Annotated in this window: 57 protein-coding genes (2 of these 57 cut by a window edge); 35 read left to right on the top strand and 22 right to left on the bottom strand. The window is 60.6% G+C overall.

Annotated features, from left to right (window positions below):
- From L0Y14_RS00525 to leuS, 7 genes are all read right to left on the bottom strand, one after another.
- On the bottom strand, nt 1-116 hold the beginning of the coding sequence (locus L0Y14_RS00525; RefSeq protein WP_005964485.1) for a cytochrome D1 domain-containing protein. The gene continues 1513 nt to the left of window position 1, outside the view; 116 of the gene's 1629 nt are visible here — the first part of the coding sequence; its start codon is at nt 114-116; the stop codon falls past the left edge of the window.
- Nucleotides 117-740: 624 nt separating this feature from the next.
- Nucleotides 741-1424: a bacteriohemerythrin gene (locus tag L0Y14_RS00520; RefSeq protein ID WP_005964482.1), complete on the bottom strand. Its 684-nt coding sequence runs from the start codon at nt 1422-1424 to the stop codon at nt 741-743.
- A gap of 165 nt (nt 1425-1589) precedes the next feature.
- A complete protein-coding gene (locus tag L0Y14_RS00515; protein ID WP_006475871.1) occupies nt 1590-2978 on the bottom strand; it encodes a cbb3-type cytochrome c oxidase subunit I in 1389 nt (462 codons plus the stop codon).
- Nucleotides 2979-2993: 15 nt separating this feature from the next.
- Nucleotides 2994-3440 (bottom strand): c-type cytochrome, encoded by a 447-nt coding sequence (locus L0Y14_RS00510; protein ID WP_057957077.1) that lies wholly within the window; start codon nt 3438-3440, stop codon nt 2994-2996.
- A gap of 477 nt (nt 3441-3917) precedes the next feature.
- Nucleotides 3918-4937: a DNA polymerase III subunit delta gene (gene holA, locus L0Y14_RS00505; RefSeq protein ID WP_005966796.1), complete on the bottom strand. Its 1020-nt coding sequence runs from the start codon at nt 4935-4937 to the stop codon at nt 3918-3920.
- 6 nt (nt 4938-4943) lie between these two features.
- Nucleotides 4944-5438, bottom strand: a complete 495-nt coding sequence (locus L0Y14_RS00500) for an LPS-assembly lipoprotein LptE (RefSeq protein WP_006475812.1) — start codon at nt 5436-5438, stop codon at nt 4944-4946.
- 76 nt (nt 5439-5514) lie between these two features.
- Nucleotides 5515-8109 (bottom strand): leucine--tRNA ligase, encoded by a 2595-nt coding sequence (gene leuS, locus L0Y14_RS00495; protein WP_006475813.1) that lies wholly within the window; start codon nt 8107-8109, stop codon nt 5515-5517.
- 162 nt (nt 8110-8271) lie between these two features.
- On the opposite strand from leuS, the gene L0Y14_RS00490 reads away from it, so the two are divergent.
- The gene (locus L0Y14_RS00490) at nt 8272-8793 is read left to right on the top strand and encodes a zinc ribbon-containing protein (protein ID WP_006475814.1); all 522 of its coding nucleotides are present in this window, start codon (nt 8272-8274) and stop codon (nt 8791-8793) included.
- A gap of 116 nt (nt 8794-8909) precedes the next feature.
- Here L0Y14_RS00490 and L0Y14_RS00485 read toward each other — a convergent pair whose 3' ends face one another.
- Nucleotides 8910-10148, bottom strand: a complete 1239-nt coding sequence (locus L0Y14_RS00485; protein ID WP_006475815.1) for a glycosyltransferase — start codon at nt 10146-10148, stop codon at nt 8910-8912.
- Between the two features lie 473 nt (nt 10149-10621).
- Between L0Y14_RS00485 and L0Y14_RS00480 the strand changes: the two genes are divergently transcribed.
- The 8 genes from L0Y14_RS00480 (at nt 10622) to yihA (ending at nt 17474) form a co-directional block, all read left to right on the top strand.
- The gene (locus L0Y14_RS00480) at nt 10622-10969 is read left to right on the top strand and encodes a hypothetical protein (protein ID WP_006475816.1); all 348 of its coding nucleotides are present in this window, start codon (nt 10622-10624) and stop codon (nt 10967-10969) included.
- A gap of 42 nt (nt 10970-11011) precedes the next feature.
- The gene (locus tag L0Y14_RS00475) at nt 11012-12268 is read left to right on the top strand and encodes a 6-phosphofructokinase (protein ID WP_251859235.1); all 1257 of its coding nucleotides are present in this window, start codon (nt 11012-11014) and stop codon (nt 12266-12268) included.
- A 188-nt stretch (nt 12269-12456) separates the two neighbouring features.
- Nucleotides 12457-14490, top strand: coding sequence for a sodium-translocating pyrophosphatase (locus L0Y14_RS00470; protein WP_005966429.1), 2034 nt, complete (start codon nt 12457-12459; stop codon nt 14488-14490).
- Nucleotides 14491-14660: 170 nt separating this feature from the next.
- The gene (ppa, locus tag L0Y14_RS00465; RefSeq protein WP_005966427.1) at nt 14661-15209 is read left to right on the top strand and encodes an inorganic diphosphatase; all 549 of its coding nucleotides are present in this window, start codon (nt 14661-14663) and stop codon (nt 15207-15209) included.
- Nucleotides 15210-15244: 35 nt separating this feature from the next.
- Complete coding sequence (locus tag L0Y14_RS00460) at nt 15245-15775, top strand: metallophosphoesterase family protein (protein WP_005966424.1); 531 nt, start codon at nt 15245-15247, stop codon at nt 15773-15775.
- Nucleotides 15776-15789: 14 nt separating this feature from the next.
- The gene (gene moaC, locus L0Y14_RS00455) at nt 15790-16269 is read left to right on the top strand and encodes a cyclic pyranopterin monophosphate synthase MoaC (RefSeq protein ID WP_005966422.1); all 480 of its coding nucleotides are present in this window, start codon (nt 15790-15792) and stop codon (nt 16267-16269) included.
- 97 nt (nt 16270-16366) lie between these two features.
- Nucleotides 16367-16819, top strand: coding sequence for a bacteriohemerythrin (locus L0Y14_RS00450; RefSeq protein ID WP_005966420.1), 453 nt, complete (start codon nt 16367-16369; stop codon nt 16817-16819).
- Between the two features lie 49 nt (nt 16820-16868).
- Nucleotides 16869-17474: a ribosome biogenesis GTP-binding protein YihA/YsxC gene (yihA, locus tag L0Y14_RS00445; RefSeq protein ID WP_006475181.1), complete on the top strand. Its 606-nt coding sequence runs from the start codon at nt 16869-16871 to the stop codon at nt 17472-17474.
- A gap of 356 nt (nt 17475-17830) precedes the next feature.
- Here yihA and polA read toward each other — a convergent pair whose 3' ends face one another.
- The 3 genes from polA to truC all read right to left on the bottom strand — a co-directional run bounded on the left by polA (nt 17831) and on the right by truC (nt 23274).
- A complete protein-coding gene (polA, locus tag L0Y14_RS00440; RefSeq protein WP_006475180.1) occupies nt 17831-20530 on the bottom strand; it encodes a DNA polymerase I in 2700 nt (899 codons plus the stop codon).
- A 75-nt stretch (nt 20531-20605) separates the two neighbouring features.
- Nucleotides 20606-22474 carry a biosynthetic arginine decarboxylase gene (speA, locus tag L0Y14_RS00435; RefSeq protein ID WP_006475179.1) on the bottom strand — a complete coding sequence of 623 codons (1869 nt, stop codon included), beginning with the start codon at nt 22472-22474 and terminating at the stop codon, nt 20606-20608.
- Nucleotides 22475-22512: 38 nt separating this feature from the next.
- On the bottom strand, nt 22513-23274 hold the full coding sequence (gene truC / locus L0Y14_RS00430; RefSeq protein WP_006475178.1) for a tRNA pseudouridine(65) synthase TruC: 762 nt from the start codon (nt 23272-23274) through the stop codon (nt 22513-22515).
- Nucleotides 23275-23463: 189 nt separating this feature from the next.
- Between truC and L0Y14_RS00425 the strand changes: the two genes are divergently transcribed.
- The 3 genes from L0Y14_RS00425 to L0Y14_RS00415 all read left to right on the top strand — a co-directional run bounded on the left by L0Y14_RS00425 (nt 23464) and on the right by L0Y14_RS00415 (nt 26090).
- Nucleotides 23464-23721, top strand: a complete 258-nt coding sequence (locus tag L0Y14_RS00425; RefSeq protein WP_005966080.1) for a TfoX/Sxy family protein — start codon at nt 23464-23466, stop codon at nt 23719-23721.
- A 140-nt stretch (nt 23722-23861) separates the two neighbouring features.
- Nucleotides 23862-24722: a polyamine aminopropyltransferase gene (gene speE, locus L0Y14_RS00420; protein WP_006475176.1), complete on the top strand. Its 861-nt coding sequence runs from the start codon at nt 23862-23864 to the stop codon at nt 24720-24722.
- Nucleotides 24723-25004: 282 nt separating this feature from the next.
- Nucleotides 25005-26090 (top strand): GGDEF domain-containing protein, encoded by a 1086-nt coding sequence (locus tag L0Y14_RS00415; protein ID WP_005966075.1) that lies wholly within the window; start codon nt 25005-25007, stop codon nt 26088-26090.
- 97 nt (nt 26091-26187) lie between these two features.
- Here the strand turns inward: L0Y14_RS00415 and L0Y14_RS00410 are convergent, their stop codons facing one another.
- The 3 genes from L0Y14_RS00410 to L0Y14_RS00400 all read right to left on the bottom strand — a co-directional run bounded on the left by L0Y14_RS00410 (nt 26188) and on the right by L0Y14_RS00400 (nt 28538).
- Nucleotides 26188-27450, bottom strand: coding sequence for an ammonium transporter (locus tag L0Y14_RS00410; RefSeq protein WP_005966073.1), 1263 nt, complete (start codon nt 27448-27450; stop codon nt 26188-26190).
- Nucleotides 27451-27476: 26 nt separating this feature from the next.
- Nucleotides 27477-27815 (bottom strand): P-II family nitrogen regulator, encoded by a 339-nt coding sequence (locus L0Y14_RS00405; protein WP_005966071.1) that lies wholly within the window; start codon nt 27813-27815, stop codon nt 27477-27479.
- 66 nt (nt 27816-27881) lie between these two features.
- On the bottom strand, nt 27882-28538 hold the full coding sequence (locus tag L0Y14_RS00400; RefSeq protein ID WP_006475174.1) for a TorF family putative porin: 657 nt from the start codon (nt 28536-28538) through the stop codon (nt 27882-27884).
- Between the two features lie 302 nt (nt 28539-28840).
- Here L0Y14_RS00400 and L0Y14_RS00395 point away from each other — a divergent pair, with 302 nt between their 5' ends.
- The 5 genes from L0Y14_RS00395 to L0Y14_RS00375 all read left to right on the top strand — a co-directional run bounded on the left by L0Y14_RS00395 (nt 28841) and on the right by L0Y14_RS00375 (nt 33609).
- Entirely contained in the window at nt 28841-29095 is a 255-nt protein-coding gene (locus tag L0Y14_RS00395) for an accessory factor UbiK family protein (RefSeq protein ID WP_006475173.1), read from the top strand.
- 93 nt (nt 29096-29188) lie between these two features.
- On the top strand, nt 29189-30712 hold the full coding sequence (locus L0Y14_RS00390; protein ID WP_006475172.1) for a YifB family Mg chelatase-like AAA ATPase: 1524 nt from the start codon (nt 29189-29191) through the stop codon (nt 30710-30712).
- A 26-nt stretch (nt 30713-30738) separates the two neighbouring features.
- On the top strand, nt 30739-32649 hold the full coding sequence (locus L0Y14_RS00385) for an ATP-binding cassette domain-containing protein (protein WP_006475171.1): 1911 nt from the start codon (nt 30739-30741) through the stop codon (nt 32647-32649).
- A 135-nt stretch (nt 32650-32784) separates the two neighbouring features.
- Nucleotides 32785-33060: an RNA recognition motif domain-containing protein gene (locus L0Y14_RS00380; RefSeq protein ID WP_006475170.1), complete on the top strand. Its 276-nt coding sequence runs from the start codon at nt 32785-32787 to the stop codon at nt 33058-33060.
- Nucleotides 33061-33138: 78 nt separating this feature from the next.
- Entirely contained in the window at nt 33139-33609 is a 471-nt protein-coding gene (locus L0Y14_RS00375; protein WP_005965494.1) for a DUF2939 domain-containing protein, read from the top strand.
- Here the strand turns inward: L0Y14_RS00375 and L0Y14_RS00370 are convergent.
- Together L0Y14_RS00370 and L0Y14_RS00365 are read right to left on the bottom strand one after the other, a co-directional pair.
- Complete coding sequence (locus tag L0Y14_RS00370) at nt 33606-34166, bottom strand: DUF1415 domain-containing protein (protein WP_006475169.1); 561 nt, start codon at nt 34164-34166, stop codon at nt 33606-33608. The genes L0Y14_RS00375 and L0Y14_RS00370 overlap by 4 nt on opposite strands.
- A complete protein-coding gene (locus L0Y14_RS00365; RefSeq protein ID WP_005965491.1) occupies nt 34159-34977 on the bottom strand; it encodes an MOSC domain-containing protein in 819 nt (272 codons plus the stop codon). The genes L0Y14_RS00370 and L0Y14_RS00365 overlap by 8 nt, the downstream gene beginning before the upstream one ends.
- Before the next feature lie 114 nt (nt 34978-35091).
- Between L0Y14_RS00365 and L0Y14_RS00360 the strand changes: the two genes are divergently transcribed.
- The 18 genes from L0Y14_RS00360 to L0Y14_RS00280 all read left to right on the top strand — a co-directional run bounded on the left by L0Y14_RS00360 (nt 35092) and on the right by L0Y14_RS00280 (nt 51399).
- Entirely contained in the window at nt 35092-36201 is a 1110-nt protein-coding gene (locus L0Y14_RS00360; RefSeq protein WP_040819744.1) for a PilT/PilU family type 4a pilus ATPase, read from the top strand.
- A 105-nt stretch (nt 36202-36306) separates the two neighbouring features.
- Complete coding sequence (locus L0Y14_RS00355) at nt 36307-38835, top strand: glycogen/starch/alpha-glucan phosphorylase (RefSeq protein ID WP_006475167.1); 2529 nt, start codon at nt 36307-36309, stop codon at nt 38833-38835.
- Entirely contained in the window at nt 38832-39116 is a 285-nt protein-coding gene (locus L0Y14_RS00350; RefSeq protein ID WP_005965486.1) for a YcgL domain-containing protein, read from the top strand. The genes L0Y14_RS00355 and L0Y14_RS00350 overlap by 4 nt, the downstream gene beginning before the upstream one ends.
- A gap of 64 nt (nt 39117-39180) precedes the next feature.
- The gene (gene lptM / locus L0Y14_RS16570) at nt 39181-39357 is read left to right on the top strand and encodes an LPS translocon maturation chaperone LptM (protein ID WP_081417766.1); all 177 of its coding nucleotides are present in this window, start codon (nt 39181-39183) and stop codon (nt 39355-39357) included.
- Nucleotides 39358-39360: 3 nt separating this feature from the next.
- Entirely contained in the window at nt 39361-40608 is a 1248-nt protein-coding gene (lysA, locus tag L0Y14_RS00345) for a diaminopimelate decarboxylase (protein ID WP_006475166.1), read from the top strand.
- Between the two features lie 26 nt (nt 40609-40634).
- The gene (locus L0Y14_RS00340; protein WP_240991678.1) at nt 40635-41276 is read left to right on the top strand and encodes a class I SAM-dependent methyltransferase; all 642 of its coding nucleotides are present in this window, start codon (nt 40635-40637) and stop codon (nt 41274-41276) included.
- Between the two features lie 59 nt (nt 41277-41335).
- Nucleotides 41336-41773, top strand: coding sequence for a hypothetical protein (locus L0Y14_RS00335; RefSeq protein WP_040819742.1), 438 nt, complete (start codon nt 41336-41338; stop codon nt 41771-41773).
- A 57-nt stretch (nt 41774-41830) separates the two neighbouring features.
- Complete coding sequence (gene dapF, locus L0Y14_RS00330; protein ID WP_040819741.1) at nt 41831-42661, top strand: diaminopimelate epimerase; 831 nt, start codon at nt 41831-41833, stop codon at nt 42659-42661.
- Nucleotides 42658-43356 carry a DUF484 family protein gene (locus L0Y14_RS00325; protein ID WP_005965476.1) on the top strand — a complete coding sequence of 233 codons (699 nt, stop codon included), beginning with the start codon at nt 42658-42660 and terminating at the stop codon, nt 43354-43356. The genes dapF and L0Y14_RS00325 overlap by 4 nt, the downstream gene beginning before the upstream one ends.
- 6 nt (nt 43357-43362) lie before the next feature.
- Nucleotides 43363-44280, top strand: coding sequence for a tyrosine recombinase XerC (gene xerC, locus L0Y14_RS00320; RefSeq protein WP_040819738.1), 918 nt, complete (start codon nt 43363-43365; stop codon nt 44278-44280).
- A 67-nt stretch (nt 44281-44347) separates the two neighbouring features.
- Nucleotides 44348-44659 (top strand): hypothetical protein, encoded by a 312-nt coding sequence (locus tag L0Y14_RS00315; protein WP_006475161.1) that lies wholly within the window; start codon nt 44348-44350, stop codon nt 44657-44659.
- A gap of 147 nt (nt 44660-44806) precedes the next feature.
- The gene (gene hslV, locus L0Y14_RS00310) at nt 44807-45352 is read left to right on the top strand and encodes an ATP-dependent protease subunit HslV (RefSeq protein WP_005965472.1); all 546 of its coding nucleotides are present in this window, start codon (nt 44807-44809) and stop codon (nt 45350-45352) included.
- A gap of 6 nt (nt 45353-45358) precedes the next feature.
- Nucleotides 45359-46699: an ATP-dependent protease ATPase subunit HslU gene (gene hslU / locus L0Y14_RS00305; protein ID WP_006475160.1), complete on the top strand. Its 1341-nt coding sequence runs from the start codon at nt 45359-45361 to the stop codon at nt 46697-46699.
- Between the two features lie 118 nt (nt 46700-46817).
- Nucleotides 46818-47180 (top strand): gamma-butyrobetaine hydroxylase family protein, encoded by a 363-nt coding sequence (locus tag L0Y14_RS00300; RefSeq protein ID WP_006475159.1) that lies wholly within the window; start codon nt 46818-46820, stop codon nt 47178-47180.
- A gap of 35 nt (nt 47181-47215) precedes the next feature.
- Nucleotides 47216-47965 carry a bifunctional demethylmenaquinone methyltransferase/2-methoxy-6-polyprenyl-1,4-benzoquinol methylase UbiE gene (ubiE, locus tag L0Y14_RS00295; protein ID WP_006475158.1) on the top strand — a complete coding sequence of 250 codons (750 nt, stop codon included), beginning with the start codon at nt 47216-47218 and terminating at the stop codon, nt 47963-47965.
- Between the two features lie 28 nt (nt 47966-47993).
- Nucleotides 47994-48617: a ubiquinone biosynthesis accessory factor UbiJ gene (locus tag L0Y14_RS00290; RefSeq protein ID WP_006475157.1), complete on the top strand. Its 624-nt coding sequence runs from the start codon at nt 47994-47996 to the stop codon at nt 48615-48617.
- On the top strand, nt 48614-50272 hold the full coding sequence (gene ubiB, locus L0Y14_RS00285) for a ubiquinone biosynthesis regulatory protein kinase UbiB (protein WP_006475156.1): 1659 nt from the start codon (nt 48614-48616) through the stop codon (nt 50270-50272). Before L0Y14_RS00290 ends, ubiB begins: the two co-directional genes overlap by 4 nt.
- A gap of 29 nt (nt 50273-50301) precedes the next feature.
- Nucleotides 50302-51399 carry a DegT/DnrJ/EryC1/StrS family aminotransferase gene (locus L0Y14_RS00280; protein ID WP_006475155.1) on the top strand — a complete coding sequence of 366 codons (1098 nt, stop codon included), beginning with the start codon at nt 50302-50304 and terminating at the stop codon, nt 51397-51399.
- 117 nt (nt 51400-51516) lie between these two features.
- Here the strand turns inward: L0Y14_RS00280 and L0Y14_RS00275 are convergent, their stop codons facing one another.
- The 6 genes in view from L0Y14_RS00275 to L0Y14_RS00250 are tightly spaced (at most 27 nt apart) and all read right to left on the bottom strand, a layout consistent with a single transcriptional unit that may run on beyond the window.
- Nucleotides 51517-52530 carry an MraY family glycosyltransferase gene (locus tag L0Y14_RS00275; RefSeq protein ID WP_006475154.1) on the bottom strand — a complete coding sequence of 338 codons (1014 nt, stop codon included), beginning with the start codon at nt 52528-52530 and terminating at the stop codon, nt 51517-51519.
- Entirely contained in the window at nt 52518-53654 is a 1137-nt protein-coding gene (locus tag L0Y14_RS00270; RefSeq protein ID WP_006475153.1) for a glycosyltransferase family 4 protein, read from the bottom strand. The genes L0Y14_RS00275 and L0Y14_RS00270 overlap by 13 nt, the downstream gene beginning before the upstream one ends.
- Before the next feature lie 5 nt (nt 53655-53659).
- Nucleotides 53660-54526, bottom strand: a complete 867-nt coding sequence (locus L0Y14_RS00265; RefSeq protein WP_005966312.1) for a class I SAM-dependent methyltransferase — start codon at nt 54524-54526, stop codon at nt 53660-53662.
- 5 nt (nt 54527-54531) lie between these two features.
- On the bottom strand, nt 54532-55593 hold the full coding sequence (locus tag L0Y14_RS00260; RefSeq protein ID WP_006475152.1) for a glycosyltransferase family 4 protein: 1062 nt from the start codon (nt 55591-55593) through the stop codon (nt 54532-54534).
- Entirely contained in the window at nt 55590-56219 is a 630-nt protein-coding gene (locus L0Y14_RS00255; protein WP_005964228.1) for a class I SAM-dependent methyltransferase, read from the bottom strand. Before L0Y14_RS00255 ends, L0Y14_RS00260 begins: the two co-directional genes overlap by 4 nt.
- Nucleotides 56220-56246: 27 nt before the next feature.
- Nucleotides 56247-56885, bottom strand: partial view of a lipopolysaccharide biosynthesis protein gene (locus tag L0Y14_RS00250; RefSeq protein WP_251859234.1) — the 3' portion only. It continues 792 nt past the right edge of the window; 639 of the gene's 1431 nt are visible here — the last part of the coding sequence; its start codon lies off the right edge, out of view; its stop codon occupies nt 56247-56249.

The raw sequence follows: 56885 nt of genomic DNA, 5'->3' as shown, positions 1-56885 counted from the left end.
TCAAAATCAGCATCAGACATCGCAGGCGCACCGGCCGTAGCATTCAGAGCAAAACCGGACGACGCGATACCGACAGCAAGACCCAGGGCGGAAAGTGTAAATTTCGTCTTCTTCATCTAGGGTGATCTCCCTCAAAAGCCAAATAACATGGCAAACAACATTGGCAGAATGGCAAAACCCCGCCATATGCCGGGTTATGTCATGTAGAGAGAAGTTAGACCTGGCTTAGGAGTTCCACTTTGATATGAGTCAAACCGAACTTTTTGGAGCGAAGCGACAACCTTCCGATCACATCATGACCAGCTGTATGGCTATCGATGGCTAGCCGCTATTTATCGCGAAAAAACAGTATATTGGCGGCTTTTAATGCTTAATCGGCGGTAGTGGCTTTGATATGAGGGGCCACTCTGAAGCAGAGTGCTGTTCGCATTAATCGATCTTTTATTCCCACTTTTATTGACTCGCATCAACTAAAGGGGACAGGCTCACCATTGCGCATGGCTGCTTCTGCTTTACTGTTGGGATACAACAACTGCTTTTGGCAGAGATATATCAGATTCGCCCACTATACTTATGCACAGAATTGTTGCTTGACCGCCTATATCAAGGCAATCGATAAAGCTGAAAGTGGCGTTTGAATTGCAGCCACACACGATCTGCATAGCCAACGCCAAAGCTCCCCATAAAAAAAACGCCCCTTGCGGAGCGTCTTATCGAAGCACAGCCGTATTTGTGCGGGCTTAGTAGACGCCTCTCTCATTCAAAAAAGAGGAGTACTGCTTGTCTGTCCCATTGATATGCTTGATCAACCACCCCTGAAGATAGAGCACTACCCCTTCCAGGGCTTCATGCCCTTTCTCCTCGTACTGCCGCACAAAAGAGTCCACCTCAGCAATCATCGCCCTGTGCTGCTCAACATGGCCATTAAAATCGGGGTAGTCGTACTTCTGCATCAAGCTCTCTTCGTTCTTGAAATGGTATTTTGTGTAGTCCACCAGCGCCTTCAGCGCCTGCTGCTCAAACTCCTCCCCCATATGGTACTTATACGCGGCTTGAAATTTATTCAGCAACTCAATCAATCTTCGGTGCTCATCGTCTATCTGGGCGATTCCGACGCTATAGCTCTCTTTCCAGACCAGTTGATCCGCCTGCGCTGCACGCTTATAGATAACTGGTATCGCAATCAGGATTGCGATCAATACCCAGGAGACCGGGTTATCAAAGCCAAACAAAAAACCCATGCCGGCGGCAACGACCAAGAGGGCCATAATGACGGCTAACATAAGTGGCTTAAGATTTTTCATATAAAAACACCATTGGAATTCAGACAGATTTTTGCTGCGCTCTATTTCGACCTGATGATCGTCGCATGCGCTGGGCGGATTCTGCAAACCATTCTGCAGTGCTGCAAAAGGATCGACCAAACCATTATAGATGCGGTCCCTGATCCAGGTGTGATTTTATAGAGTGACAATCTGTATTCTCCGCTCCACCAACAAACCGCTCCATACGCTGAACATAAAAAAGGCCGGCACAAAGTGCCGGCCTTGAGCTGAGGCATTACGCCTCTCTGGGGGGGATTCGCCTAATCAGTCGGCGACCACCGCCTCCGGCTCATCCTGACCCACGAAGAAGCTGGCGATGTAGATCACCAGACCGACCAGGAAGACCAGGCCGGCGACCTCACGCAGCCAGTAGAAGAGCTCGATCTTATCCTGCACCGCCATGAACGGCAGCGGGTTGTCGCCCATCCGCTGCAGGTAGGCCTGCAGGATGCCCGCGCCGGTCAGGAACAGCGTGATGAACACCATCGAGATCGTCATCAGCCAGAACGACCACATCTCCAGTATCTGCGATTTGGCCGGGTTGGCCGCATTCCGCCCACGCAGCAGCGGCATGGCGTAGGAGATCATGGTCAGGTTAATCATCACGTAGGCGCCGTAGAAGGCCATGTGACCATGCGCTGCGGTGATCTGCGTACCGTGAGTGTAGTAGTTCACCGGCGACAGAGTGTGCAGGAAGCCCCACACGCCAGCACCGAGGAACGCCATCACTGCAGTACCCAACGCCCACAACACGGCTGCCTTGTTGGGGTGCTCACGACGCCGCTTGTTAACCATGTTGAAGGCAAATACCGTCATCATGAAGAAGGGAATCGGCTCCATCGCGGAGAAGATTGAACCCCACCACTGCCAGTACTCGGGGGTACCGATCCAGTAGAAATGATGGCCGGTGCCGATGATGCCGGTGATCAGAACCATCGCGATGATGATGTAGAGCCACTTCTCGATCACCTCGCGATCGACGCCGGTGGTCTTGATCAGCACAAAGGCGAGGATGGAACCGAGGATCAGCTCCCACACGCCCTCAACCCACAGATGCACAACCCACCACCAGAAGAACTTATCCAGCACCAGGTTGACGGGATTGTAGAAGGCGAACAGGAAGAACACGGCCAGACCGGTCAGACCCATCATCAGCACCAGATTGACCACGGTCTTGCGACCCTTGAGGATGGTCATGCCGATGTTGAAGAGGAAGGCCAGTGCGACAATGACGATGCCAATCTTGGTGATCGTCGGCTGCTCCAGGAACTCACGTCCCATGGTGGGCAGCAACTCGTTCATGGTCAGATCCGCCAGGGTCGAGTAGGGCACCAGCAGGTAGCCGGCTACCGTCAGGCCCGCGGCCACCAGGAAGATCCAGAACATCAGCGTCGCCAGCCAGGGCGCAAACAGTTCCGTCTCCGCCTCTTCCGGCACCAGATAGTAGGCGGCGCCCATGAAGGCCATCAGCATCCACACGATGAGGGCGTTAGTGTGGACCATGCGGGCCACGTTGAACGGAATCTCCGGAAACAGAAAGTCACCGACGACATACTGCAGACCCATGATCAGGCCAAACAGAATCTGCGCTGCAAACAGCGCGATGGCCGCGATAAAATAGAGCTTCGCAACCGATTGTGATTGATACTTCATCGTTATCCTCTCCCCTTAACCCTGGATATTCGGCGGCCAGCCGGCGGTATTGATTCCAGACGCATACTTCAGGAATTCAGCCAGGGCAGACAGCTCTTCATCACTGAAGTTGAACTGCGGCATGCTGCGGCGACCGGGAATACCGTCCTTGGGACGACTGGCGATAAAGCCTTTGATCGCATCGGTCGAATTACCAAAGCGTTGATAGACGTTACCCAGCTCAGGCGCAAAGTAGGCGCCCTCCCCCAGCAGCGTGTGACAGCCAATGCAGTCGTTCTTCTCCCAGAGCGCCTTGCCCATGGCGATCTGCGGACCGAGCTCGCCTTCGAGGGCGGCGCGGTTATCGCGATTGGGCAGCTGGCCCATCGAGTCGAACGTCAGGGCGAGAAATAGTAGAAAGAAAAACGCGGTTCCACCATAAAAGATGTTACGCGCCATTGTTTTTGTGAAGGCCTCGGCCATGGGAATGCTCCTCTTCCGGGTATAGGATGGCAGCTACATTAGAAAACGATGATGCATGCTCCAGCATTGACCTTGATCAAAGGTCATACAGCGGATCTGACTCGCTTCCAGGGTTCAGCGAATTTGGGCGAATCAAGCAATATCACTCGAAAAAGTGGTGCCGGATGAAGTGATCGAACTTATTAAGGAGTCTCTGATTAAGTCTGGACGAAGTGGATTCGTGATTCAGAATGTTCAGACTCAAGGCGCAAATTGCATCTAAAGCTATCGCTCCCTGCTCACGTTCCGTCCCTACATCCCTGTCGGGGATAGCTGGCTATTGCGAACGACTGCATGGATGCAGGAGGTAGAGCACGCATGGGCAATTGACGAGATTTACAACGCAGCAGCTGGATATTCTGGACACAAGATTACGAGCTCATGACTTGATCAGAGGCTACTTAAACAGGCCATCTCTCATCCAGACAGCTCCACAGGCTATTTCAGCGCCGAGGTATTCACTCCAGCGATTCCCAGCGCCACATCCTGCAACCGCAGCCAGGCATCCTTTTTTTCCAGCCCCTTGATCACCCTGTCGATACCAGCGCAATCGATAAGGAGCCGACGCCAGACTGCCGCCCGTCGCTTCAGTCCCTTGCGCATCAGTGGCTTGCGCTTCTCCCATACGCGTTGTGCGGCCATCACACTATCGACTGAACGCCCCTGCTCGACCATCGCCGCCATCTCCGCCAACGCCCGAATCTCCCGCGCCAGCGCCCACAACACCACCGGCGCCACCACCCCCTCTGCCTGCAGGTGTTCCAGCATGCGCAGACCACGGCCCGCCTCTCTGGCAAGCAGAGCATCCACCAAGCCAAACACATCAAAGCGGGCACTGTCGGCCACTGATTCGGCAAGCTGCTCCTGATCCACAACCCCAGGACCATGCAGCAGCAACAGCTTCTCGATCTCCTGCTTGGCGGCAAGCAGATTGCCCTCAATCCGCTCAGACAGCATCTCCACCACACCGGGCTCCGGCGTCAGCCCCACATCCCGCAAGCGCCGCTCCAGCCAGGGTAGCAGCCGCTGCCCTTCAATCGGCCAGATCAGCACCAGCACGCCCAGCCGCTCGACCCCTTTTACCCACTTACTATTCTGCTGGGCTCGGTCGAGCTTGGGGGCGGTGATCAACAGCAGGGTGTCGGGGGGGGGATCAGCCAGATAGGCGCTGATCGCTTTGGAGCCTGGGGTGCCGATCTTTGAACTCGACAGGCGTAGATCGAGGAGCCGCTTATCGCCAAACAGAGAGAGGCTCTGCCCCGCCTCAAGCAGCTGATTCCAGTCGAAACCCGGGCCAACCTCCAACAACTCACGCTCACTGAAGCCCTGAGACCTAGCCGTCTGACGCACCTGATCCGCCGCCTCGCCCAATTGCAGTGGCTCATCACCGCTCAGCAGATAGACCGGAGCCAGCGACTTGTTCAGTTGGGCCGGCAGCTGATCGTTGCGCAGACGCATCAGCGGCTAGAGCCGGGCCTGCAGATGGCGCAGGATCTGTCCAGCCAGGTTGCGCCGCATCTCCTGCTGCACCAACGCCGCCTCATTGCGTCGCCCCAGCTCTTCGGTGCCGCTGTAGATCAGCTGGCGCAGCACCTGCAGACTCTGGGGTTCGATCCGCTGCTCGCCTGTTGCTGCAGTCACCTGGTACTCCACTGTCAGTTTGAGCTCATACTCCAGCGCTTTGCCGTTGGCATCCACCGACAGGGCTCGGTACTCGATCTGATCCTTCAGCACCTGCAGATGGTGTCTCGCCGCTGCTTCGCTGGCAGCCAGCTTCGCACCGGAGGCGCTCAGCTCCTGACGCAGCATGGCTGCCAGGCTGGTGCGGCCAGCATCCCCCTGGATGTAGAGTCCATCCAGATTCGGCGTTGCCTGCTGGTAGCCCTTGAGATGGAAGCCGCAGCCGCTCAGCAGCAAGACAAGCACTACCCACAGGACAATCCGGTAATGACGTTTCATTGAGATCTATCCATCCTCACCATGCTGAACTTCAATCATCCGTAGGAGCACCGCTTGCGGCGCTCCTACTGCCAGATCACTTGGCAACTATGTTCACCAACTTGTTGGGCACCACGATCACCTTGCGCACCGTCGCCTCGCCGATGAACTTCTGCACGTTGTCATTGGCCATCGCAGCCACCTCGACAGCTGCCTTATCGGCATCGGCGGGCACCTGGATCTTCGCCCGCACCTTGCCATTGACCTGCACCACATACTGAATGCTCTCCTGCTTCAGCGCCGCCTCGTCAACCCGCGGCCAGCCGGCAGCGAGGATATCGTCACCGTAACCCAATCCGCGCCAGAGGTGGTGGGAGATGTGGGGGGCGATGGGGCCAAGCAGGCGCAGCACGATGCTGAGGCCTTCGTGCAACACCACCCGATCAACCGCCTCGTCGCCCAGCTTGTAGAGGCTGTTGACGATGGTCATGCAGGCGGAGACCACCGTGTTGAACTGCTGTCGGTCGAAGTCGTAGAGCGCCTTCTTCAGCGTCTCGTGCAGCTCGCGGCGGGCATCTTTCTGTGCATCTCCCAGCACGAGATCGGAGTCATTGGACGCTTCAGCGTCCAACGACTCCAATCCCTTTTGTGCCAGCGCCCAGAGGCGTTTAAGAAAACGAAAGGAGCCCTCCACCCCCTCGTCGTTCCATTCCAGAGACTGGTCTGGCGGTGAGGTGAACATGGTGTAGAGACGCACCGTGTCAGCACCGTAACGGTCGATTAGGGTCTGCGGATCAACACCGTTGTTCTTCGACTTCGACATCTTCTCGATGCCGCCGATCTCCACCGGCTGACCGTCAGCGGCAAACTTCGCACTGAGTGGACGCCCCTTCTCGTCTCGCTCCACCTCGACCTCTGCCGGGTTGTACCAGTGCTTGGCGCCGCTGGCTTCGTCGCGGTAGTAGGTGTCAGCCACCACCATGCCCTGGGTCAGCAGGTTGCGGAACGGCTCGTTACTATTTATCAGCCCCGCATCCCTGAGCAGCTTGTGGTAGAAGCGAGCGTAGAGCAGGTGCAGCACCGCGTGTTCGATGCCGCCCACATAGTGGTCGACTGGCAGCCAATAGTCGGCCCGCTCGTCGAGCATGGTCTCGGCGCCGGGGCAAGTGTAACGGGCGTAGTACCAGCTCGACTCCATGAAGGTATCGAAGGTATCGGTCTCGCGCCGCGCCGCGCCGCCGCATTCGGGGCAGCTGCATTTGGCGAATTCGGCATCGGCCTTGATCGGGTTAATGGTGTTCTCGTCGTAGACGATATCTTCCGGCAGAACCACCGGCAGATCCTCGAGAGGCACCGGCACAATACCGCACTTCTCGCAGTGGATCATCGGGATCGGCGTGCCCCAGTAGCGCTGGCGGGAGACCCCCCAGTCGCGCAGGCGGAAGTTCTTGGTCTTCTCCCCCTTGTCACGCGCCTGCAGCCACTCGGCGATGGCGTCGAAGGCCGCCTCGGAAGTAAGGTCGTTGAAGGGGCCAGAGTCTTTGAGTACACCCTTGTCGGTGTAGGCGGCGGCCTGAATATCGACCTGTGAACCATCCGCAGGGTGGATCACCTGCTTGATCGGGATGCCGTACTTGCGGGCGAAAGCGTGGTCACGCTCATCGTGGGCAGGCACGGCCATGACGGCACCTGTACCGTAACTCATCAGCACGAAGTTGGCCGCGTAGATCGGCACCGGCTCGCCGCTCACCGGGTGGATGGCGTTGATGCCGAGCGGCATGCCCTTTTTCTCGATGGTCTCCAGATCCGCCTCGGAGGTGCCGCCCTGGCGGCACTCGTCGATGAAGGCGGTCAGCTCTGGGTTGCCTTCGGCGGCCTGCAGTGCGAGTGGGTGCTCACCAGCAACCGCCACGTAGGTAACGCCCATGAGGGTGTCGGGGCGGGTGGTGAAGATGGTGAGAGTTTCGTCAGAGGTGGCGCTCTCAATACCGAACTCCATCTTCACGCCGTAGGAGCGGCCGATCCAGTTGCGCTGCATGGTACGCACTTGGTCGGGCCAGCCTTCCAGGTTGTCGATCTCATCCAGTAGTTCGTCGGCGTAGTCAGTGATCTTGATGAACCACTGGGGGATCTCACGGCGTTCCACCAGCGCCCCGGAGCGCCAGCCGCGACCGTCGATCACCTGCTCGTTGGCGAGCACCGTCTGGTCCACCGGATCCCAGTTGACTACCGCGTTCTTGCGGTAGACCAGACCTTTTTTATAGAGCTCGGTGAAGAGCCACTGCTCCCATTTGTAGTAGTCGGGCTTACAGGTGGCCAGTTCGCGATCCCAGTCGTAGCCAAAGCCGAGACGCTTCAGCTGGCCCTTCATGTAGTCGATATTGTCGTAGGTCCAGGCCGCCGGTGCCGCCCGGTTCTTGCGCGCTGCGTTCTCCGCCGGCAGGCCGAAGGCGTCCCAGCCCATCGGTTGCAGAACGTTCTTGCCCTGCATCCGCTGGTAGCGGGCGATCACATCGCCAATGGTGTAGTTGCGCACATGGCCCATATGCAACTTGCCGCTCGGATAGGGGAACATGGAGAGACAGTAAAACTTCTCCTTCGCCGGATCTTCACTGACGGTGAAGCTCTTTTTGCGCTCCCAGTGGGACTGGACGGCCGCCTCGATCGCGGCGGGATCGTAATTTTTCTGCATGATCGGGTCTGAATTCTGTCAACAACGGGGGAATCGCGGAAGCATACCCCAGCGACGCCCAATCCTGAAGCCGTTGCCCGCCGGATTTGCCATCCGCCAGCTTTGATCCATTATTCTATAGAAGTATGATGACAAAAGGGCTGCCCGCCCGGGGAGAGAGTAATGACAGATTCAGGTAACAAGGCCCCACTCGACCGGCTCACCGAGGCCTATGAGAAGATGCTTGAACAGGTTCACGATGCCTACGAAGTCACTAGGGAGAGCGCCCTACCCGGACTCAAGGAGTATCTGTCGGATGCCCGAGAGAAGGTGGTGGAACTGGGCGAACTGACCCGCGAGGAGGCAGACAAGGTGGCTGGCTATATCGAACGGGACATCAAGGACGCAGCCCACTATCTGCACGATACTGGCGAGCAGATCTCCACCTGGTGGCGCTTCGATCTGCACCAAGTGGAAGAGCGGATCGCCGAGACGTTCAGCAAGGTCGCTGACCAGACCAGGCTGGAGTTGGGCAAACTGGCGAAGCGGGCCGAACAGGCATCCACCTACCACACCGGCGAGATCACCGGCCCCGGTACCCTAGTCTGCACCAACTGCGGCAAGCAGATGCACTTCCGCAAGGCGGGCCACATCCCACCCTGCCCAGGCTGCCGCAGAACCGAGTTCAAGCGCTCAGAGGAATAGCCCGGACGGCGTATCAGGAGGGGTTGGAGTCAATTCGCCACCCCTATTATCTATTTCATTGTCAGTGCGCGAATTGACTCCAACCCCTGGCGGCTCAAGCCCGACCGACAGCGACCCTATTCGCTGGCTGGGGTAGTAGCCTGCATCAGGGTCTCGAACTCACGCTGCCACTTGCCCGCCACAGCATCCACGCTGGAGTAGTCGATGGATGCCTGGCGGGCGTTGCTGGAAAATCGCTGCCACATTTCAGCATCGCTGAGCAGCGCATCGATGTGTTTCGCGTAGCCGTCGATGTCGTCAGGATCGACCACAAAGCCGTTGTTCTCACTGTCGGCCAGATCGGCCAGGTCGCCCACATCGCCCACCACCGGCACCACACCCGACATCATCGCCTCGATCATCGCAATCGACAGCCCCTCCCAGCGCGAGGTAAGACCGAACACCCTGGCCTTGGCGAGCAGATCGGGGACATCGCTGCGCTTGCCCATGAAGTCGATGCGCTCACGCACCCCCAGCTCATCAGCCAGCGCCTCCAACTCGGCCCGATCAGGGCCATCGCCTACCATCGCCACCCGCATCTCGGGGTGGTTCTGTGCGACCTTGGCCACCACCCGCACAAAGCGGTCAGGGCGTTTGTATTCGCAGAGTCGGCCCACTGAGATCAGATCGATTTCGCGCTCGTCAAAACCGACGCTGTCGGCCGGCGCCGCCATGCTGCCAGTGATGATCGCCATCTGTCGCTGGTAACCCAGCTCACGCACATAGGCCTCCGCCTTACGCCCGCGCACGATCACCAGATCAAACTCACGGGTCGCTGCGTGCACCGCCTTCTCGATCGACTTGGAGGGCCCACCGAGTGCGGTCAGCACCACATTCTCGGCATTCCAGCCGCCGCCCTCCAGCTCCAGCGGACCAGAGGTGACCTGAAAACCAGCGGGGCGATTGAACAAGCGCGCCGCGATCAGGGCGATGATCGCGGAGGGGAAGATGTGGTAGCCCATGTAGAGGTCAGGCCTGTGACGAAAACCGCAGACGATCGACCAGACAAACTTGGCGCCGGCACGGCTCAGCAGCTTCTGCATCAACTGCGGCGGGCATTCGTAGACGACCCCGTCCATCGGCGCCACCATCTCGTCGGTGATCAGCACCACCTCATCGACTCCCGATTTAGTGAGCGGGGTCAGGTGGGCGTGGAACCAGTTGGGGTTATGAAAGGTGCCGATCACCAGGATCCTGCCAGAGCGCTTCCAGCCACCACCACCGCGCCGTGGAATCAGCTTGGAGAAGAGCACACTCGCCCAGTAGACGAGGAAGAGCACGACTGTTGCAACGATCCTGCGCAGCTGTTTTTTCATCGGCCAGACAATCCTTAATTATTAGTCCGGCAATCCTTTACCTCGTATCGTAGGTTCGGCTTTCGCCGAACAAGTCCAACTGATACCCAAAGGGCTCAACGAGTCGGGCCTACACACGATCTATTTGGCTGCCGGGTTAATATTATGGGGAGGCGCGGCGATGCCAGCACCAAGCCAGACCTGCAGCTCTCCCTACCCTTGAAATAAAACGCTTGGAGTATGCCGCCGTGCCACCCCTTTGCCAACATCGATGCACCTAAACGAGAAACGCGGCGCTTTACGCACCAATCAGCAACGGGACCGCCGATAATTAACAAAATCCATGCCGCCATCCAAGTTTTGGATTAGCCGCCGCAACACAGCTTCGGTAAGCTCAGACACATTTCACCTTAGAGTCGGCAAGACGCCTATCCCAAAATACCCTGTTTTGGATTAAGCTTCGGCGCCGAGCAACTGACTGCAGACCGAATCCCATGCTGGAAATCCCAGACATTACCGACACCGAACACTGGACCCTCGAGACCACCCTGAAAGAGCGCTACGGCCACAAGGTGGAGATCCAGCTGGCCGACGCCGAGATCCGCCTAACTCCCTCTGACAAGGAGCTCACCAGCTGCCCGGTGATCGTCTGGATCGAAGAGGGCTGCAACTTCGTGGTGTTCAAGACTGGCGACCGCAAATACCGCTGCCAGTTCTTCTACCGCGGCTATCAGCAGTACGGCACCGGCGTACACGAATACGACGACCTCACCGAATGCATCGTCTCGCTGCTGCAGACCCAGGCCGACTACGAAGCCAAAGAGCGCGGCGACCTTAAATAACCAAACCCAAGTTACTGTTTCAATCAACAGGGAGTCATCTCCATGACAGCAAAGAATGCCTTCTACGCCCAATCCGGCGGTGTAACCGCCGTGATCAACTCATCCGCCTGTGGCGTGATCGAGACCTGCCGCAAGCACTCAGACAAGATCGCCAACGTCTATGCCGGTCGCAACGGCATCATCGGTGCCCTGACCGAAGACCTGATCGACACCAATCAGGAGTCCGCTGAAGACATCGCCGCGCTGAAGACCACCCCCTCTGGTGGTTTTGGCTCCTGCCGCTTCAAGCTGAAGAGCCTGGAAGACAACAAGCGCGAATACGAGCGTCTGATCGAGGTCTTCAAGGCCCACAACATCGGCTACTTCTTCTACAACGGTGGCGGCGACTCCGCTGACACCTGCTACAAGGTCTCCCAGCTCTCCGAGAAGATGGGCTATCCGGTGCAGGCGATCCATGTGCCGAAGACTGTCGACAACGACCTGCCGATCACCGACAACTGCCCCGGCTTCGGCTCGGTGGCCAAGTACATCGCCGTCTCCACACTGGAGGCCTCCTACGACGTACGCTCGATGGCCGCCACCTCCACCAAGATCTTCGTCATCGAGGTGATGGGGCGTCACGCTGGCTGGATCGCCGCTGCCGGCGCCCTGGTCGAGGACTACGGTATTCCGGTCGTGACCTTGTTCCCGGAGATCGAGTTCGACAAGGAGAAGTTCCTCGCCGCGGTCGACGCCAAGGTGAAGGAACATGGCTACTGCACCGTCTGCGTCTCCGAGGGCGCACACTGGCCCGATGGCACCTTCCTCGCCGAGCAGGGCACCCGCGACTCCTTCGGTCACGCCCAGCTAGGTGGCGCGGCGCCGATCGTCGCCAACATGATCAAGGACGCCCTGGGCCACAAGTTCCACTGGGCGGTAGCCGACTACCTGCAGCGTGCAGCACGTCACCTGGCCTCCGAGTCCGATGTCGCGCAGGCCTACGCCCTGGGCCAGGCCGCGGTCGAAAAGGCTCTGGAAGGCAAGAACTCGATCATGCCCACCGTGGTACGTGAGTCTTCCTCTCCCTACAAGTGGAGCATCGGCGAGGCCCCCCTGAGCGAGGTCGCCAACGTCGAGAAGATGATGCCGATGGACTTCATCTCCGAAGATGGCTTCGGTATCACCGACAAGTGCAAAGAGTACCTCTACCCGCTGATCAAGGGCGAGGCCTACCCCGAGTATGACGACAACGGCATGCCCAAGTACGTCACCATGAAGGGAGCTGCGGTACCGAAAAAGCTGGCAGAGTTCGATCTGTAAACTCCAACCAACCAAAGGGGAGCCATCCAGCTCCCCTTTTTTCTGTCTGTTTGATCCTGATCAATGCTGAACTAATTGAGAATATTAGAGAGTATTGAGCTTCTGTCTTTTGGGCAGACCAACAGTTCTAACCACTATTCCGCAATACAAAACATTACCGATTTTTTACTTGTTATGAGGACTGCACCGTGAGCACTGAACTTATCTTCGCCCTGGCCTGCGCCGCTGCCGCACTAGCCTATGGGTTTGTATCCGTCAAATGGATACTCGCACAGCCGGAAGGCAACGAGCGCATGCGTGAGATCGCCGCTGCCATACAGGAGGGCGCCAGCGCCTATCTTAACCGCCAGTACACCGCCATCGGTATCGTCGGCGCTGTTATGCTCGTCGTTCTTTGGGCTGCCCTGGGTGCGGCCACTGCAATCGGCTTCGCCATCGGTGCAGTCTTCTCTGGTGCCGCCGGCTATATCGGCATGAACATCTCGGTACGTGCCAACCTACGCACCGCAGAGGCCGCCAATAACGGCCTCAACGCCGCACTGCAGGTCGCCTTCCGCGGTGGCGCCATCACTGGCATGCTGGTTGTCGGCTTGGGTCTGCTGGGTGTGGCCGGTTACTATGCCATCCTCAGTCAGATGGGCGTCACCGACAGCGACGCACTGCACGCTCTGGTCGGTCTCGCCTTCGGCGGCTCGCTGATCTCCATCTTCGCCCGTCTCGGCGGCGGCATCTTCACCAAGGGTGCGGATGTGGGTGCCGACATCGTCGGCAAGGTTGAGGCAGGCATCCCCGAGGACGATCCACGCAACCCGGCAGTTATCGCCGACAACGTGGGTGACAACGTGGGTGACTGCGCCGGCATGGCAGCCGACCTGTTCGAGACCTACGCGGTAACCGTGGTCGCCACCATGCTGCTGGGCAGTCTGCTGGTCGCCGGCAACAGCGCCGCTGCCATCACCTATCCGCTGGTACTGGGTGGCGTCTCCATCATCGCCTCCGTGATCGGCACCTACTTCGTCAAGGCAAATGAGGGCGACACCAAGATCATGATCGCGCTCTACAAGGGGCTGGCGGTCGCCGGCGTCATCGCCGCGGTGGCCTTCTACTTCGTCACCGACTACATGATGAAAGACGTGATTATCGAAGGCGTGACCAACCCGACCATGGCACTCTTCGGTTCCGCCATGATAGGACTCGTGTTGACCGCCGCGATGGTGGTGATCACCGAGTACTACACCGCCACCGAGTTTAGCCCGGTGCGGCACATCGCTGAAGCCTCCACCACCGGTGACGGCACCAACGTGATCGCTGGTCTGGGCGTCTCCATGAAGTCCACCGCCGCTCCGGTACTCGCCGTGTGCGCTTCGATCTGGGGTGCCTACGACCTGGCTGGCCTCTACGGCATCGCCGTGGCCGCCACCTCGATGCTCTCCATGACCGGCATCATTGTCGCCCTCGACGCCTACGGCCCGATCACCGACAACGCCGGTGGTATTGCCGAGATGGCTGAGCTAGACGAGAAGATCCGCAACATCACCGATCCGCTGGATGCCGTGGGTAACACCACCAAGGCGGTGACCAAGGGCTACGCCATCGGTTCCGCCGGTCTGGCCGCGCTGGTGCTCTTTGCCGACTTCACCCACAGCCTGGACTCTGCCGGCAAGCTGGTCAGCTTTGACCTCTCCAACCACATGGTCATCATCGGTCTCTTTATCGGTGGTCTGGTGCCTTACCTGTTCGGTGCGATGGCGATGGAAGCCGTGGGCCGCGCTGCTGGCGGTATCGTCAACGAGGTTCGTCGCCAGTTCCGCGAGATGCCAGGCATCATGGACCACAGCCAGAAACCAGACTACTCCAAGGCCGTGGACATGCTGACCAAGGCCGCCATCAAGGAGATGATCATCCCCTCCCTGCTGCCCATCGCGGTGCCAGTGATCGTCGGTCTGACCCTGGGTGCCCAGGCACTGGGTGGCCTGCTGATCGGCACCATCGTGACTGGCCTGTTCGTCGCCATCTCCATGACCACCGGCGGTGGCGCATGGGATAACGCCAAGAAGTATATCGAGGATGGCCACTTCGGCGGCAAGGGCTCCGATGCTCACAAGGCAGCGGTTACCGGTGACACCGTAGGCGACCCCTACAAAGACACCGCCGGCCCTGCCGTCAACCCGCTGATCAAGATCATCAACATCGTGGCACTCCTAATCGTGCCGCTGATCTGATCCCACTCTGGGGCGCTCTGCGCCCACGCTATAGAGAGAGGCCGGCTTTGCCGGCCTCTTTTTTTCTCCGCTGAAACCCTTTCACTCAAAGGGCTTAATCCTCCCCACCCTGGTACCCGGACAAAGAGGCTGCGTATAATGGCGACTTTATAAATTTAAAGGACGCTAATATGAACCTGGACAGAGTCAGCTCCGGCGCCAATGTCCCTAACGACATCAATGTCATTATCGAGATTCCGGCGCACTCCGACCCAGTCAAATATGAGCTGGATAAGGAGACCGGTGCGATGTTTGTCGACCGCTTCATGTCCACCGCCATGCACTACCCCTGCAACTACGGCTATGTGCCGCACACCCTGTCGAAGGATGGCGACCCGGTCGACGTGCTGGTGCTCACCCCCTATCCACTGATCTCCGGCTCGGTAATCAAGTGCCGCCCGATTGGCGTGCTCAAGATGAAGGACGAATCGGGAGACGATGCCAAGATACTGGCCGTGCCGGTCGACAAGCTCTGCAAAAGCTACCGCTCGGTGCAGACCTTCCGCGACCTGTCTGGCGAGGTGCTGAATCGCATCTCCCATTTCTTCGAGCACTACAAGGATCTGGACGAAGGTAAGTGGGTGCGCGTCGACGGCTGGTACGGCCTCGATGAGGCAAAGGCAGAGATCATGGAGAGTGTGCAACTGTATAAGGATGCACCTGAAAAACCCAATTTCTAAGGCCTACACGCAGCGCTCCCACGATCACCACCAATATGAAAGTCTGCATCCTCTCCGATAGCCACGACCACATCCCGCTGCTCGACGCCGCGGTGGCAGAAGCCAAGAGCCAGGGCGCCGAGGCGGTGCTGCACTGTGGCGACGTAGTCGCTCCAAGCACCCTCAACTGCCTCGCCAAGCATGATCTACCGGTGCATGTCATCCACGGCAACAACAGCGGCGACCTCTACACCCTGGGGCGACTTGCCAACCAGCCCAACACCCACATCCACTACCATGGCATGGATGCTGGAGTGGAACTGGCCGGCAAGCGGATCTTCCTGGTCCACTATCCTCACTACGCCCGTGCCATGGCCGCCACCGGCGACTGGGATCTGGTCTGCTGCGGTCACAGCCACAAGCTCAAATTCGAGGAGCTGGCCAACATCAAGGGCGGCACCACCCCGCTGATCAACCCCGGCACCATCGGCGGCGTCGGCCGCGCCCCTGCCACCTACGTGATGGCCGACCTGGAGAGCATGCAGTTCGAGGTGCGTGAGGTCGCCAAGTCGCTTGAACATCTGTAAACCGAGTAACCAGCATGTCTGACCTGACCCACTTCAACGCAGCCGGCGAGGCCCATATGGTCGATGTCGGCGACAAATCGGTCACCCACCGGGTGGCCGTCACTGAAGGCCGCATCAGCATGCTGCCCGAGACCCTCGCGCTGATCATGCAGGGCGGCCACAAGAAGGGCGACGTACTCGGCATCGCTCGTGTCGCTGGTATCATGGCCGCGAAGAAGACTGCCGACCTGGTGCCGCTATGCCACCCGCTGGCGCTCACCAAGGTCAATATCGAGCTGAGCGCCGAACCCGAGAGCACTAGCGTCTACTGTCAGAGCCGGGTCGAAACCCGCGGCCAGACCGGCGTCGAGATGGAGGCGCTGTGCGCCACCCAAGTGGCACTGCTAACCATCTATGATATGTGCAAGGCGGTCGACCGCGGCATGACCATCGACCAGGTGCGCCTGTTGGAGAAGGCCGGCGGGAAATCGGGGCACTGGAGACGAGAAGATTGACCCAGATCGCCAGGAGCCGTGAAACACGGGGCAATTCACACACTTTTATCGACTTTTAGGCCAAAATATCCCACAAAACTGGTCTGAGGAGAGAACAATGGCTGCCTTTGTAGAGTGGTCCGATACCCTGAGTGTCGGCATCGAAGAGATCGACGCGCAGCACAAGGTGCTGGTCGATATGATCAACCGGATGCATGATGCAATCCACAAACGCCAGGGAAGCGAAGTTGTTAAAGAGATTCTCGGTGAACTGGCGGACTACACCCGCATCCACTTCGCCGTTGAAGAGAGTCTGATGCGCATCCTCAACTATCCTGGTTACGACGCACACAAGGAGATTCACGAGGAGTTGCTCGGGCACGTCATCGAGCTGGTGGAGAAGGTCGAATCGGGCAAGACCGCGATCGGCTTCGAACTGATGCACTTCCTCAAGACCTGGCTCACCAAGCACATCATGGAGGAAGATATGCAATACACCGCACACTTCCTTGCCGCCGGCGCTAACCCCCGCGTAACAAAAAAATCCTGGATCAAAAAGCTTTGGGGATAGCCCCACTCCGGGCGTCTGCCGACGCTCGGGCCGTCCCCCCTGAAAACCTATGAATCCCTTCTACCACCGGGCACGCTTTCTCAAGAGCGCGGCCAAACTCAGTCAGGCACCAGCCGACCAGGGCATTGAAGTCGCCTTCGCCGGGCGCTCCAACGCCGGCAAGTCGAGCGCGCTCAACCTGCTCTGCAACCAGAAGAGCCTGGCGCGCACCTCCAAGACCCCCGGTCGCACCCAGCTGCTTAACTTCTTCGGCCTTGACGAGCAGCGCCGCCTGGTCGACCTACCTGGCTACGGCTACGCTAAGGTCGCTGAACAGGTCAAGACGATCTGGCAGAGCGCCTTGGCCGACTACATTGCCCAACGGGAGTGCCTGCGTGGACTGATATTGATGATGGATGTCCGCCATCCGCTAAAGAAGTTCGATATCCAGATGCTCGAATGGAACATCCACCACGGCCTGCCGACCCACATCCTGCTAACCAAGGCGGACAAACTGAAGCCCGGTGCGGCGCAGCGCACCCTGCGCAGCGTGCAGGAGGAGCTGGCGGAATTCCCCGAAATCACGCTGCAGCTCTTCTCCTCCCTCAAACGCCAGGGCATCGACGAGGCTCACGAAGTGCTGGATATCTGGTTTGATCTGCCCGTAAAGGGATAACCCGCCACACAAAAGAAAGCCCCGACAGCTCAAAGGGGAAAAAGCTGTCGGGGCTAGATGACTCCCCAGATGGGGTCACCGGGGAGTTCGGGCCGCCTTAGGAGGGGCCGGCCCTGTCGTCATGACTAAACGCTATGACCCGGCAAAAACAGATAAGTTCACTCGAATATTGCATTCTGCCAATTAGCTGCCTGAAGGCGGCCATCACCGTCTCAATCAGCAGCGCGACCAATACCTCGAGGATCAACTAGTTCGAACAGGCCGAACCAGAGTGCGGCCACCGCAATCACTGCATAGACCAGCATGCCAGTCCGCGACTGCGCTGGAACAGACTCACCCTCTTCGCACCCGTTGCCTTAGTGGGCCTCATCCCAGTTATCACCGATCCCTACCTCCACCAGCAGCGGCACCGCCAGCTCAGCCGCTGACTCCATACAATCACGCAGGTGCTGGCAGGCCGTTTCGAGAAAGCTCTCCTGCACCTCCAGCACCAGCTCGTCGTGGACCTGCATCAGCAGCCGCAGCGGCGGCCGATCTGCCTCGATCCAGCCATCCACCGCCAACATCGCACGCTTGATGATGTCCGCCGCGGTACCCTGCATCGGTGCATTGATCGCGGTGCGCTCCGCTGCGCCGCGGCGTGGCCCGCGGGCCTTGATATCGGGCAGATAGAGGCGCCGGCCAAACAGGGTCTCCACGTAACCCTGCTCACGGGCCTGCTCACGGGTGCGTTCCATGTAGGCCGCTACCCCAGGGTAGCGAGCAAAGTAGAGGTCCACATACTCCTGCGCCTCGCTCCGCTCAATCCCCAACTGCTTGGCCAGACCGAAGGCCGACATGCCGTAGATCAGGCCGAAGTTGATCGCCTTGGCGGAGCGACGCTGCTCACTGGTGACCGCATCCAGGCTCTCACCAAATACCTCGGCGGCGGTAGCACGATGGATATCCTTGCCCTCGGCAAATGCCTGCAGCAGGCCCGCGTCGCCAGAGAGGTGCGCCATGATGCGCAGCTCGATCTGCGAGTAGTCCGCCGCCACCATCTTCCAGCCAGGCTCGGGCACAAACGCCTGGCGGATACGCCGCCCCTCCGTGCTGCGTACCGGGATATTCTGCAGGTTGGGATCGGAAGAGGAGAGTCGTCCGGTGGCGGCCACCGCCTGATGGTAGGAGGTGTGGACCCGGCCGCTATCCGGATCGACCATCTCCGGCAGCTTGTCGGTATAGGTGGATTTGAGCTTGGCCAAGCCACGATGACGCAGGATCAGCGCCGGCAGCTCATGGCCCTGATCCGCCAGCTCCTGCAACACCGACTCGGCGGTGGATGGCGCCCCTTTCGGCGTCTTGGCGATCACCGGCAGCCCCAGCTCCTCGAAGAAGATATGGCCGATCTGCTTCGGCGAGGCCATGTTGAAGCTGTGCCCGGCAAGCTCATGGGCCTGCTGCTCCAGCTGGTGCATGCCCTGCGCCAACTCCTGGCTCTGCGCCTTCAGCATCACACTGTCGATGCGCACCCCGTTGCGCTCGATGCGTGACAGTACCGGCACCAGCGGCACCTCCAGATCGGTGGTGAGGCTCGCCAGAGTCGGCTCGGCCTGCAGCCTCGGCCAGAGGGTCTGGTGCAGACGCAGGGTGATATCCGCATCCTCCGCCGCGTAGGGGGCGGCGCTCTCCAGCGGGATCTGATCGAAGGTGAGCTGCTTCTTGCCCTTGCCCGCGACATCCTCGAAGTGGATGGTGTCGTAATGTAGATACTTCTTCGCCAGCGAGTCCATGTCGTGGCGACTGGCGGTAGAGTCGAGCACATAGGACTCGAGCATGGTGTCGAAAGCGATGCCGCGCAGCTCGATGCCGTAGCGGGCCAGCACGCTCATATCGTATTTGAGGTTCTGCCCGACCTTCTTCTGCTCAGGATCCTCCAGCAGCGGCTTGAGCTGTGCCAGCACCCAGTCACGATCCAGCTGATCCGGCGCCCCCGGGTAGCGGTGCGCCAGCGGCAGATAGGCGGCCCGGCCCGCCTCCACCGCAAATGAGACGCCAACGATCTCCGCCTGCATGTAGTCGAGGCTGGTGGTCTCGGTATCAAAGGCGAATAGCTCAGCCTGTTGCAGTCGCACCAGCCAATCGGCAAGAGCGCTCTTGCTGAAGATCGTCTCATACTCCACCTCAAGCGCCGGCTCGGCCGGCCCCGCCTCAGTGGCCTCCCCAGCCTCCAGGGTCGACAGCAACCGATTCGACTCCATGCGGCTGTAGTGTTGCCGCAATATCTCGCGGTCCGGCTCAGTGGGGCGGTAACCATCCGGCCCCTGCTCCAACGCTACGTCGAGCTTGATGGTGGCGAGCTGGCGCGACAGCGGCAGCTGCTCCAGGCTGGCGCGCAGGTTCTCGCCGATCTTGCCCTTAATCTCATCGGCATGGGCGATCAGGTTGTCCAGGTCGCCATACTGCCCGAGCCACTTGGCGGCGGTCTTGGGGCCGCACTTGGGTACGCCGGGGATATTATCGGCACTGTCGCCCACCAGTGCCAGGTAGTCGATGATCTGCTCCGGGGTGACACCGAACTTCGCCACTACTCCATCCCGGTCGGTATAGCTCTCCGACATAGTGTTGATCAGCGCCACCTGTGCGTTGACCAGCTGCGCCATATCCTTGTCGCCGGTAGAGATCAGGGTCTGCATACCCAGCTGCGCCGCCTGCTGCGCCAGGGTGCCGATCACATCATCCGCCTCAACCCCTGGGATCATCAGCAGCGGTAGCCCCATCGCACGCACAATCTGGTGCAGCGGCTCGATCTGCTGGCGCAACTCCTCCGGCATCGGCGGCCGGTTGGCCTTGTAGTCCGGGTAGAGCTGGTTGCGAAAGCTGCCGCCGGGAGCGTCGAACACCACCGCCATATGCTCTGGCTGGTAGTCATCGATCAATCGCCGCAGCATGTTGATCACACCAACGATCGCGCCGGTCGGTTCGCCTTTTGAATTGGTCAGCGGCGGCAGGGCGTGGAAGGCGCGGAACAGATAGGAGGAACCATCGACAAGGATGAAGGGTTTTTGTTCAGGCATCGGCGCAGGCGTGGTAAGGAAACAGGGGAGAGATGTTAGCCCAGGCACTGCGGAAAGGCGATGCAGGTAGTCGGCTTAATCTTCCAGATAAGTGTAACCGTAGAGCCCCGACTTGAGCTCGGCAAAGAAGTGGTCGCGCTGCGCCTTGTCCAGCCCTGCCTGGTTGAGGCGGGTGCGCAGGGCGATCTCCATCGCCCGGGGGTCAAAGTGCACATAGCTGAGCAGTTCGTCCACCGAATCGCCCCGCTCCGGCTCCAGCAGACGGTAACCACCCTGACCGTCGAGCTCCAGATTGACCGCGTCGCTGTCACCGAATAGGTTGTGGATGTCGCCGAGGATCTCCTGATAGGCGCCGAGCAGAAAGATCCCCAGATAGTACGCCTCGCCGGCCCGCGGAGCGTGTACCGGAAGGCTCGCCTCGACCCCGCCCTGCTCCACATAGTGCTCGATACAACCGTCGGAATCACAGGTCAGATCGTGCACCACGCCGCGCCGATCAGGAACCTCATCCAGCCGCTGCAGCGGCACCACCGGGAATATCTGCTCGATCGCCCAGGCATCCGGCATCGACTGGAACAGCGAGAAGTTCAGAAACAGCTTGTCGGCCAGCAGCAGATGGATGCGTTCGATCAGCTCACGCTGACGCCGTGAGCTGTAGGCGAGCCGCGGCTGCAGCTCACGGCAGATGGCGTAGAAGAGCTGCTCGGCCCGGGCCCGGCCAGCCAGCGACAGCGCACCGAGTTCGAATTCGCGGCGCGCCTGATCCAGCAGCTCCTGGGCCTGCTCGAACAGCTCGAGGGGCGAAGCCTCTGAACCCAACAGCTGCGACAGTTGCGCCAGCACAGGCAACGTCTGATCCGACTCGGCTGGCGTCACCGCCGCGCCTGGAGCGGCCTCTCGGTCGATCAGGTTGCTGATCAGCAGCGAGTGGTGGGCGGTTAGTGCCCGACCCGATTCGGTGATGATCGCGGGGTAGACCAGCGACGCCTCACGGCAGGCCTCGGCGATCGCCGCCACCACCACCTCGGCATAGGCTTCAACGCTGTAGTTGATCGAGCTGAAGTGGCGCGTACCTGAGCCTTCGTAGTCGACACCCAGGCCACCGCCCAGGTCCAGGGTATCGATCGGCACCCCCAGCAGCGAGAGTTCGACGAAGTAGCGCGCCGCCTCACGCAATCCATTGCGGATATCGGCCAGGTTGGGGATCTGCGAACCCAGGTGCACATGCAGCATCTGCAGCCAGGGGATGCCGCCGGCCTGCTCAAGTCGCTCAACCAGGCTCAGTAACTGGGCGGCGGAGAGGCCGAACTTGGCACGCTCACCACCGCTATTCTGCCAGTTGCCAGCCGCCGAGACCGCCAGCCGCACCCGCACCCCCAGCAGCGGCTCGATGCCGAGTCGCGCCGACTCTTCCAGCACCAGCTCCAGCTCCTGGGGTTTTTCGATGACGATGTAGAGCCGCAGCCCGAGGCGCCGGCCGATCAGAGCGAGGCGGATATACTCCCGATCCTTGTAGCCGTTGCAGACCACCAGCCCACCCGGCCGAGCCAGCGACAGCGCCGCCATCAGCTCCGGTTTGCTGCCCGCCTCCAGGCCGGTGGCGCCGTCGGCGACGATCTGTTCCACCACACTGCGCTGCTGGTTGACCTTGATCGGATAGGCGGTGGTGTAGCTGCCGCTGTAGGCCTGCGTCTGTTGCGCCTGCTCGAACGCCGCGCGCAGTCGTCGCACACGATCACGCAGGATGTCGTTGAAGCGCACCAGCACCGGCAGTGAGAGGCCCGCTTCATGCAGCTCATCCACCAGCTGACGCAGGTCAATCTCCACCAGCTGCTGCGGATCGGGTCGCACCGCCAGGTGGCCATCTTCATTGACATGAAAATAACCTGCCCCCCAGCGGGGGATGGCATAGAGCGCTTCAGAATCGGAATGGTCAGGCTGCATGGCGTGTATTATGCGTTAAACGGCTACGAAAATGTAGGTTATTTGTCGCCATCAGCAGCCATCAGCCTTTCTGCCAGGACCTCGCTCCAGGTCATACCATGCACTACCCGAGTGAAGGGCGGGTCGAGTTCGGAGGTCAGGCGCATCGGGACGTCGCTCAGTGGATGGCGAAAGCACAGTGTCACCGCCGTCAGCAGCAGCCGGCGGCAATCAAACAGCCGTTCAAAGAGCCGATTGTGGCGCGATTTGCCGTAGCTGGTGTCACCGATGATCGGGTGGAAAATATGCTTCATGTGGCGGCGAATCTGATGCTTGCGGCCGGTCTCTGGGCAGAGCTCAAGCAACGCGTAGCGACTGCTCGGGTAGCGATCAACCCGGTAGGGTAGCTCGGCAGTGGCGAGACACCGGTAGCGAGTTACGGCCGGCTGGGCTGGTTTGTTCTGGCGGGCGCGCCGATCGGTCATCTTGTCAAGCAGCTCTTTCAGCGGGTAGTCGATCACCTCCTGCTGATCGGGGTGGCCACGCACCACCGCCAGATAGCGTTTTTCCACACCCCGCCCCTCGAACTGCTCACCGAGCCGCTGTGCCACCTCTGAGTTGAGGGCAAACAGCAGCACCCCGGAGGTCGGCTTATCGAGCCGATGCACCGGGTAGACCCAGCGCCCCAACTGGTCGCGCAACAGCTTCATCGCCGAACGGGTCTCGTACCGATCCACGAGACTGGGATGCACCAGCAACCCCGCGGGCTTGTTGATCGCAACGATTGCCTGGTCCTGGTAGATAATCTCTAATGGCCCCATTCACTATCGCCTTTGATGACTCCTGATGAGCGGCCACAGACTACTGCAAATGTGACCGAGGGGCGATCGCCGCTCGCTGGGGCGGGTCGATGAGGTGATCAAGCTGGTACGGGGCCATCCATCAAGTCCAGGAGACCGGCGGCCCGGCAGTGCAGGCCCGCTCCCGCAAGCGACTCAGGCAACTCACTCATGTCCGTCAGTGAATACGACTCGGACTATATTCACGAACAGCTGAGCCCCCTCAGCACGATTCAGGTTCGCCGTATGTTTGGCGACGCAGGCGCCTATTGCGATGGTCTGTTCTGCGCCATCCTCGAGGAGGATAGCCTCTACCTGAAGGCCGATGACGCCAGCAGTGAGCATTTCCGCCAGGTAGGTCAGTCGTCCTTCAGCTACCAGCGCAAGGATGGCAAGCAGATCAGCATGAAATTTTATTCACCCCGGTAGAAGCGTTGGAAGATCAGGAGCAGTTGCTAGCGTGGTGCCGGGGCGCCATTGAGGTTGCGCAAAAGAAGCGCTAATGACACTCTAGCTGCCCACCAGATTTGGGCGGAATGTCCTGCCAGATAAGAGTTGTGGAGAGAGCAATGGCCGACAACGAACAGTGGTTTACCGAAAAGTGTGAAGAGGGCGGCAACGCCTTCGGCCTGCGCATCAAGGGCAAGCTGCACGAAGAGCAGTCCCGCTACCAGAAGATCGAGGTCTACGAGACTACCGACTGGGGCAACCTGATGGTGCTCGACGGCTACACCATGGTCAGCAGCCTCGACAACTTCCTCTACCATGAGATGATGGTCCACCCAGCTCTCTTCATCCATCCGGCACCACAGCGGGTGGCAATCATCGGCGGCGGCGACTGCGGCACCCTGCGCGAGGTGCTGAAGCATCCGGAGGTGGAGCAGGTCACCCAGATCGATATCGACGAGCGGGTAACCCGGGTCTCCGAGCAATTCTTTCCGGAGCTGTGTGAGTCCAACCAGGATCCGCGTGCCGAGCTGCTGTTCATCGACGGCATCGAGTGGATGCAGCAAGCAAAAGCTGGCTCACTCGACATCATCATCGTCGACTCCACCGACCCAATCGGCCCCGGCGAGGTACTCTTTTCAGCTGACTTCTACCGCGCCTGCCAGCGCGCCTTGGCGGATGGCGGCCTGATGATCCAGCAGAGCGAGTCACCGTTGATCCACCAACTGATCATCCAGCGCATGTACCGCAATCTACACGACAGCGGCTTCAGCGACGTCAAGAGCCTGTTCTTTCCCCAGCCGATATACCCGAGCGGTTGGTGGAGCGCCACTTTGGGACGCAAGGGGGCGGCGATCGAGGGCTTCCGCGAACAGGATGTGGCACAGCGCAGCTTCGAGACCCGTTACTACAACAGCGATATCCACCGCGCCGCCTTCGCCGTTCCCGAATTTTTCCGCAAAATACTCGAGCCACAGAGCTGACCGGCTCTGCGGGTAATATTAAGCGGATCGGGGATTAACGACGTCCCCCCACAACCCCGCTAGCCTTCATACTCATGAAGTGATTCTGTGGCCAACAGAATCGCAAATCCTCTTCGTGCCGGGTGAGGTCGGCACTTCCAGCCTGGCGAGGGCATGTTTTCGGCTAAAGATGCCGCATCTCCAGCCGAAAATCACCCTAAGGGGCGGTGCCTAAGAATCACCTATCCTGACGCGCCTGGGAAATCATCAGCCGACTGACAATTCAGCCAAGCCTGATTAAAAATGAACAAAATATCACCTTGTCAAATTCTCGACCCTATCGAGACCGCCCAGAACCGCAACCGGGCAGCGATGGAACTCCTGCAACAGCACCAGATTCCGCCCAGCCCGGTCTGCTACGCTGTGGCCTACGAATACGTAGCACAACGGACTCCAACCCTGAATCAGGCACTTGATCAACATCTCGAAAAGCATGGCAGCCTCAATCCCCACCTGCTCAGGGAGTTCTTCGAGACACACTTCGAGGGCGGCACTGAACTACAGCTTGACGATCACATCGCCAGCCTGCATGACACCCTCTATAAGGTGCTGGAAGGAGTTTCCAGCGCCTGTCATGGCATCAGCGACTTTGGCCGGCTACTTGAAGGGCAGATGGAGTCACTACAGGGGCAGACCGACCTTGGCAGCGTTCGTCGCATCGCCGACACTCTACTGCAGGCCACCAACCAGGCGATCTCCAATAACCAAAAGATACAGGACAACCTAGCGTCAGCCGAACGCAATACCACAGAGCTGCGGAATCAGGTCGAACAGCTACGGGAGGAGGCACACCGGGACAGCCTGACCGGTCTCTATAACAAGAAGGTCCTCAATCAACGCCTTAGCCAGTGCATTGAAAGCAGCATAGAGAGCCAGACAACGCTGTCAGTACTGATGCTCGACATCGATCACTTCAAACATTTCAACGACAGCTTCGGTCACCTGATCGGTGACGAGGTAATCCGGCGCGTCGCTCAGACATTGCAACAGAGGGCGCGGAAGAATGACATCGCCGCCCGTTATGGCGGTGAAGAGTTCACCCTGGTGTTACCCAATACCTCACTTGAGGATGCGATCAAGGTGGCGGAGATGATACGAAGCACAGTCGGCAAACTGGTGCTGGTGAGAAAGAGCACCAAGGAGAAGCTACCCGGCATCACTATCTCGGTGGGCGTTGCCAGCCTACACCCGGAGGACTCCATAGAGACTCTACTGGAACGTGCCGACCAAGCGCTCTACTACGCCAAAAACCACGGTCGTAACTGCACCATTTCCGAATCGCTGCTTATCACCGAGACTGACAGCAACAACCAGAAGATCGCTTACTGAACCTGCTTGCAGCAGCGCATCTGCTGTGCCTGACACAAAAAAAGGGGTGCCAATGGCACCCCGAAAGTGAGAGAGGTCTAATTATTTAATATCGGGATCAGCGACCCGCGCCGTGTGAGCCAGTGAACTCGGGGTAGGCCTCCAGACCACACTCGCCGATATCCACGCCTTCGTACTCCTCCTCCTCACTGACACGGATTCCCATCACAAGCTTGATGATCAGCCAGACGATGAAAGAGGCGCCGAAGGTCCAGGCGAAAATGGTGCCCAGGCCTAACAACTGAGCCCCCAGGGTCGCATCAGGGTTAGAGAGCACTACCGCGAGCAGGCCCCACATACCGACCACACCGTGTACCGAGATGGCACCCACCGGATCGTCGATCTTCAGCTTGTCCATAAAAATGATGGAGAAGACTACCAGCACGCCGCCGACTGCGCCGACGATGGTCGCCAGCAGCGGAGTCGGAGTCAGCGGTTCAGCGGTGATCGCCACCAGACCGGCCAGCGCGCCGTTGAGCGTCATGGTCAGATCGGCCTTGCCGAACAGTGCACGTGCAGTCAGCAGCGCGGCAATCACACCACCGGCAGCGGCAGCGTTGGTGTTGACGAAGACCATAGCCACCGCATTCGCCTCTTCGATGTTGGAGAGCTTCAGCTCAGAGCCACCATTAAAGCCGAACCAGCCTAGCCACAGGATGAAGGTACCCAGGGTCGCCATCGGCATGTTGGCACCCGGAATGGCGTTGACCCGCCCATCGGCCGTGTACTTACCCTTACGTGCGCCCAGCAGCAGCACCCCGGCCAAAGCCGCAGCAGCGCCGCACAGATGCACCACGCCGGAACCTGCGAAGTCACTGAAGCCAGCGGCATCCAGGAAACCGCCACCCCACTTCCAGTAACCCTGCAGTGGGTAGATAAAGCCGGTCATCACTACCGAAAAGGCAAGAAAGGCCCACAACTTCATGCGCTCCGCCACCGCACCGGAGACGATCGACATGGCGGTGGCGACAAATACCACCTGAAAAAAGAAGTCGGACATGCCCGAGTAGTAAGTCTCGCCGTTGCTCTTCAGCACATCATCGACACTGTTGTCACCGCCGAACATAAATCCCAGATCAAGCGCCGGGATAAAACCGTTGCCGCCATCCGGATACATGATGCCGTAGCCCACCAGCATGTACATGATGCAGGCAATAGCGAACAGGGTGATGTTTTTGGTCAGGATCTCGGCAGTATTCTTGGCCCGCACCAGGCCGGCCTCAAGCATGGCGAAGCCTGCTGCCATCCACATTACAAGTGCACCAGATACCAGAAAATAGAAGGTATCGAGCGCATAACTAAGCTGTGTGATCGCTTCCACGATTGTCTCCTCCAGAAGAGTTGGTCTTAGAGCGCTTCGCTACCGGTCTCGCCAGTACGCACTCGCACTGCCTGTTCCAGTGGCATCACAAAGATCTTGCCGTCACCGATCTTGCCGGTCTTGGCCGCTCCGGAGATCGCCTCCAGTACCTGATCGACGACACCGTCATCCACCGCAATCTCGACCTTGATCTTGGGCAGAAAATCGACGACATACTCGGCGCCACGATAGAGTTCGGTATGGCCCTTCTGGCGACCGAAGCCCTTTACCTCGGTCACAGTGATACCGGTGACGCCTATATCGGAGAGCGCCTCACGGACATCATCGAGCTTGAAGGGCTTGATGATTGCAGAAATCATTTTCATGCTGTTTTCTCCTCAATGGGTGGAGCAGCAGCTGCGCTCCACCCTTGATTGTGTTGAACCGGGGCTTTAGAAGGATTTGCTCCAGGAGACCAGCGCACGCATATCCTTATCGGCACCAGCGGTGGCGTCGGTATCGGAGAGGGTGAAGGTCACGTCGCCATAGTCACCGGCGCTCTTGGAGAGGTCGATCTGATAGTGGGTCAGGTCATCACTGCCGGCGGCATCGTAGTCGTAGACACCGATAGTGCCGCCGATCGAGAAATCCTGGGGCAGATCGAAGCTGGCACCGACGAAGTAGTAGAGATCGCCTTCAGAGGGATCGTTGTCGGCGGAGACAGTGTAGGCCAGGCCGGCGTTCACAAACATGAAGCTGGCGTTGGCGTAGACCTCAGCAAAATCCGCATCCGCATCATCTTTATACATGTAGTAGATAGCGCCCAGATCGTAACCGAAATCACCCGCCTCACCGGCAAAACCACCATAGAAGTCGAGCTCAAAACCATCGGTGACATTAGAGGCCCAAGTGCCCAGGTAGATGCCGCTATCGAAGCCTGCATCCAGGCCACCGGAGACGGCGGCGCCGTCAGAGGTCTGGGTCATGCCGCGCCAGATGTAGTTGCTGGTGGCACCGACATTCATGCTGACTTCCGTCTCAGCCAGGGTCTGGGTGGAGGCAGCAATCATCGCAACACTGCATGCCAGGGCTAGTTTTTTCATCTTCATTTCGCTACTCCTAAAATCTCTTGCCGTTTGTAGTGAGTTGTATTTGTTCAGCGCAAAAAACCAGAGGTTCCCGCTTACAGCCACTTTTAGCAGAAACCGTGCCAAATCAGTAAACACCATCATAAACAATACGTTATACATCTATTTCTAGTTTTTCTCCGCATCACGCAAAATGCGCCGCACCAAGATGCGGCACCGTGACAGGGCGCGCATCCCCGCCTCGCACCAAATTGATGCATTAGAGGCCAGAGAGTGAAGCAGCTATCTGGACAACAAAACGCCCGCTGGGCTAAGGTGTGCGGATGTTCGATCCTAAACTTATCGATGAGCTGGCTGAACGCCTCGCCGGCAGCGTCCCTGGAGGGATTCAGCTCCTGCAGGCGGACCTGCAGAAGAATCTTCGCACCACCCTAGAGGCGGGGCTGACCCGCATGAATCTGGTCACCCGCGAGGAGTTTGACGTACAGCGCGCAGTATTGACACGCACCCGCGAGAAACTGAGCAGGCTGGAAGCTGAGATCAGGGAGCTGGAAGCGCAGATCACCAAGCGCAGCTAGGAGCCTCTGAGCGAGGCTGGGCGAGCAGCCTTGCGGCCCAAATTCATTCAGAGGCGCCTTAACCTCACCCACCCACTACCAAGGAAGGTAGGCATGTCACTGGCCATCCTCTATTGCCGCGCCCAGGTTGGCATCCAGGCCCCTCTGGTCACCGTCGAGGTCCATCTGGCCAACGGCCTGCCCGCACTCTCCATCGTCGGCCTGCCCGAGATGGCGGTGCGTGAAAGCAAGGAGCGAGTGCGTGGCGCGCTGCTCAACAGCGGCTTCGAGTTCCCGGCGCGGCGCATCACCATCAACCTAGCCCCCGCCGACCTGCCCAAGGAGGGCGGCCGCTTCGACCTGCCGATCGCGCTCGGCATCCTTGCCGCCTCCGGGCAACTCCCGAAAAACATTCTGCAAGAGTATGAGTTTCTCGGCGAACTAGCCCTCTCCGGCGAGCTGCGGCCAGTTCGCGGCACACTGCCCGCAGCCATCGCCGCCAGATCGGCACAGCATCAGCTGATCCTGCCGCGCACCAACCTGTCTGAGGCACAGCTGGTGGAGGGGCTGCAAGCCTTCCCTGCCGAGCATCTGCTGGCAGTCTGCGACCACCTCACAGGGACACAGCCGCTCGCTTCAGATAAGCCTGACGCACCACCGACCACCATCGAACCGACAAACCCCGATCTCGCCGAGGTGATCGGCCAACCGCAGGCCAAACGCGCCCTGGAGATTGCCGCCGCCGGCAACCACTCACTGCTGTTTATCGGACCACCCGGCACCGGCAAATCGATGCTCGCCAGCCGCCTGGCTGGCATCCTGCCGCCACTCTCCGAGGCCGAGGCACTGGAAACCGCCGCGCTGCACTCCATCAGTGGCAACGAACCTGATCCACGCAACTGGCGCCAGCGTCCATTTCGCAGCCCCCATCACACCGCCTCCGCGGTGGCCCTGGTAGGCGGCGGCAGCAACCCCAAACCAGGCGAGATCTCACTGGCCCACAACGGCGTGCTGTTCCTCGACGAGCTGCCGGAATTCGAGCGCCGGGTATTGGAGGTGCTTCGCGAACCCATTGAGAGCGGCCAGATCACCATCTCCCGCGCCGCCCGCCAAGCCAGCTTCCCCTCCCGCTTCCAGCTGGTTGCCGCCATGAACCCCTGCCCCTGCGGCCATCTCGGGGATGGCTCCGATCGCTGCCACTGCAGCGCAGAACAGATCAGCCGCTACCGCGCCCGCATCTCCGGGCCACTGCTCGACCGCATTGACCTGCAGCTGGAGGTGCCCCGCCCCGACCCGCGTCTGCTACTCCAGCGCCATAGCGATGGCGAAGAGAGTAGCCTGCAGGTACGCCAGCGAGTCGAGCAGTGCCGCCGACGTCAACTCGATCGTCAGGGCACCACCAACAGCCGACTGGCCGGCCGTCAGCTCGAGCGCCACACAGCCCCGGATCCGGCCGGCCATCAGCTGCTGCTGCGCGCGATGCAGCGTCTCGGCTTCTCGATGCGTGCCTACCATCGCATTCTCAAAGTGGCCCGCACCATTGCCGACCTCAATCAGGCGGATCAGATCGGCGTCAACCACATCAGTGAGGCGATCACCCTGCGGCGCCTCGACCGTCGCGATACAGCTGCCGTTTAACCCGAGGCACTGGTACACTCCGCGCCATGTTGCGATTCGACCATCTGACGCTGCGCCGCGGCAGCAAACTGCTGTTCGCCGACGCCCAATTCACCCTGCATGCTGGCTGGAAGATTGGCATCACCGGCGGTAACGGCTGCGGCAAATCGAGCCTGTTCAGCCTGATCCTCGGCCAGTTGCAGGCCGACGAAGGGGAGCTTGAGCAGCCGCCTCAGCTGGAGATCGCTCATGTCGCCCAAGAGACCCCGGCGCTCGAGCGCGCCGCCATCGAATATGTCATCGACGGTGACCAGGAGCTACGCCGCATCGAGGCGGAGCTGGCGGAAGCTGAGGCGAGTCACGACGCCGCCAGCCAGGCGCAACTGCACGAGCAACTGCAGACGATCGGCGGTTACGGCGCCAAGGGGCGCGCCGGCCAACTACTCTACGGGCTTGGCTTTGCGGCCAGCGAGATGGAACAGCCGCTCTCCCACTTCTCCGGTGGCTGGCGCATGCGCCTCAACCTGGCCCAGGCGCTGATGTGCCGCTCCGACCTGCTGCTGCTCGATGAACCCACCAACCATCTCGACCTGGATGCAGTGATCTGGCTCGAAGGCTGGCTGAAAAAGTACCCCGGCACCCTGCTGCTGATCTCCCACGACCGGGACTTTCTCGACCAGACCATAGACCATGTGGTGCACATGGAGCAGCAGACTGCCAGCCTCTACAGCGGCAACTACTCCGCCTTCGAGCAGATCCGCACCGCACGCCTCGCCAACCAGCAGGCCGAACATCAGAGACAGCAGCGCGAGATCGCCCACATCCGCAGCTATGTGGATCGTTTCCGCGCCAAGGCCACCAAGGCGCGCCAGGCCCAGAGCCGCCTCAAGGCACTGGCGCGCATGGAATTGATCGCCCCGGCCCATGTCGACTCTCAGTTCCACTTCGCCTTCCGCGCACCGCAACACAACCCTCACCCGCTGCTGCAACTCGAAAAGGTCAACGCCGGCTACAACCAACAGCCGCTGCTGCAGAAGATCGGACTGTCCCTCGAGCCGGGCGATCGCATCGGCCTGCTCGGCCCCAACGGCGCGGGCAAATCGACCCTGATCAAGCTGATGGCCGGCGAACTCACCCCTCTGGCCGGCAAGCTACTGCCCGCCCAGGAGCTGAAGATCGGCTACTTCGCCCAGCACCAGCTGGAGCAGCTCGACCTGCACGCCAGCCCACTGCAGCATCTGCAGCGTCTTGATGCCAAGGCCAGCGAGCAGTCTCTGCGGGATTTTCTCGGCGGATTTGGCTTTGCCGGTGAGCGCGCACTGGAGCCGGTCGCACCCTTCTCCGGCGGCGAAAAGGCGCGCCTGGTGCTGGCACTACTGGTCTACCAACGCCCCAACCTGCTGCTGCTCGACGAGCCCACTAACCACCTCGATCTGGAGATGCGCCACGCCCTCGGCCAGGCGCTGCAGGATTTTGAGGGGGCGATGGTGCTGGTCTCCCACGACCGTCACCTGCTGCGCATCACCTGCGACCGCCTCTGGTTGGTGTACGGCGGGCGCGTCGAACCCTTCAATGACGACCTGGAGGCCTATCCCGCCTGGCTGACGGCGCAGCGGCGGGAACAGGGGTCGGATGGAAACAGCCGCAGCGAGGGAGAGCATACCGCCGAGGCGCGCCGCGCCCGCAAACGTGCCGAGGCCGAGCGGAGGCGCCAGCTGCAGCCACTCAAACGCCAGATGACGAAGCTCGAACAGGAGATGGAACGCCTGCAGGCCAGCCAATCCATCCTGGAGAGTTCGCTGGCCGACACGGGTTTCTATCAGGAGGATAGAAAACAAGATCTAAAACAGCTGCTTGCCGAGAAAGCCGAGGTCGATCGCCAACTCCAAGCAATAGAGACCGACTGGTTTGCAATTGGAGAGCAATTAGAGGCTGCACAATTGGAAGAAACCGACTAAAGTACTCATACCCGCGGTGTGCGGGAGATACCGAGTTGAGGTTTTCCCCGACCGGAGCTATCGATTGATTTTGCATTTGATTGGTTGGTGGCGTTGTTATTTTCTCAAATGCATTTTTTTCAGTGAGCTTTGGAAATGAATATCTATGTTGGAAACCTCTCTTGGAACACCACCGATGATGAGTTGCATGAGCTTTTTGCTCCCTATGGCGCGGTAGACAGCGCCAAGGTCATTATGGACCGCGAGACCGGTCGCTCCCGCGGCTTCGGCTTTGTCGAAATGTCTGACAACAGCGCCGCACAGAGCGCCATCGATAGCCTCAACGACAGCCAGTTGGGCGGTCGCAGCCTGCGTGTCAACGAAGCCAAGCCCCGCACCAACAGCGGTGGTGGTGGTCGCGGTCGCTACTGATCCGTGCCCTGCTGATCAGGGAGGCCCGGCGGTCGCCGAGCCTCCCATTCCATCTCCGCCACAAACTCCCCTGATCCCATGAAAACGCTCTTCATCACGCTATTCCTGGCGCTGATCGCCTATCTTGTCTGGCCCTTCACCACCCTTTATCAACTCGACCAGGCGCTGCAACAGAGTGACCGGGCGCGGCTTGCCGAACTGGTGGATCTGCAGACAGTGCGGGCCGAGATCAAGCGCAAGATGAACAAAGAGATGGAGAGCAGCATCGGCGAGGTCTCTGGCAGCTTCGTCGAATGGCTGCAGAGTGGCATCCAGCGACTCGGCAGCGGTGCCATCGACCAGATGGTCGACCTGGAGTGGGCGATGCATCAGCTCCGCTCCCACAATCCGGACCCCCGTCAGGGCGGTCTACTGAATCAGCTGGACTACGCCTTTTTTGACGGCCCCAACAGCCTGTTGCTGCGTATCGGCGAGCTGGGTGAAAACCCGGTACACGCGCGCCTGACCCGCGACGGCGAGCGCTGGCGCATCACCGCGATCTACAACTAATCCTCCTCCCCCACCAGACAGTGGGCGAGTTGCGCCTGCACCCGCTCAATACCCATATCACGCAGCAACTGCACGTTGCGCTGGGGAATCTGCTCCGGGTTGGGATAACTCTCCAGGGCACGTGACAGCGGCGCCTCACGGATGACGTGGATCATCGGATAGGGTGAACGATTGGTGTAGTTGGCCGGATCATCCGCTGTGGCCCCTTCAAAACGGTAGTCAGGATGGAAGCTGGCGAGCTGAAACAGCCCCTCCAGCCCCGCCTCGGCGATCACCTCTTCCGCCAGCGTCAACAGTTCCAGATAGTCTGAAAACTGCTCCAGCCCTCTGGGAATGATAAACAGCGCCGTCTCCACCTCCGCCTCATCGAGGCGGTTGATCTGGTCCAGCTCCTGCAAAAAACTCTGGTAGATCGTCTCCAGTTGATCCGCCGGGGTGGCATGGAAACGCACCCGCCCCTGACCCATCGGCTGGGCCGCAAACGGGCAGAGATTAAGCCCCACCACCACCTCTTCCACCCACTGCCTGCAGGCAAGGATCGCCTCTGACTCATTCACCACTCACCTCCAGCAACTCAACCGGCAACCCCAAGGCGAGTTCGCCCTCAGCATTGTGTAAAAGATTCTGACCGAAAAGTACCTTATTGCCCTGGCGACGATAGCCGGACAGGGTCTTCAGCGGCTCCTCTCCGCGCTGCGCACTCTGCGGATCGATGGTGGTAATAACGCAACGAGAGCAGGGTTTCACCACCCGAAAAACCACCCCGCCGATTTGGATCCGCCGCCACCGGTCCTCCGCATAGGGCGTGCAGCCATCGACCACCAGATTGGGACGAAAACGGCGCATCGGCAGCGCAACCGGCAAACGCCGGTTGAGATCAGCCAGCGAGGCCTGCGAGATCAGTAGTAGCGGAAAGCCATCGGAGAAGGCGGTGTGATCTGAGCTGAGAGCATAGTCAGGATCGACCTGGCGGCGGGTCGAGTCGGGCATGTAGACCAGTCGACAGGGGATCTCCAGAAACTCACTCAACCACCGATCGGCCTCCGCACCACAGACTAGCCCCCGGCAACGATCCTCCCAGACCTGCACCTCGATCCACTCATCCCCTTGAGGGTGCAGCGGTAGTGACAACGGCTGCTGACCATCGGCCCGTAGCAGCAGCCGATCCGACTCAATTGCCGGCTGGATCAGGGTCATACGCGGCAGGCGCCGCTGGCTGAGAAAGTGACCGGCCTGATCCACCAGCATCCAACGGCGATCGTAGTGCAGACCAAAGCTGTCCAGCTCGCTACGCTGCAGATCGATCCCGCCGAGGGATTTCACCGGATAGATACTCAGCCCGCTCAGTCGAATTAGTGATGGCTGCATGAAAAAATCTCCTACACTCCAGAGAAAAACCGCCGATAAGCATGGGACAGCAAGGCACTATAGGGAAGCGATACCTCCCCCGCCAGCCTCAATCACAGCAACAAGGAATTTTTGATGGATATCGTCCCTTACTTGAAACTCATGGTGCAGAAAAACGGCTCGGATCTCTTCTTCAGTACTGGCGCACCACCCAACCTCAAGGCCGAGGGGGATTGCCGTCCGATCGGCTCCACCCCGCTGCAGCCCGGCCAGGTGCGCAAGCTCGCCTACTCGGTGATGTCAGACGATCAGATACACGAGTTCGAGGCGACGCTGGAGTGCAATATGGCCATTTCCATCAGCAAACTGGGGCGGTTTCGCGTCAATGTCTTCAGACAACGCGGCGATGTGGCGATGGTGATCCGCTACATCAAAGGGGTGATCCCGCCGGTGGAACAGCTCAATCTGCCGGTCATCCTGAAGGATCTGATCCTGCAGAAGCACGGCCTGATCCTGGTGGTCGGCGCCACCGGTTCGGGCAAGTCGACCACCCTGGCGGCGATGCTCGAGCACCGCAACCAGAACATGTATGGCCACATTCTCACCATCGAGGATCCGATCGAATACCTCTACACCCACAAGCGGTCGATCGTCGACCAGCGCGAGGTTGGCATAGATACTCTCAGCTATGAAAATGCCCTAAAGAACGCCATGCGCGAGGCCCCTGACGTGATCCAGATCGGCGAGATCCGCGACATGGAGACGATGAAATACGCCATCGCCTACGCCGAGACTGGCCACCTCTGCCTCTCCACCCTGCACTCCAACAACGCCAATCAGGCCCTCGACCGGATCATCAACTTCTTTCCCGACACCGCCCGGCAGCAGCTCTACATGGACCTCTCACTCAACCTCAAGGCGGTGATCTCACAACGCCTGGTGCGCAACGTCAACGGCCAGCGCCTGCCGGCAGTAGAGATCTTGCTACTCACCAGCTACATCTCTGAGCTGATCCAGAAGGGCGACATCCACGGCATCAAAGAGGCGATGGAACAGGGCACAGAACGCGGCATGCAGACCTTCGACCAGTCGCTCTATAAGCTCTACCGGGAGGAGCGGATCAGCCTGGAGGAGGCCCTCAGCCACGCCGACTCACGCAACAACCTATCGCTGAAGATCCGCCTCTCGGAAGGCGCCAGCCCTGGCTTCTCCGGCAATCTCGGCATCACTGAGAAGCAGCCCTAACAACTGTGATACATGCAATCACTTACCGGTGACATAGTTTCTGGTTTAGCATCAGAGACCGCTGCATAATACGCGCTTCGTTAAGCATATTGGTGCAGTCAAGCCATGTCAGAAAAAGGCCACCCCAAACTGAAACAGTGTGATCCAACCAATCGCAGAATCACTGAACTGCCTCCGCTGGGCATGGAGACCAAGGCGATCGCGGATGACTTTCGCCGCTATTTCGCTCACACCCTCGGTCGCGACGACCACTGCAAATCGAGCCACTACCCCTACAAAGCGCTAGCGCTGGCACTGCGCGACCGTCTCATCGAGCGCTGGAAGACCACCCGTCGCGCCTACGAAGAGAGCGATTGCAAACGCACCTTTTACCTCTCACTCGAATTCCTGATGGGGCGTGCCCTAAGCAACACCATGCTCAACCTGGATCTCACTCAGCAGTCGTACAAGGCCCTCTACGATCTGGGCGTATCGCTGGAGGAGATCCGTGAGAGCGAGCCCGACGCCGGCCTCGGCAACGGTGGCCTGGGGCGGCTCGCCGCTTGCTTCCTCGACAGCTGCGCCAGCCTGCGGCTGCCGGTGCGCGGCTACGGGTTGCGCTACGAATACGGCATGTTCCGCCAGCATATCGCCAACGGCCAGCAGATCGAGGATCCAGACCACTGGCTACGCGACGGCAACCCCTGGGAGCTGGAGCGGCCCGAGTATGTGCAACGCATCAAGTTTGGCGGGCGCGTCGAGCAGGGCCGCGACGCCAGCGGCCGGCTGCACATCCGCTGGGTCGACACCCACGACGTGCTGGCGGTACCCTACGACATCCCGATCCCCGGCTACCGCAACAATACCGTCAACACCCTGCGGCTGTGGAAGGCCGCCGCCACCGACGAGTTTGACCTGGAGGAGTTCCACGCCGGCGGCTACACCGAGGCGGTGAAGAAAAAGAACGACGCAGAAAACATCACCATGGTGCTCTACCCCAACGACGCCAGCGAGAACGGCAAAGAGCTGCGGCTGCGCCAGCAGTACTTCCTCGCCTCCGCCAGTATCAAAGACGTAATCCGCGAATGGCATGAGAGCCACCAGGATTTCAGCGAGTTTGCCGAGAAAAACTGCTTCCAGCTCAACGACACCCACCCCAGCATCTCGGTGGCTGAACTGATGCGCCAGCTGATGGATGAGCAGCATCTCGGCTGGGACGACGCTTGGGCCATCACATCCCACACCATGGCCTACACCAACCACACCTTACTGCCGGAAGCCCTGGAACGCTGGCCGGTGCGCCTATTCCAGCAGCTACTACCACGCCTGCTGGAGATCATCTACGAGATCAACGCCCGCTTTCTCGCCCAGGTAGCGCAGCATTGGCCCGGCGACACCGACCGCTTGCGCCGCATATCGATCATCGAGGAGGGACACGAGCCAATGGTGCGTATGGCCTACCTCGCCATCGTCGGCAGCTTCTCGATCAACGGCGTCGCCGCACTGCACACCCAGCTGCTCACCGCCGGCCTGTTCCACGACTTCTATGAACTCTGGCCGGAACGCTTCAACAACAAAACCAACGGCGTCACCCCACGGCGCTGGCTCGCCGCCTGCAACCCCGGCCTGCGTGAACTGATCACCAAGAGCATCGGCGACGACTGGATCGCCAACCTGCCCGAGATCAGCCAGATCGAAAAGCTCGCCGACAGCCGCGTGTTCCGCCGCAAGTGGCGCGACATAAAACAAACCAACAAGCAGCGCCTGGCAGCGATGGTCAAGGCCGACTGCGACGTGGAGTTCAACCCCGAATCGCTGTTCGACGTGCAGGTCAAACGCATCCACGAATACAAACGTCAGCTGCTCAACATCCTGCATGTAATCCACCTCTACAATCGCATCCGCGCCGGCGACACCGCCAACTGGACCAACCGCTGCGTACTGATCGGCGGCAAGGCGGCACCTGGCTATGTGATGGCAAAGCTGATCATCAAACTGATCAACAACGTTGCGCGAGTGGTCAACAACGATCCGGATGTCGGCGACAAACTGAAGGTCGCCTTCATCCCTAACTATCGGGTCTCAGCAATGGAGGTTATCGCCCCCGGCACCGACCTCTCGGAGCAGATCTCCACCGCCGGCAAAGAGGCCTCCGGCACCGGCAACATGAAGTTCATGATGAACGGCGCAGTCACCATCGGCACCCTCGACGGCGCCAATATTGAGATTATGGAAGAGGTCGGCAAGAAGAACTTCTTCCTCTTCGGCCTGACCGCGACAGAGGTCGACACGCAGCGCATACACTACGATCCGAATCGGATCATCGACAATGACGCTGATTTCCGCCAGGTAATGCAACTGCTGGAGTGCGGCTACTTCAACCAGTTCGAACCGGGGCGGTTCGACACAATCATCGAGTCGATCCGCAACCCCTACGATCCGTGGATGACCGCCGCCGACTTCCGCAGCTATGTGGAGGCCCAACAGCGTGCCGCCGAGGCCTATCAGGACCAGGAGCAGTGGCTTCGCATGAGCATCATCAACAGCGCGCGCAGCGGCCGTTTCTCCACCGACCGCACCATGCAGGAGTACAATCGCGACATCTGGCGGATGCAGCCGGTGGCCCCGCTGCCCCTGACCCTTGCTGATCCATGAGCGCGGAAAACATCCACTGCTGGATCTACCGCAGCCCGCGCAAGCAGGAGATGTACCTCTACCTGCGCGAGCAGGACGCCTTCGAACAGCTGCCCGAGCCCCTGCTCAAACGCTTTGGCAGACCAACGTTGGTGATGGAGCTGGAGCTAAATGCCGGTCGCCAGCTGGCGCGGGAGGATGTGGGCAAGGTGATGCAGAATCTGCACAGCCAGGGCTTCCATCTGCAGATGCCGCCACGGATTGAGGTCGATCTCTACCAGGGCGACAGCGGCGGCTTTTGACCCAGCCCATATCAGATATAGGGCGGCCCGTGGCCGCCGCGTATCATCTATAAAATCAAGGATAATGTCGGGCGCAGCCCGACCTATAAATATGCCACATTTAATCGCCGGATTACTGGCACTCCTACTGCTCAGCGCCTGCGGCCAGAAAGGCCCGCTCTACCTACCGCCCGCGGCACAGCCACAGGTCGATCCTACAACCGAGCAGCCTACCCAGGCACCAGACCAGAAGAAGCACTGATCTATGGACCATTTCGACTATCAAGGCGACCAGCTCTACGCCGAGCAGGTGCCACTCACCGAGATTGCCAGACACTACGGCACCCCCTGCTATGTCTACTCCCGCGCCACCCTGGAGCGCCACTGGCACGCCTTCGACGACGCCTTCGGTGCACACCGCCACTTGGTCTGTTTCGCGGTCAAGGCCAACTCTAATCTGGCGGTGCTGAATCTGCTGGCGCGCCTCGGTTCCGGCTTCGACATCGTCTCGGTGGGCGAGCTGGAGCGGGTGCTGGCAGCCGGTGGTGAGCCGGCCAAGGTGCTCTTCTCCGGCGTCGGCAAGCGCGAGGATGAGATGCGCCGCGCGCTTGAGGTCGGCATCCGCTGCTTCAACGTCGAATCAGAAGCGGAGCTGGAACGCCTCAACCGGGTCGCCGGCGAGATGAGTGTACGTGCGCCGGTATCGATCCGCGTCAATCCCGACGTGGACGCCCAGACCCACCCCTATATCTCCACCGGACTAAAGGAGAACAAGTTCGGCATCGAGATCCAGCAGGCCCCAGCAATCTATCGCCAGGCCGCCGCCATGCCCAACATCGAGATCAAGGGAATCGACTGCCACATCGGCTCCCAGCTCACCGAGCTGTCGCCATTCCTCGACGCACTCGACCGGGTGCTGCTGCTGGTCGAGCAACTGGAGAGCGACGGCATCGCCATCCAACACCTCGACCTGGGTGGCGGCCTCGGCATCCACTATACGGATGAAACGCCTCCCCAGCCCGCCGACTACGCCCGGGCCCTGGGAGAACGCCTCGGCGATCGCGACTACGAACTGCTGGTGGAACCAGGCCGTGCCATCGCCGGCAACGCCGGGATACTGCTGACCAGGGTCGAGTTCCTCAAGCCCACCGAGCACAAGCCCTTTGCCATCATCGACGCCGCCATGAACGACCTGCTGCGCCCCGCGCTCTATCAGGCCCATCAGCAGATCGTGCCGGTCGACCGCAACAGCCAGGGCAACCGCGCCCGCTACGATCTGGTCGGCCCGATCTGCGAGACCGGCGACTTCCTCGGCAAGGGCCGCGAGCTAAGCCTCAGCCCCGGCGACCTGCTGGCGGTGCGCTCCAGTGGCGCCTACGGCTTCACCATGAGCTCCAACTACAACTCCCGCCCGCGCGCCGCTGAGGTGATGGTGGATGGTGACCAGCACTACCTGGTTCGCCGGCGCGAAAGCCTTGAAGATCTCTATCGGGGCGAACAGCTGCTGCCGTGAAACGCATCCCGGAACCCATCGAGCTGATGGATGAGAAGGCGCAGGCCAAGGCCTACGCCGAAGCCGATTTCAGGGAGCCCAACCAGCTCTTTCTCGATAGGCTCTTGGCACTCATGGGGGATCGAGCACCCAATCATGCCCTCGACCTGGGCTGCGGCCCGGCTGACATCACCCTGCACGTCGCCCGCCACTGGCACGACTGCCGGGTAGATGGCCTGGATGGGGCCGAGGCGATGCTGGCCCACGGCCGCCGACTGCTGCAGCGCCACCCCGCCACCGAGGCGCGGGTAAACCTAATCTGCGACACTCTGCCCAGCGCCCTGCTACCACAACGGGCCTACGACCTGATCTTCTCCAACTCGCTACTGCACCATCTGCACAATCCCGACATTCTCTGGCAAACCATCCAATCCACCGCCATCCCTGGTGCCGCCATCTTCATCATGGACTTGAGGCGCCTCAACTCGCCACAGGCGGTGGAATCACTGGTGCAACACTACGCTGCTAACGAGCCCCAGATCCTGCAACGCGACTTCCGCGCTTCACTGTGCGCCGCCTTTACTCCCGATGAGGTGCAGCAGCAGTTGAACGAGCGGGGGCTGACCACACTCAGCGTGCACAATCTCAGCGACCGTCATCTGAGCATCAGCGGCTTTCTACCCGGCTGACACTCCCGCCTGCTCTGCTAATATTCTCTGCACCCACAGCCACTGCAAAAGATTGGACCATGGCCTCATCCCGATGCTTTTCTCCACTCATCCGGCTCCTCCTGCTGATTGCACTGGGCTGGAGCGGCCAGACTGTCACCGAGCCCTTGCCAAGTAGCTCCGGCGCAACGCTCTACTTCAAGCTGCCCATCGACGTTCTCAGACCCGTCAGCCAGGAGAGCCGCATCGGCCTCTCACTGCATCACACCCTGACCAATACCCCCTCAAACTCATCCCAATCATCACCACACCAACTCTCCCTGGTCGACTGGAGTTACAGCGCTCAGCAAGGACCACGTCTGACCATGCTCGGCATCAACCCAATGATCGTCAAGCGCAGCCATCTCAGCGCTGCAGAGAGGGCAAAGCAGGAGCAACTGGAGGAGAATCTACAGACAATCCTCATTGTCGGACTGGGGCTAGCAACCGCCTCCGGGGTGATCGCCAGCTCCGACTGAGGCTCTGGCGATCCAGCTCCACTTTGCAGTCAGGCGTAGGCTTGCTAGCCTTGGCAGATGCAACTCCGATTCAGCAAAATGCAGGGCATCGGCAACGACTTTGTGGTCTTCGATGCGATCAACCAAAGCGTCGAACTGAGTGCCACGCAGTACCGTGCCATCGCCGACCGACGCTTCGGCGTCGGCTGTGACCAGATCCTGCTGGTGGAGTCGCCGCGCCTGCCCGATACCGATTTCCACTACCGCATCTTCAACGCCGACGGCTCCGAGGTGGAGCAGTGCGGCAACGGAGCGCGCTGTTTCGCCCGCTTCGTGCACGAGAAGGGGCTGAGCTCGAAGCGCAGCATCCCGGTCGGCACCACCTCGGGGCGGATCGTCCTCAATCTGCTGGATGACGGGCTGGTCCAGGTCGATATGGGCGAACCGATCCTCGACCCTACCGCCATCCCCTTCCAGGCCGACACCATTGCCACCAGCTATCCGCTGCAGGTGGGGGGCGAGCAGCTGATGATCGGCGCTGTCTCGATGGGCAACCCGCATGCGGTTCTGCTGGTCGATTCGGTAGATAGCTTCCCGGTGGAGCGGCTCGGCCCGCTGATCGAAAACCATCCGCGCTTTCCGCAGCGGGTCAATGTCGGCTTCATGCAGGTGATCGATCGCAATCAAATCCAGCTGCGGGTGTTCGAACGCGGTTCCGGCGAGACCCTCGCCTGCGGTACCGGTGCCTGCGCCGCAGTGGTCGCCGGCCGGCTGCAGGGATTACTCGATCAACGGGTCCAAGTCAATCTCCCCGGAGGGAATCTTGTGGTAGAGTGGCCAGGAGAAGAATACCCCGTGCTGATGAGCGGACCGGCAGTCACTGTGTTTGAGGGGAAGATAGAACTATGAGCCAACAGGCCAACCAACCCGACACCCCCGCCAGCCTCGAGAGCGAAGCGGCTGTGATCGAATATCTGAAAAACCACCCCGATTTCTTCAACCGCCACCCTGAGGCGCTCAGCGAGCTTGAGATTCCCCACCAGAGCGGTGCGGCAGTCTCACTAATCGAGCGCCAGGTGGAGAGCCTGCGAACCCAGATGCATAGCTACCAGACCAGGCTCGACGAATTGATCGCGGTAGGCCGCGACAACGACCAGCTGCAGCAGAAGCTGCACCGGCTGACCCTGGCACTGATCGACGCTGTCACCTTCGAAGAGGTGCTGACCGCCCTGGAAGACGAACTACACGGCGACTTCAAGGCCGATGCGGTGGAGCTGCGCCTTTTCTCCAACCCTCATCTGACCGATCACTATGGCGAAGAAAACCCAAAACTCTCCGCCACCTTCGACTCATTTTTCAAGAAAAACGCACCGGTCTGCGGCACGCTGGAGGAGGAGGAGCTGGCCTTCATCTTCGGCACCGAGGGGAAAGATATCGCCTCCACCGCGCTGATCCCGCTGAACAGCGACGGGGTGCTGGGTCTACTTGCAATCGGCAGCCGCGATGCGGATCGCTTCGCCCCCCACCACGGCACCGACTTCCTCGCTCGCCTCGGCGACGTGATCGGCCGCACCCTGCAAGCGGTCTCGCTGCCGGGTCTCTAGTCTGTCATGTCCGACCCCGCCCAAGCCTCTGAGCTACAGTGCTGGGTGGATCGTTTCCTACTTCATCTGCGTGATGAGCGCCGCCTCTCGCCCCATACTCTGGCGAGCTACCGGCGCGATCTAAGCCAGCTCATCCACTGGCTCGATGAGCAGGGCATCTCCCACTGGTCGCATCTCAGCGCCAATCAGATCCGTGGCTACATCGCCCAGCGCCACCGCCAGGGCCTGGCTGCCAAAAGCCTGCAACGGGAGCTCTCCAGCCTACGTAGCCTCTACCGCTTTCTGCTGCGCGAACAAGCTGTCAACAACAATCCAGCGCTGGGGGTTCGCGCACCCAAAGCACAACGCAGGCTGCCCGCAACCCTTGATGCCGACCAGCTGAGCCAGCTCCTGGAGATCAGCGATGACTCGCCGGTGGCCCTGCGCGACCGGGCGATCATGGAGCTCTTCTACTCCTCAGGTCTGCGCCTGGCGGAGCTGATCGACCTCGATCTGGGGCAGATCGACCAGGCCGACGCGGAGGTTGAGGTGATGGGCAAGGGCTCCCGGGCCCGCAGGTTGCCGGTAGGGCGCAGGGCGCTGCAGGCCATTGAGGCCTGGCTGGCAGTCCGCCCCCAGCTCGCGGCGATTGACGAACCGGCGCTGTTTGTCGGCGTGCGCGGCCAGCGCATCAGCCGTTCCACCATCCAGAAGCAGCTACGTCACTGGTCACGACAGCAGGGCAGCCCGCACAACCTGCATCCGCACATGCTCCGCCACTCCTTCGCCAGCCATCTGCTGGAATCCTCCGGCGATCTGCGCGCGGTGCAGGAGCTGCTCGGCCACGCCAACATCAGCACCACCCAGATCTACACCCACCTCGATTTCCAGCACTTGGCGCAGGTCTACGATCAAGCCCATCCGCGGGCGAAGAAGCAAAAATAACCGCGTATTACCTTCAGTTTCCCTACCTCCAGCCGAACCTTTTGTGCATCCAACTGAGGAAGATGAGATGACCCACCCGATTCGGCTACGCCTTCTACTGCTTCTGCTGATTGTCTCAACCCTGCTGCTCGCAGAACCCGCCCTTGCCAACAAGTTTGTCACCATCGGCAGTGGGGTCAGCGGCTCATCGAGCCTCAAACTCGGCTTCCTCAAGGACGCCGCCTACATCACTGGCGCTATTTTTGCTCTGATGGCGGTCGGCGCCCTGCTGATGCGCAACCGCAATGCACACTCAGTCGACTTTACCCTCGGTAAACAGGCTGCCATCATCCTCGCCATCCTCTCCTCCCTCTGTTTTCTCTTCGCCCTGCTTGCCTGAGACCGCCACCACATACCCATTTGGCTCTAATCTGGCCTGCGACAAGTCAGATTGATAGAGATTCCGGCGCAAAATCCCAGCCCACCGTTTTTTCCCCTCCCCGCCTCGGGTACAATCAGCCTCCTTTCTGTCAGATGCAGGCTCGACGTGGAAACCTTCAAAGGCACAACAATTCTTTCGGTGCGCCGAGGCGGCAAGGTCGTCATCGGTGGAGACGGCCAGGTCTCGCTGGGCAACACCGTAATGAAGGGCAATGCGCGCAAGGTGCGCTCGCTCTACAAGGGACAGGTGATTGCTGGGTTTGCCGGCGCCACCGCCGACGCCTTCACCCTGTTCGAACGTTTCGAGGCGAAGCTGGAGAAGCACCACGGCCACCTCACCCGCTCAGCCGTGGAGCTGGCTAAGGACTGGCGCACCGACCGCATGTTGCGCCGCCTGGAGGCGCTGCTCTGCATCGCCGACGCCAAAGCCTCGCTGATCATCTCCGGCACCGGCGACGTGATCGAGCCGGAGAACAGCCTGATGGCAATCGGCTCCGGCGGCGCTTTTGCCCAGGCCGCCGCCAGCGCGCTGCTGCAAAACACCGAGCTGAACGCCCGCGAGGTGGTGGAGAAAGCGTTGCACATCGCCGCCGACATCTGCATCTACACCAACCACAACCTGATTCTAGAAGAGCTCGACAGCGAGAACTAACCCACTATGTCGGAAATTACCCCACAACAGATCGTTGCCGAACTAGATAAACACATCATCGGCCAGGCCGACGCCAAGCGCGCCGTCGCCATCGCACTGCGCAACCGCTGGCGCCGGGCCCAGGTGCCCGAGGCGCTGCGCAACGAGATCACGCCGAAGAACATCCTGATGATCGGCCCCACGGGGGTCGGCAAGACCGAGATCGCGCGCCGCCTGGCAAAGCTAGCCGACGCGCCCTTCCTCAAAGTCGAGGCAACCAAGTTCACCGAGGTCGGCTATGTCGGTCGGGATGTGGAGTCGATCGTGCGTGACCTGGCCGACTCGGCAGTGAAGATGATACGCGAAAAGGAGATCGCCAAGGTCGAGGACGAGGCCAGCGCAGCGGCCGAGGAGCGTCTGCTCGACGTCCTGCTGCCCGCCCCCAAACCGAGCGGCTGGGAGGAAGAGAGCGCCAGCAGTGGCGGTGTCTCCCGCCAGACTCGGGAGCGCTTCCGCGCCAAGCTGCGTGACGGCGAACTGGATGACAAGGAGATCGAGATCGAGGTCAGTGCCGCCCCGATGGGCGTGGAGATCATGGCCCCTCCCGGCATGGAGGAGATGACCAGCCAGCTGCAGGGGATGTTCCAGAACATGGGCAGTGGCCGCTCGCGAAAACGCAAGCTACGCATCCGCGACGCCCTCAAGGTGCTCAAGGATGAAGAGGCGCAGAAGCGCATCAACGAGGAGGATCTAAAGCTGCACGCCATCAATCTGGTGGAGCAGCACGGCATCGTCTTCCTCGACGAGCTGGACAAGGTGGCCAGCCGGGCCGAACACGGCGGCGCCGATGTCTCCCGCGAGGGGGTGCAGCGCGACCTGCTGCCGCTGGTGGAGGGCTGCACCATCTCCACCAAACACGGTATGGTCCGAACCGACCACATCCTGTTCATCGCCTCCGGTGCCTTCCACCTTTCCAAGCCGTCGGACCTGATCCCGGAGCTGCAGGGGCGGCTGCCGATCCGGGTCGAGCTGAGCGCCCTGAGTACCGAGGATTTCAGCCGTATCCTCACCGAGCCGGACGCCTCACTCACCGAGCAGTATCAGGCGCTGATGGCCACCGAGCAGGTCGAGCTGGAGTTCACCGACGACGCCATCCAGCGCATTGCGGAGACCGCCTGGCAGGTCAACGAGCACACCGAGAACATCGGCGCACGGCGCCTCCACACCGTGATGGAGCGGTTGCTGGAGCAGATCTCCTTCGATGCCTCAGAGCACACTGGCGAGCACTTTACGGTAAACGCGGCCTATGTGGACGATCAGCTCGCCGCGCTGGCAGCTGACGAAGATCTCAGCCAGTACATCCTCTAGCCCGATGATCGACTTCCCATCACAGAAGCGCCAGGCAACCCAACCCTGCACCGGGATTAACTGCCGCCGCCATCAGGTACAATCCACGCCGGATTCAACAGCTACGAGGTAACCAGTGATGTCCCATCCGATTCCTACCGAGATCCACCTGCACCGCCAGTCGCGCCGGCTAGAGATCAGCTTCGACGACGGCGAGAAGTTCGAATATCCGGCGGAGTATCTGCGGGTTTTCTCTCCCTCCGCCGAGGTGCAGGGCCACGGCCCAGGCCAGGAGACGTTGCAGGTTGGCAAGGAAGAGGTGAACATTGCCCACATCGAACCTGTGGGAAACTACGCCATCTGCCTCCACTTCGATGACGAACACAACACCGGCATCTACTCCTGGGAAACGCTCTACCGCCTCGGCAAGCAGCGCGAGCAGAACTGGACAGATTATTTGCGCCGCCTCGACGAAGCGGGCTACCAGCGCAAACAACCCTGACCTCCACAGAGCCGCCAACGCCTGAGCTTACTGAGATGAGAGACGAGAAAACCACACACTTCGGCTACGAAGAGGTCGCCGTAGACGAGAAGGCGGGGCGGGTGCGCGCCGTGTTCGACTCGGTCGCCAACAAATATGACCTGATGAACGATCTGATGTCGTTTGGCGTCCACCGACTCTGGAAACGCCACACCATCGAGATCTCCGGGGTACACCGCGGCCAGCGAGTGCTCGACTTAGCGGCCGGCACCGGCGACCTCTCGGCCCGCTTCAGCGGCCTCGTCGGCGCCGAAGGCGAGGTCATCTTCTCCGACATCAACGCGGCGATGCTCGAGCAAGGCCGCGAGCGCATGCTCAACGAGGGGCGCGCCGGCAACCTCCACTATGTGCAGGCCGATGCCCAGTACCTGCCCTTCCCGGAGAACCACTTCGACTGTGTCACCATCGGCTTCGGCCTGCGCAACGTCACCGACAAGCAGCTCGCCATCGACGCCATCTACAAGGTGCTGCGCCCCGGCGGGCGACTGCTGGTGCTGGAGTTCTCCAAACCCACCAATAAGCCGCTGGAGAAGCTCTACGACCTCTACTCCTTCAGCTTGTTGCCAAAGATCGGAAAGGTTATTACCGGAGACGAGGAGAGCTACCGCTATCTGGCCGAGTCGATCCGCATGCATCCGGACCAGGAGACCCTCAAGGGGATGATGGAGCACGCCGGATTTGAACGCTGCGACTACTTCAACCTGACCGGCGGCGTTGTCGCCATCCATCGCGGCTACAAACTCTAAATCAGCCCGCCACAAAGCAGTAGACCAGATGACCGTCAGCGCCGCTACCTTCGCCCTCCTTGAGGGAGTGATCAACCAGGCGATCCGGCTCGACCCGGAAACGCCCAAGCGCCTCGCACCAATGCATGGCAAGGTGATCCGTTTTGAGCTGCTCGGCCTCGGCGTTTCGCTGTGGCTGATCCCCGAGCCTCAGGGGATTCAGCTACTGAGTGAATTCGAGGGCAAACCCGACTGCGTATTGCGCGGCACCCCGCTCGACCTGGCGCAGATGCGTGGCAGCCGGCAGAGCGCTGAACAGCTATTCCAGGGCGCGGTGCAGATCGAGGGCGACAGTGCCCTGGCCCACCGTTTCGGTGACTTCATCGCCGAGCTCGATATCGACTGGGAGGAGCAGCTCTCCCATCTGACCGGCGACCTGATCGCCCACGAGGTCGGCAACCTTACCCGCGGCCTGTTCAGCTGGGCCCGGCAGAGCGGCAAGACCGCGCAGCTCAACACCCAGGAGTATCTGCAGGAGGAGCTGCGCCTGCTGCCGAGTCGCTACGAAGTCGATGCGCTGCTGGCCGACATCGACACCCTGCGCGACGATACCGAGCGCGCCAGCGCCCGTATCGAACGGCTGCGCAGCCAGCTCGCAGGAAGCAATCAATGATCCGCCCCGCCCAGGCCCTGCGGCTGATCCACATCAATCTGGTACTGCTGCGCCACGGCCTCGACGAGGTAGTGCTGGCGACTCATCTGTTCCGCCCGCTGCGCTTCCTCATCTACCTCTCCCCCTGGTACTGGCTGCGCCGTGACCGCGGCCCTTATCCAGCGCGCATCCGTCGCACCCTGGAGGATCTAGGGCCGATCTTCGTCAAGTTCGGCCAGATCCTCTCAACTCGCCGCGACCTGCTGCCCGACGACCTGGCCGATGAGCTGGCCAAGCTGCAGGACCGGGTTCCGCCCTTCTCCGGCGCTGAGGCGCGGCGCATCATCGAAAAGGCCTTCGGCCACCCGATCGAGGATGTACTCGACGCCTTCGAGGAGAAACCGCTCGCCTCCGCCTCCATCGCCCAGGTGCATACTGCCACCCTCAAGGATGGCAGGCAGGTGGTGGTCAAGGTGCTGCGCCCCGGCATCGAGAAGATCATCCGCCGCGACGTGGATCTGCTTTTCACCATCGCCCGGCTGGCGGAAAAGTACTGGAAAGAGGGCCGGCGACTACGCCCGGTGGAGGTGATCGAGGAGTATGAGAAGACCATCTTCGACGAACTCGACCTAATGCGTGAGGCAGCCAACGCCTCCCAGTTGCGGCGCAACTTCCTCAATAGTGAAGAGCTCTACGTACCCGAGATCTACTGGGATCTGGCACGCCAGAATGTGCTGGTTATCGAGCGCATCAGCGGCACCCCGGTGGGCGATGTGGAGGCACTACGCGCCCAGGGCATCAGCATGCAACTGCTCGGCGAGCGCGGCGTGGAGATCTTCTTCACCCAGGTCTTCAAGTACAACTTCTTCCACGCCGATATGCACCCGGGCAACATCTTTGTCGAGCCCAACGGCCGCTACATCGCGGTAGATTTCGGCATCATGGGCACCCTCACCGAGGGCGACAAACGCTATCTGGCGGAGAACCTGCTCGCCTTCTTCAACCGCGACTACAAGCGGGTCGCCGAGCTGCATGTGCAGTCGGGCTGGGTACCCAAAACCACCCGGGTCGAGGAGTTCGAGGCGGCGATCCGCACCGTCAGCGAGCCGATCTTCGAACGGCCCCTGAGCGAGATCTCCTTCGGCCACTTCCTGCTGCGGCTGTTCCAGACCGCGCGGCGCTTCGACATGGAGGTGCAGCCACAGCTGGTGCTGCTGCAGAAGACCCTGCTGAATATCGAGGGACTGGGGCGCATGCTCTACCCCGAGCTGGATCTCTGGACCACCGCCAAGCCGTTTCTCGAGCGCTGGATGAGCGAGCAGATCGGCCGGCGCGCATTTGTGCGCAAGCTGCGCGACAGCTTGCCGGAGCTGGCGGAGCACCTACCGGAGCTGCCGCTGCGCCTAAACAAGATTATCGACGACACCGCCGCCGGCAGGCTCAGCCTGCAGTGGCAGTCGGAGGAGCTCAGCCAACTGCGGCTTGAGATGCAGCAGCAACATCGCAGCAGCGTCAGCACGATGAGCGGCAGCGCGATGCTGGTCAGCGGTTCACTGCTGCTGGTATTCGGCCCCGGCATGATCGCATCCGCCCCCCTCTCCCTGATGATCGGCGCCGGACTGAGCGGCGGTGGCGCTCTGCTGCTGCTGCGCGCCTGGCTTCACAGCCACGATTAAAAAAGACACCCAGCGAGTAGGACACGACCATGCAGTTCATCGACCTCAAGGCCCAATATCGCCTGATTCAGGCAGACGTCAACCAACGCATTCAGACCCTGCTGGAGCACGGCCAGTACATCATGGGCCCGGAGGTCCGTGAGCTGGAGGCGACCCTGGCGGAGTATGTCGGCGTAGAGCACTGCATCGGCTGCTCCAGCGGCACCGACGCACTGCTGATGGCGATGATGGCGCTGGGCATCGGCCCCGGCGATGAAGTGATCACCACCCCCTTCACCTTCATCGCCACCGGCGAGACCATCGCCCTGCTCGGTGCGGTGCCGGTGTTTGTCGACATCGACCCCCAGACCTACAACCTCGATCCCAACCTGATCGAGGCAGCAATCACCCTCAACACCCGCGCCATCATGCCGGTCAGCCTCTACGGCCAGTGTGCCGATATGGACGTGATCAACGAGATCGCAGCGCGCCACGGCCTGGCGGTGATCGAGGACGGCGCGCAGAGCTTCGGCGCGAGCTACAAGGGGCGCATGTCCTGCGGCCTCTCCGACATCGGCTGCACCAGCTTCTTCCCCTCCAAGCCGCTCGGCTGCTACGGCGACGGCGGTGCCTGTTTCACCGACGATGCAGAGCTAGCAACAACCCTGCGGGAGATCCGCGACCACGGTCAGGACCGCCGCTACCACCACCCACGGCTCGGCATCAACGGCCGGCTCGACGGCATCCAGGCAGCGGTGCTGCTGGCCAAGTTCGAACAGTTCAAGAAGGAGGTAGCGCTGCGTGCCGAGATTGGTGGGCGTTACACGCGCCTGATCAACGAACAGTGCCCCGGCGTCACCACACCGCACCTGACCGAGGGCAATACAAGCGTCTATGCCCAGTACACCATCCAGGTCGATGACCGGGATCAGTTGCAGAAGCAGCTGGCTGAGCTAGAGATCCCCACCGCCATCCACTACCCGGTGCCGCTCAATGCCCAGCCAGTATTCGCCGACTGTGGCCAGCCAGAGGAGACTCCGGAGAGCCTCAAGCTCTCACAGCGGGTGATCAGCCTACCGATGCATCCCTACCTGAGCGAAGAGGATCAGGAGACGATTGTCACGGCACTACAGGCGGTACTGACATAGGGGCCGGGGCCATGCCCGCCACCAGCGATGGCTGGCGCCCACGGGGCGCCCTATGCCAGGGACCAACCCCGAATAGAAATAGAGCGGGCCGTGCCCGCCACCCCAATGGCTTTACGCTCAGCCGTTACTTTCAGGCCGCCCGGCCCCGATCTTCAGCCCCAGTAGGATCAGCGGCAGATAGGCCAGCAGCGTCAGCACCACCCCCAGTGCCGGTCGAGCGGCAGCCAGCGCCGCCAGCGGCAGCAGCCAGACAAGGTTGATCACCAACACCCCCAGGGTCGCCCGGCGGTGACTCCGCCAGCGCCGTGACAGGATCTGGTAGGCGTGTGAGCGATGGGCGCTGTACCAGGCCTCGCCGGCCAAAAATCGCCGTGCCAACGTCAGGGTGGCATCCACGATGAAGACGCCGAGCAGGATCAACCAGCTCCAGATCGGCAGCAGCCCGATGTTGGCGCTCTGCAGGGCGAAGATCGCCAGCAGATAGCCGAGAAAGCCGCTGCCTACGTCCCCCATGAAGATTTTTGCCGGCGGCCAGTTCCAGAGCAGGAATCCAGCCGTCGCCGCTGCTGCAACCCCGAGCCAGTCGCTCAGCACTGAATCCATACCGAGCCAGCCGATCAGCAGCATCGCGCCACCGGTGACGCTGAGCGCCTCACTGCCGGCAATGCCGTCGATCCCGTCCATAAAGTTGAACAGGTTCAGCAGCCATACGATGCCGATCAAAAATAGCGGGTAGGCCAGCCACTCCGGTAGCCCGAGCGATCCGGGCACCCCCAACAGGACAAGCGCCCCGCCGGCCACCAACAAATGGCCGGCGAGACGCCAGCGGGCCGGGATATGGCCGTGATCGTCCCAAAACCCCAGCAGGGCGATCAGCAGACCGCCGCCCCATAGCGCCAGGGCCAGCTCTCTGCCGCCGAGTGACGCCCATCCACCCATCAGGTAGCTACCGAGCACTGCCAGCATGAGGCTAGAGACAAATGCCAGCCCTCCACCCCGCGGGGTCGGCACCAGATGTGAGCTGCGTGCGTTGGGGATGTCCATCAGACCGCGGCGCAGGGCGTAGCGGTGCATCAGCCCAGTCAGCTGCAGGCTGCCAAGAAACACCAGAAGAGGGATCAGCCAGTGCATAGTTCGCGATAGAGCTGCATTGTCGACGCCACCACCGCCTCCAGCGAGAATTCGGACTCGGCGATCGCCCGCCCGCGCCGCCCCATCGCCAGGCGCACCTCCCTGTCAGCGATCAGGCGCAACAGCGCCTCCGCCAGTGCCTCACTCTCCCCAGGCGGTACCAGCAAGCCATTCTCGCCATCACGCACGATCTCACGGCAGCCGGGGATATCGGTGGTGACGATCGCCCGTCCGCAGGCGGCGGCCTCGATCAGCACCTTCGGCACCCCTTCACCGTAACAGGAGGGAAGGCAGACCAGGTTAGCCTGGGCGAACACGCCAGGCATGTCGGTGCACCGCCCCCACCACTCGACCACTCCCTCCCTGTGCCAGCTCTCCAGCTGCGATTGCGGGATCGCCGCCGGATTACCTGAGTCGGATGCCCCAGCCAGAACGAATCGCGCTTGGGTGCCACGCTGATTCAACAGCCGGGCCGCCTCGACAAACTCCCCCACCCCCTTTGACCAAAGCATGCGTGAGGCGAGTATCAGCAGCGGCTTACCGTCCGGCTCGGGCCGGGGAGCAAACGCCTGCATATCGACCCCCGAGCCCTTGATCAGCACCTGCCTGTTGCGGGCAACGATGCCAGCTCGTTCTAGCTGTTCGCCGTCATCGGGATTCTGCACGATGACCCGGCTGTTGCGGTGCCCCAGGGCCAGCCTCAGGCCGCGCCCGACAACAAAGCGCAGCAGCCGAGCTTTCAGGCTCTGGTGGGAGTAGAGATAACCGAGCCCGGTAAGGGCATTGACCACCGCCGGCAGTCGCGCCAGGCGCGCCGCGATACCGCCATAGAAGACCGGCTTGATCGTCACATGGTGCACCAGATCCGGGCTGAGTCTGAGATAGAGGGCGAGCAGCGAGCGAAACGCAGCGATCTCGCCAAGTGGATTGAGGCCGCGACGGCTCATGCGGATCGGATGGTGCCGCATGCCCTGTTGGACGATCGTCTCCACCGCCGGACTCTCCGGAGTCGCCACATGCACCTGCCAGCCGGCATCCGCCATCGTCCGGGCCAGCGGCAAGCGATGGGAGAGGAAAAAATCCGCATCGTTGACCACATAGAGGATTTCTCTCACTGCCGGCATCCCGTTCAACCCCGCGACCGCAGCAATACGTCAAAGCTGGAGATCAGCAACTGCTGGTCCGGAATCTGCTGGAATGCTTGATTCAGCTTGGTTCGCGCCAGGGGCAGTGCATCCCAGCGCTCCTCCCCACACACTTCGACCGCAAACCCCGCCGCTTCGAAGCGTTTCAGCATCTCACCGTAGCGGATCCGGTTGGTGTAGAAGCCGGAGCTGGCGAAAAAATCGCTCTCCCACAAACGCTTGGAGAAGCGCAGGTTGTTGAGGCTGGCGGCCAGATGATCCTTCAGGTCAACCTGATGCGAGCAGAGTCCACCGGGGCGCAAGATGCGCCGGAACTCGGCCAGGGTCGGGTCGAACTCGGCCAACCGCACATGCTCCAGCACCGCCTGGGAGAAGATCAGGTCAATGCTGTCGGCCTCAATCTCATGCAGACTCTTCAGCCCTTCGGTCAGGTAACGAGCGCCACAGGCAGAGAGGATCGCATCCAGCGAGCCGGCCTGAGAGAGATCGGGTGGATTAAGTCCCTGCGCCTCCAGATATTCCGCCAACGCCCGATAGATCTGCGGGTCGGCGTCGGCAAAGGCTCCTACATCGACCAGCACCGCCTCTCCCCCATAGGCTGCGACGATCAGCGCCGTTGCAATCGAATCACCCGGCCCCAGCTCCAGCACGCGTGCACCTGCCACTCTGTCCGCCATACCGGCTTGGGTGAGATGGCGTTCGAAGACCTTCAGCGCATACTCTTGAGGCGCCATCCGGCCATGCTGAAAAATCCCCAGCCGGTGCCAGAGACGATAGGCCACTGGCAGTCGGCTGAGCAGGATTTTAATCACGATCTTCAGCCACCAGGGGACGGCTTGTTTGATGTTCATGCTGATTAGTACTCGATCAGTCGCTGAAACAGGCCGGCCAGTTTGGGCGCAGTCAGCGCGGTGCAGTAGTGTTGTTCAACTCGCCGGCGGCCCGCCGCACCCTGCTCGATCCTGAGCTGACGGTCGTTGCGCAGGCGGCTCAAAACGTCGATCCACTCATCCATCGAATCAGCCAGAAAGCCGTTTACGCCCTGCTCCACGACATCGATGTTGGCGCCAACCCGCGAACCCACCACCGGGCGGCCACAGGCCATGTACTGGATTAGTTTGTAGCCGCACTTGCCCCGCGACCAAGGGGTATCGGGCAGCGGCATGATGCCGACATCGAAGTCGAGAATATTGACCACCTCATCCGCCTCTGACCAGCTGCGATGTTCGATCGGCACCCCCTTCATCTCAATGGAATCGGCCCCCACCAGCAGCAGTCGGGCCTGATGGTCACGACAGATCTCAGTCAACGCCGGTTCGATCAGCTTGAGGTAGGGGGTGTTGATCGGTGAGCCGATCCAACCGATGACAAACGCCTCTCTTTCCACGGCAGGCCTAGCCTCATAACGCGCCAGATCGATCACCGTGGGCAGAATCTCCACCCAGCATGCGCCAGCGCTCTCAGCCCGTTCCGCCAGATAACTGTTGCCGGCGATCACCAAACTGGCACCACGCATGACCTGGTCGAGTTTGTTTCCCAACAGTTGGCGGATCAGCTTGCGGCGGTGCAGATCGTAGCGGTGGAAGATAGCGTCATCATAGTCCACCACATAGGGGACCTTGAACAGCGATAGCAGCTGTTCGGCCAGCGCCGGCAGCCAGGGGAAGAGCTCCTTTTCGATCCACAGCACGTCGAACTCTCTGGCCCGCAGCAGCAGCTGCAGCCGATGAAGATAGCATCTGAACACCCCTGCCGCACTGACCTGCCCCTGGTACTTCTGTTTCAGGTAGTCATCACCAAATAGCGGCGCGACCTCCACCTCAATGCCCTGGCCCTGCAGATAGGGTAGATACTGGTAGGAGCGGATACGGCTGCTGGCTCCCATGCGGCCGTAACGGCTCAACAAAAGCACCTTCATGCCGGGCTGTCCCCACCCTTCTTTACCAGCTGATAGCGCACCTCATAGCAGGGAAACAGGTAGCAGAGGTTCTCCTCGTAGAACTCCATCAGGTAGGTATTGAGGTTGAACAACAGCTGCCAGATACGCTTCAGGCCATAACGCACATAGAAGGGGCGTGGGGATTTGAAGATCAGCTTCACCGCCTGGATCTCAAACGCATTGAGCTGCTGGTAGTTGTGCACCCGACGGCTGAACAGCCGGTCTTCCGCCAGATAGGAGAAGCTGTAGAGACCGAAGGGGCGCTGATGCGTGTAGTCGGAGTAGTAGTAGGGATTGGAAAAGTGCGGCGCGACAAACAGCAGCTTACCGCCGGGGCGGATCACCCGGGCCAGCTCCCGCATCAGCCCCTCGATATCCTCCACATGCTCGACAAAGTGGTAGGAGGAGACCGAGGCGACGGCATCGTCCGGAAGCTGCCGCAACACATCCAGCACATCACCGACAATGTCCACCGCCTCGTGATCGAGGGCATCAATGCCGATCGCCTTGGGATCGCGCTTGCGGGCGCCACAGCCCAACTCCAGAGTGAGTTCACTGCGCGCCTCCACTTGCTCCAGGAGTTTATGTTTATCGACTATCGCCATCCGCTCACTCTGCCTTCAGACTGCCTGTCAGGCATCACTTTTTACCCTGCGCCAGCGTCTTGCCAACTCATAGGTGAGGTTACCCGGATTAAACAGCAGCAGCATCACCCCATAAACCACCAGTCCGCACAACACTCCCAGCAGCAGACCAACCACCCCCGGCGCAAAGCCGATAATCCACAGCACCCCCCCCATCATCAGGGTCGCAGCGGCTATTTTAATAAAATCCTGTCGAGGGAAGGGCAGCCGGAAGTGGCGGCGTCCAAGCAAGGCGCTGATCACCACCGCGGTCAGTGCAGCTGCGACACTGGCGATAGCTGCCCCCTGCATTCCCATCTGCGGAATCAGCAGCAGATTCAGCAGGATATTCACCGCTGCCGCCGCCCCCGCAGCCCACACTTGACCCAGGGTGTTGCGCTGTAGCTGGAACGAGAGGTCGAAATAGCCCGCTTTGATGCTTAACAGAAAGGCCGACAGGGCGATATAGGGTATCAGCTCCGCCCCCGCTGTGGAAAAATCGCGCCCCAACACCACCGCTGCCAGCCCCTCTGCCAGCACGATGATGCCTGCGCTGCTGGGTAGCCCCAGCCCGAACAACAGCAGAAAATGGTGTCGGATACGCGCCCTGGCGGCCTCCTCACCCTGGTTCTCAAATGCCTGCATGAT

The organism is Candidatus Endoriftia persephonae (genome assembly GCF_023733635.1).
GTDB lineage: Bacteria > Pseudomonadota > Gammaproteobacteria > Chromatiales > Chromatiaceae > Endoriftia > Endoriftia persephonae.
Note: the sequence above shows the minus strand (reverse complement) of the source record. Positions and strands in the feature narration are given on the sequence as shown.

Coding starts and splice junctions, on each gene's coding strand:
- L0Y14_RS00270 (WP_006475153.1), bottom strand. CDS start 53,654: ATGCCGGCAGTGAGAGAAATCCTCTATGTGGTCAACGATGCGGATTTT.
- speA (WP_006475179.1), bottom strand. CDS start 22,474: ATGCAGCCTGACCATTCCGATTCTGAAGCGCTCTATGCCATCCCCCGC.
- dapF (WP_040819741.1), top strand. CDS start 41,831: ATGCAACTCCGATTCAGCAAAATGCAGGGCATCGGCAACGACTTTGTG.
- hslU (WP_006475160.1), top strand. CDS start 45,359: ATGTCGGAAATTACCCCACAACAGATCGTTGCCGAACTAGATAAACAC.
- L0Y14_RS00260 (WP_006475152.1), bottom strand. CDS start 55,593: ATGAAGGTGCTTTTGTTGAGCCGTTACGGCCGCATGGGAGCCAGCAGC.
- xerC (WP_040819738.1), top strand. CDS start 43,363: ATGTCCGACCCCGCCCAAGCCTCTGAGCTACAGTGCTGGGTGGATCGT.
- L0Y14_RS00450 (WP_005966420.1), top strand. CDS start 16,367: ATGGCTGCCTTTGTAGAGTGGTCCGATACCCTGAGTGTCGGCATCGAA.
- L0Y14_RS00335 (WP_040819742.1), top strand. CDS start 41,336: ATGGCCTCATCCCGATGCTTTTCTCCACTCATCCGGCTCCTCCTGCTG.
- lysA (WP_006475166.1), top strand. CDS start 39,361: ATGGACCATTTCGACTATCAAGGCGACCAGCTCTACGCCGAGCAGGTG.
- moaC (WP_005966422.1), top strand. CDS start 15,790: ATGTCTGACCTGACCCACTTCAACGCAGCCGGCGAGGCCCATATGGTC.
- L0Y14_RS00275 (WP_006475154.1), bottom strand. CDS start 52,530: ATGCACTGGCTGATCCCTCTTCTGGTGTTTCTTGGCAGCCTGCAGCTG.
- L0Y14_RS00375 (WP_005965494.1), top strand. CDS start 33,139: ATGAAAACGCTCTTCATCACGCTATTCCTGGCGCTGATCGCCTATCTT.
- truC (WP_006475178.1), bottom strand. CDS start 23,274: ATGGGGCCATTAGAGATTATCTACCAGGACCAGGCAATCGTTGCGATC.
- speE (WP_006475176.1), top strand. CDS start 23,862: ATGGCCGACAACGAACAGTGGTTTACCGAAAAGTGTGAAGAGGGCGGC.
- L0Y14_RS00355 (WP_006475167.1), top strand. CDS start 36,307: ATGTCAGAAAAAGGCCACCCCAAACTGAAACAGTGTGATCCAACCAAT.
- L0Y14_RS00385 (WP_006475171.1), top strand. CDS start 30,739: ATGTTGCGATTCGACCATCTGACGCTGCGCCGCGGCAGCAAACTGCTG.
- L0Y14_RS00480 (WP_006475816.1), top strand. CDS start 10,622: ATGCTGGAAATCCCAGACATTACCGACACCGAACACTGGACCCTCGAG.
- leuS (WP_006475813.1), bottom strand. CDS start 8,109: ATGCAGAAAAATTACGATCCCGCCGCGATCGAGGCGGCCGTCCAGTCC.
- L0Y14_RS00290 (WP_006475157.1), top strand. CDS start 47,994: ATGACCGTCAGCGCCGCTACCTTCGCCCTCCTTGAGGGAGTGATCAAC.
- L0Y14_RS00425 (WP_005966080.1), top strand. CDS start 23,464: ATGTCCGTCAGTGAATACGACTCGGACTATATTCACGAACAGCTGAGC.
- L0Y14_RS00485 (WP_006475815.1), bottom strand. CDS start 10,148: ATGAAAAAACAGCTGCGCAGGATCGTTGCAACAGTCGTGCTCTTCCTC.
- ubiB (WP_006475156.1), top strand. CDS start 48,614: ATGATCCGCCCCGCCCAGGCCCTGCGGCTGATCCACATCAATCTGGTA.
- yihA (WP_006475181.1), top strand. CDS start 16,869: ATGAATCCCTTCTACCACCGGGCACGCTTTCTCAAGAGCGCGGCCAAA.
- holA (WP_005966796.1), bottom strand. CDS start 4,937: ATGCGTCTGCGCAACGATCAGCTGCCGGCCCAACTGAACAAGTCGCTG.
- L0Y14_RS00340 (WP_240991678.1), top strand. CDS start 40,635: ATGGATGAGAAGGCGCAGGCCAAGGCCTACGCCGAAGCCGATTTCAGG.
- L0Y14_RS00515 (WP_006475871.1), bottom strand. CDS start 2,978: ATGAAGTATCAATCACAATCGGTTGCGAAGCTCTATTTTATCGCGGCC.
- L0Y14_RS00390 (WP_006475172.1), top strand. CDS start 29,189: ATGTCACTGGCCATCCTCTATTGCCGCGCCCAGGTTGGCATCCAGGCC.
- L0Y14_RS00415 (WP_005966075.1), top strand. CDS start 25,005: ATGAACAAAATATCACCTTGTCAAATTCTCGACCCTATCGAGACCGCC.
- polA (WP_006475180.1), bottom strand. CDS start 20,530: ATGCCTGAACAAAAACCCTTCATCCTTGTCGATGGTTCCTCCTATCTG.
- L0Y14_RS00395 (WP_006475173.1), top strand. CDS start 28,841: ATGTTCGATCCTAAACTTATCGATGAGCTGGCTGAACGCCTCGCCGGC.
- L0Y14_RS00300 (WP_006475159.1), top strand. CDS start 46,818: ATGTCCCATCCGATTCCTACCGAGATCCACCTGCACCGCCAGTCGCGC.
- L0Y14_RS00255 (WP_005964228.1), bottom strand. CDS start 56,219: ATGGCGATAGTCGATAAACATAAACTCCTGGAGCAAGTGGAGGCGCGC.
- L0Y14_RS00500 (WP_006475812.1), bottom strand. CDS start 5,438: ATGAAACGTCATTACCGGATTGTCCTGTGGGTAGTGCTTGTCTTGCTG.
- L0Y14_RS00490 (WP_006475814.1), top strand. CDS start 8,272: ATGACAGATTCAGGTAACAAGGCCCCACTCGACCGGCTCACCGAGGCC.
- L0Y14_RS00365 (WP_005965491.1), bottom strand. CDS start 34,977: ATGCAGCCATCACTAATTCGACTGAGCGGGCTGAGTATCTATCCGGTG.
- L0Y14_RS00380 (WP_006475170.1), top strand. CDS start 32,785: ATGAATATCTATGTTGGAAACCTCTCTTGGAACACCACCGATGATGAG.
- L0Y14_RS00325 (WP_005965476.1), top strand. CDS start 42,658: ATGAGCCAACAGGCCAACCAACCCGACACCCCCGCCAGCCTCGAGAGC.
- L0Y14_RS00475 (WP_251859235.1), top strand. CDS start 11,012: ATGACAGCAAAGAATGCCTTCTACGCCCAATCCGGCGGTGTAACCGCC.
- L0Y14_RS00510 (WP_057957077.1), bottom strand. CDS start 3,440: ATGGCCGAGGCCTTCACAAAAACAATGGCGCGTAACATCTTTTATGGT.
- L0Y14_RS00280 (WP_006475155.1), top strand. CDS start 50,302: ATGCAGTTCATCGACCTCAAGGCCCAATATCGCCTGATTCAGGCAGAC.
- L0Y14_RS00460 (WP_005966424.1), top strand. CDS start 15,245: ATGAAAGTCTGCATCCTCTCCGATAGCCACGACCACATCCCGCTGCTC.
- L0Y14_RS00350 (WP_005965486.1), top strand. CDS start 38,832: ATGAGCGCGGAAAACATCCACTGCTGGATCTACCGCAGCCCGCGCAAG.
- L0Y14_RS00405 (WP_005966071.1), bottom strand. CDS start 27,815: ATGAAAATGATTTCTGCAATCATCAAGCCCTTCAAGCTCGATGATGTC.
- L0Y14_RS00315 (WP_006475161.1), top strand. CDS start 44,348: ATGACCCACCCGATTCGGCTACGCCTTCTACTGCTTCTGCTGATTGTC.
- ppa (WP_005966427.1), top strand. CDS start 14,661: ATGAACCTGGACAGAGTCAGCTCCGGCGCCAATGTCCCTAACGACATC.
- L0Y14_RS00265 (WP_005966312.1), bottom strand. CDS start 54,526: ATGAACATCAAACAAGCCGTCCCCTGGTGGCTGAAGATCGTGATTAAA.
- L0Y14_RS00360 (WP_040819744.1), top strand. CDS start 35,092: ATGGATATCGTCCCTTACTTGAAACTCATGGTGCAGAAAAACGGCTCG.
- lptM (WP_081417766.1), top strand. CDS start 39,181: ATGTCGGGCGCAGCCCGACCTATAAATATGCCACATTTAATCGCCGGA.
- L0Y14_RS00400 (WP_006475174.1), bottom strand. CDS start 28,538: ATGAAGATGAAAAAACTAGCCCTGGCATGCAGTGTTGCGATGATTGCT.
- ubiE (WP_006475158.1), top strand. CDS start 47,216: ATGAGAGACGAGAAAACCACACACTTCGGCTACGAAGAGGTCGCCGTA.